The organism is Nocardiopsis sp. iso_186 (genome assembly GCF_056173365.1).
Window position 1 is genome coordinate 2468933 of record NZ_CM149670.1, and the last position, 55074, is coordinate 2524006.

Sequence of the window (55074 nt, forward strand, 5' to 3'; positions counted from 1 at the left end):
GTTCCCAAGGACTGGATCTCCAAGTACCGCGGACAGTTCGACCACGGGTGGGACGCGGTGCGCGAAGCCACCTTCCAACGGCAGAAGGAGCTCGGCGTCGTCGCCGCCGACGCGCTGCTCACCCCGCGCCCGGCCGAGATCCCGGCCTGGGACGACGTCGCCGACGAGTGGAAGCCCATCCTCAGCCGCCAGATGGAGGTCTACGCCGCTTTCCTGGAATACGCCGACCACCACACCGGTCGGGTGGTCAACGCACTGGAGGAGCTGGGCATCCTCGACGAGACGCTGATCGTGCACATGATCGGTGACAACGGTGCCTCGGCGGAGGGCGGCCTCAACGGCTCCTTCATGACCACCACGGCCGCCAACGGCGGTGGCGAGTACGAGACGCCGGAGTTCTGGACCGACCGCCTCGACCAGATCGGCGGACCGCATGCCTACAACCACTATGCGGTCGGCTGGGCCCACGCAATGTGCACCCCCTACCAGTGGACCGAGCAGGTCGCCTCGCACTACGGGGGCACCCGCAACGGGGCGATCGTGCACTGGCCGAACGGCATCGAGGAACCCGGCGGGCTACGCCACCAGTGGCACCATGTCATCGACATCGCCCCGACCGTCCTGGAACTCGCCGGGATCACCGAGCCGAGCACGGTCAACGGGGTCACCCAGATGCCGATGCACGGTACGTCGATGGCCTACACCTTCAACGAACCCGACGCCCCGGAACGCCACCGCACCCAGTATTTCGAACTCATGGGCAACCGCGCCATCTACGACGACGGCTGGACCGCGGTCACCAAGCACCGCACGCCCTGGGACCTCCTCGCCAAGGGCGGCGACTTCGACGAGGACGTCTGGGAGCTCTACGACACCACCACCGACTGGACCCAGGCCCGCGACCTCAGCGCGCAGTATCCGGGCAAACTCGCCGAACTCCAGATGAAGTTCATCATCGAGGCCACCCGATTCAACGTCTTCCCGCTGGACGACCGCTCCGCCGAGCGGATGAACCCCGAGCTGGCCGGCCGGCCGACGCTGGTGCGGGGCGACACGCTGCGGCTCTACCCCGGGACCGACCGGCTCAACGAGAACGTCGTCATCAACACCAAGAACACGTCCTACAGCGTCACCGCGGCGATCGGGGTCCCCGAATCCGGAGCCGAGGGGGTGATCGTCGCCCAGGGAGGGCGCACCGGGGGCTGGGCGTTCATGGTCAACCGCGGCCGGCTCGCCTTCCACTACAACTACTGCGGGCTCGAACGATTCACCGTGACCGCCCCGGGCGCGCTCCCCACCGGAGCACACCGGGTGCACGCCGAACTGCGCTACGACGGCGGTGGAACGGGAAAGGGCGCGGACGTGGTCCTGTTCGTCAACGGCGGCGAGGTCGCCAGAGGCCGGGTGGAACGCACCCATCCGCTCTACTTCTCCTTCGACGAGGGCCTCGACGTGGGCCGCGACACCGCGATGCCGGTCTATGAGGACTACGACGCGCCCCACGGGACGTTCGTCGGGGCGCTGCACTGGGTCCAGATCGAGCTGGGAAAGGACGATCACAACCACCTGGTCAACCCCGACGCGCAGTTGGCGGCAGCCCTGCGCCACCAGTAGACCGCGGCTCCCGCCCCGGAGAGGGGCGGGAACAGTGGTGCCGGGCGGGACCGTCCGGCTGCGCAAAACGCCCGCGTCACCCGGGAGCGCCTCCGTCCGTCAGCCGATGTGCGCGCAGGACGACGTCGTGGGTGTGGTGTGCGCCCTCGCCGCCGTTGATGGAACGCTCGCGGACCTCGTTGACGTCGATACGCCAGTCACCGTCGAGCAGGGCGGCGACGTCGCTGGGTTTGACCCAGTCGGCGGGGTCGAAGCCGCTCTCCAGGGCGGCGGCCCCGTCGCCCATGTCGTGGTGGACGACGAGCAGGGTGCCGCCGGGGGCGACCGCCGAGAGCAGCGCACGCTCCGCGTCGGCGCCGGGGGTGATGCGCAACGCCGGGTACTGGGCCGAGACGAGGTCGAAACCCCCCTCGGGCAGATCGGCCTCCAGCAGTCCGCTCGATATCCAGGTGACGTCCACGTCCGCCTCGGCCGCGTGGGCCGCCGCCCGGTCGAGCGCGACCCGGGAGACGTCGAGCGCGGTGACCGCCCACCCCCGTTGGGCCAGCCATACGGCGTCGGCGCCCTCGCCGCAGCCGACGTCGAGGACGCGCCCCGGCTGTTCGTCGGCCGTCTCGCGGACGAGTGCGCCGTTGGGGTCCCCGCTCCACACGCGGTCGTGCTCGCTGTAGCGCGCATCCCACTCGGTGGCCTCGCTCATGCCGTCACCGTCCCAGCGTTCGGGCCGGCCGCCCCGCCGCCGATCATCATCGTGTCGTGCTCGTTTCTCATGCCGGGCAGTCTGCCCCGGATGCCGTCACTTCGATAAATTTTCTTGCCGGAACAGCAAGCCGGTGGGCCGGGCAGCGCTTCGCGGTGCGGGCCCCTTGCCAAAGAGCGCACGGGCAGAGGTTCCGCAGCGGTCCGCACGCCGATCCCACCGAGAACGCCTCGTCGTTTCCCCGGGTTGAACGGGGCGCCGTTCCCGAGCGCCGATCAGCTCCTCCGCGTCCACGCCGGTGAACCCGTCGGTTGACGCCACGAACCAGAAGCCCGCACTGATCCCCTCGCGGGCGACGGTCCCGGTCCCGCTGCGCGCCACCTTGAAAAGGAAACGCCCGGGGCCGGTCGGCAGCCGCGCGGGGGCCTGCCCTCCCGCCCCCGGGTGCCTAGTGCCGGAAGGCGTGCACCACGGCGGCCATGTCGTCCGCGCGGTGGCCGGAACCGGCTGCTGACTCGAACTCCTGCCGTACCGCCTGCATCAGGCCGTCGTTCGAACCGGCGACCCCCATGGCTTCGACAACGAGTGCGCCGTCCTTGACCGCCCCGTTGACGGTGAAATCGGGGGAGAAGTCCCCGGCCATCATCACCCTGCCCTTGGCCTGCGCGTACCCGCAGTTCAACGGGCCCCCGGCGATGGCCTCCAGGAACATCAGGGGAGCCACCCCCAGGCCCTCGGCCAACCCGACGGCCTGGCCCGTCGCAGCGGTCACCGACAGCACCCAGGACTGGAAGACCATCTTCAGGCGCTGCGCATCCCCCGCCTGTTCACCCGCCCAGATGGTGCGCGACCCGATCGCGTCGTAGACCGGTTCGACGACCGCGCGTGCCCCCTGCGCTCCGGCGGCGACCACGACCAGCGCCCCGTTCTCCGCCACTTGCCGGCTGCCCAGTACCGGGGTGTCGAAGAAAGCCGTCCCGTGTTCCTCGGCCAGCCGGGCCAGTCGTGTTGTCGCCGCCAGTCCCACGGTGGTGCTCTGCACCCAGACGGTGTCGGGGCCGGCGGCCGGCAGGGCCCTCCGCATCACCTCGGTCACCGTGTCGGCGTCGAAGAGCATCGTCACGATTACGTCCGCGCCCGCCACCGCCGCCGTGACGTCCTCGACCGCGCGCACCCCGGCGCCGGTGAGCGCCCGCGCCTTCTCCGCGGTTCGGTTCCACACCGTCACCTCCATCCCCGCTCCGGCCAGGCTCCGGACCATCCCGGCCCCCATCAGTCCGGCTCCCAGTACCGCCACCCTCGTGGTCATCGCTGCTCCCGATCCGTGCGTCCCCAGACGAACAACCCCAGTGCGCTGAACCTTGTGACCGGTACTCCGCGACGGTAAACGAACAGCCGACCCGGGGCGGACGTCACGAAGGCCGGGCCCGGGAGGCGGGAAGCGCCGGGGTGAGGGGACTGCGCACCGTGCACCGACTCGACAGAAGGCATGGGTCCCGTGCTGCGAGGGACGCGAGAAGCCCGCCAGTACGGGGCCCATGCCCTGTCGGTCGGACCGGCTACGCGGCGACCCGGGGCAGTGCCCGGCCTCCCCGGAAGACGTGGGTGGCGGGTTCGCCGGCCCCGCCGCCGAGGAAGGTGAAGACCTCGTGCACCCCGGTCGGCGCCTCGGTGCCGATGAGGCGGTCGTCGTCGAGCCGGACGAGCGCGGTGCGCTGCGCCTCGGGGGAGAGCAACCGGGCCTCTTCCGTCAGCGCGGTCTCGGTCGCGTGCACGGTGCCGTCGTCGGCGACGCCGATCTCCAGTTCGGTCACGGGGGTTGCGAACCGGCCGGAGAACCGGTCCCGGTCGGCCGGCTCCGGCCGGGCCGGCGGAGTCTCCGGGGCGGGAACCGTGATGCCGGCGAGCTCGTCGAACACCCGCTCCATCACCCTGCGGTGCACCCCCAGGGAAGCCGTGCTGTTGACCTGCGACACCACGGCGATCCCTGCGTCGGGGGCCATGCGGAAGCTACAGGTCTGGCCGTAGGTGCCGCCGTCGTGGCCCACGACCCGGTGTCCGCCCCAGTCGAAGAGCATCCAGCCCAGTCCCCAGTGCGTGCTGCCCAGGAGGCCGCCGGGGATGGTCGCCTGCGGGCGCCACATCGCTTCGAGGGTCTGCGTCTTCACCAGGGTCTCGCCACCGATGTGGGCCTCGGCGAACGCCAGGAGGGAGCGCGCGTCCATCGCCAGCATCGCGCCCGCCGGCCCCAACGACGCCGGCAGGTTCCAGAAGGGCGCCGGCTCAAGCGCCCCGTTGACCCCCGTGGGGACGTGGCCGACCGCGGTGCTGTGCAGAAGGGCCTCCTCCGGGACGGTCGCCCAGCGCTCCAGGCCCAGGGGGGCGCCGATCAGTTCGCGCACCAGCACGTGGTAGGGCTTGCCGTGCAGCACCTCGGCGATGCGTCCGAGGACGGTGTAGCCCGAGTTGCAGTAGGACAGGACGCTGCCGGGCGCGATGTCCTGCACGAGGGTGGGCACTACCTCGTCAACGTAGCGGGCGACGGCGTCGTCGCCCCGCGAGGTCGCGATGAACGCGTCACCGTGGATGCCCGACGTGTGCGACAGCAGGTGCCGGGGCGTGGTCAACGCGCCGGCCTGCGCGTCCACGACCCGGAACCCCGGGAGGTAGGTGCGCACGGGCGCGTCGAGGTCCACGCGGCCCGCCTCCACCAACTGCATCACCAACGCGGTCGTCCAGAGCTTGGTGACCGAGCCGATCTGGAACAGCGACCCCGTGCTGACGGGGGCGCCGGTGCGCAGGTTGAGGACACCGGTCGCCCCCGCGGCGACCGCACCGCCGGCCAGGACGGCGACGGAGCAGCCCGGGACCCCGTATTCGGCGCGCAGGGCAGGGAGTTCATCGTCCAACCAGGATTGGACGGCGGCCAGGTCGTTCATGGGGCACTCCTCGATGTGCGGGATCGGATGTCACCGGCACGGCCCGCAGGCCACCGGCTCCCATCAGGGCGGGGCAGCCGTGTCGGCGCCCCCGGGGACGATGTGCGGCAGCAGGGCGAGAGCGGCGTCGAACTCCTCGCCGAGCGTCCGGCCCCCTGGGGCCGCCTCGTCCCAGTACTGCTGTGCGGTCTGCACGACGGCGTTGAAGACGGCGATGGACAGCTCGGCCTCGCGGATGCGGTCCGTGCCGAAGTCGGGGCGTGCCACCACCGCCGATACCAGTTCGGTCTGCAGCGTCTGGTTGTGCAGCAGGGCGCGGGCGCGCACGGACTCCACCTCGCGGACCTGCCGGAAGACCATGCGCACCCTGGTGTCGGAGAACCGGGTGAAGAGTTCGTCGAGACCGTGCCGGATGGCCTCGGCGAACACCGTGAACAGTGGGCGCGAGCCGTCGTCGTCGGCCAGGTAGCGCGCGCAAGAGCTGTTCGTGTCCGTGACCGGGGCCAGGACGAGGTCCTCCTTGGTGGGGAAGTACCGGTGCACGGTCCGGGCGGACATCCCGAGCCGTTCCGCGATCCGTTCGACGGTGACGGAGGCGAAGCCCTCGCCGTCGATCATCTCCAGCGCGGTGTGCACCATCCGCGCCCTGCGGTCCGCCTTCTGGCGCGCGCGCAGGCCGTCCGCCGGCGTCGCCTCGGCGCGAGGGGCTGTCCTCATCGGTGCTCCTCCGGTGTCAACGGTGCCGGGGAGCCCGCGGCTTCCCCGCACCGGATCGTAGTTTCTGTCAGAGTCTGACTAATGTCAAAATCTGACAGAAAATGCTAGCGTCGCCTCCACTGACCGTTCGGCCGGGACGTCCCGCTTCCCGCGGCCGATGGGGCGGGCCGGCCCGGGGCAGCCGCCGCGGCCGACACAAGGGAGGGGACACCCGATGGCGCAGGAGTATTCGCTGGTCCTGGCCGGCGGTAGGGTCATCGACCCGCAGAACGGACTGGACGCCGTGGGCGACGTCGGGATCGCCGGTGACACCGTGGCCGCCGTCTCCGCGACGCCTCTGCGCGGGGCCCGCACCATCGATGCGACCGGGCTCGTCGTGTGCCCGGGCTTCGTGGACCTGCACAGCCACGGCCAGGCGATTCCCGAGCAGCGGCTGCAAGCCCTGGACGGGGTCACCACCGCGCTCGAACTGGAGGCCGGTACCACCCCGGTCGCGGCGGCCTATGCGCGGTCCGCGGCCGAAGGGCGCCCCCTCAACTACGGCTTCTCCACCTCCTGGGCGCTGGCCCGCATGGTCGAGTTGGCCGGCGCCGACGCCGGGGGAGCGGTGCGCACCGTGCTGCGCCACCTGGGCAACCCGGCCTGGCAGGCGCCCGCCTCGCCCGTCCAGCAGTCCGCCGTCCTGGAGCGCCTCTACGCCGACCTCGATGCCGGCGCCCTGGGAATCGGCATCCTCGCCGGCTACGCGCCGCTGGTCAACCCGGCCGAGTATCTCGCGGTGGCCGCGCTCGCCGCGCAGGCCGGTACCCCGACCTTCACCCACGCCCGCGCACTCGTCGAGACCAACCCCGACATCCCGATCGACGGAGCCGAGGAGATCGTCCGGGCAGCAGGCCAGACCGGCGCCCACATGCACTACTGCCACATCAACAGCACCTCCACCCGTCACATCGACCGGGTCCACGCCCTCATCCAGCGGTGCCTGGACGAAGGCTCTCCCATCAGCACCGAGGCCTATCCCTACGGGGCCGGCGCCACGGCCGTCGGTGCCGCCTTCCTCGCCCCCGACAAGCTGCACGCGCAAGGGCTGCGTCCCGATTCCATCGTCGTGGCAGCCACCGCCGAACGAATCGCCGACGCGCGCCGTCTCGCCGAACTGCGCGCGACCACCCCCGACGCCATCGCCCTCGTGCACTTCCTCGACGACACCGACCCCGGCGACCAGAAGCTCCTGAACAGGGCGCTGCTCTTCCCCGACACCGTCATCGCCAGCGACGCCATGCCTTTGACATGGCGCAATGGGGAGCCCGACCCGATGCTGTGGCCCCTGCCCCACGGTGCCGAGGCCCACCCCCGAGGCGCCGGGACCTTCACCCGCTCGCTGCGCACCCTGGCACTGAACGGCGGCCACCTCGGCCTTTCCGAGGCGATCGCCCGCTGCACCGTCACCCCCGCCCGGGTCCTCCGCCCCGCGGTGCCCGCAATGGAGCGCAAGGGGCATATCGGTGCCGGAAGCGACGCCGACATCGTCGTGTTCGACCCCTCCCGGCTCCAGGACCGGGCCACCTACGCGGACGGCACACGCCCGGCGCAGGGCGTCGTGCACCTGCTCGTCAACGGCGAACCGGTCGTCCACGACGGCGCGATCGTGCCCGACGCCCTCCCCGGCCGACCGGTCCGGCGCGGGGCGTGACCCAGGACGCGCGCAGAAGCCGCAACGACGAGAGGGCAGCCGTACCTGGCGCTCCCGGGGGCCTCCCGACCCTACGGGCGCTCAGGAACGAACACCCGAGAAAAAAGTAACGAGCACCATGACCGGCAACCGCTGCGGGAACGGTCCCCGGCGCGCGGTCGTCATCGGCGCCGGGATGGTGGGCTGTCCTGTGCCTGGTCCCTCCAGGGCCACGGATGCGACGTCGCAGCCGTGGACCGCGACCGTCCCGGACCCGGGGCCTCGCACGGCAACGCCGGGTTCCGCGACCCGTCGCTGCCCGTGCCGTTTCCCCCTTGCCCCGACGCCGACCGTGTACGTTTCCTCCTCCACCTGCTCCGGCACCGCACCCCCGGAAAACGGCGTCGCGCCATGGCTGTCCACCGGCGGTTGAACGACCAGGTGTTCGCCGCCTTCGACCCCCAGTGCGCAGGCGGGGCCGCTGCCCGGACCCACCGGACGGACGTACTCGCCGGATTCGCAGAGGAGCACCAGGCCCGCGGCCTGCCGCACGAACTGGCCGGCGTTGGCTCCGCACCGCACATCAAGGGGCGCCGCTTCCTCTCTGCTCAGTGCTCGGCGACCGGGGCCCCCACAGCTCCGTCACTCGCGGCCCGGTCCACGACCGCCCCCGTCCAGGACAGGACGGTCCACCCCAGCTCGGGCGAGCCCTCCAGCTCGACCACCCCGCTGTTCTCCAGGTTGTGGTCCGAGGCGAATCCCGGGTCCACGTTCCCGGCCCGCGCGGCGACCCACATCCGGATGACGGCGCCGTGGCTGACCAGTGCCGCGGTGGCCGCACCGGTGGCAGCGGCCTCCGCCACCACCGCGTCGAAACGCCCCAGGGCCTCCACGCCGTTCTCCCCGCCGGGAATCCGTACCTGTGTCTCACCGGCCGACCACGCGAACGCGGTGCGCAGGTACGTCCCGATGGACTCGTGGTCGCCGCGCATCTCCAACTCCCCCGCCACCAGCTCCCGCAGCCCCGCGCGGACCCGGATCTCCAGGCCGCGCTCCGCCGCCAACGGTGCCGCGGTCTGCTGCGTGCGCACCAGCGTCGAGGCGTAGAGCACGGCGATGTCGTGTGCGACGAGAGTGGTCGTCAGGGCGGCCGCCTGCTGGGTGCCCAGTTCGGTCAGTGACGCTCCCGGTTCCTCGGTGTCCAGGACGCGGCTCACGTTGGACGGGGTCTGGCCGTGACGGATCAGCAGCAGGCGCATGGTTCTCTTCCGTGCGGGCGACGCCGACTGTTTCGGCGTGCGTGTGCTCCTCACCCTCTCAACGCACCCGGTTCCCCGTGATGCGGGGGTGGGACTTGCCGTGGTGCAGGTCGTGCACCGCCCCGAGCACTCGACCACCACCCCGTAGTCGCGTCGGGCCGCTTCGGCGGCGACCACGCCACGGCCGGAACCGCAGCCGCTCGGCGCCTGCCTCGCCCGGCTCGCACGGGGAAGCCCGTGGTGACGGCGGCGCTGTTTCGACGGGCGCGCCGTCCGGGTCAGGTTGTTTCCGGTCCGGTGGCGGCCTGTACGTCGGATGCACTGCGCGGCTGCCCCTGCCTCCGGTCCGCCTCGCTGTCGTCGCCCCCGCTGCGGGGGGAAGGCAGGGCCGGGGCGGCGCCGACGAGCAGTCCGGCCTCGGTGAGGCGCTGGTGCAGGAGGCCGGCGCCTTCGAGCATGGCCGCGGTCTGCCGGTTGAGCGCCACGTGGCGTTCGGCGATGGCCGCGCGCAGGGACGCGGTGCCGCCGGTACGCCGCAGTCCGTCGAGAACGGGACGGATCTGGGCGAAGAAGTAGCGCCCCTGGCGCAGCAGATGGATGATGCGGGCGTCGCGGACGTCGTCGGGCAGGTATCTGCGGTACGTGGTCCCCGGCTCCCGGGTGGGGGCGAGCAGCCCCGCCGACTCCCAGACCCGCAGGGTGGAGGTCCGCACGCCCAGGGCGGCGGCGAGTTCCCCCACGAGCATGCCCGACCGCGGAGCCGGGACGGCGCGGGGGTCCTCGCCGGCGACCGCCTCCAAGGTCTCACCCGCGGCCTCCAGCGCCCGGCGCTGTTCGTGCAGGGCCGCGTGCCCGGCGTCCACCAGGGAGAGCGCGGCGTGGGCGTCCCCGCGGTGCACCGCACGCATGATCGCCTGGGCCGTGCTGATCCCGTGACCGGCGGAGAGCGCACGGTAGGTCAGCAGGGCGTCCAGGTGCTGGGGGCCGTAGCGACGGTAGCCCGACGGGGTCCTCGGGGCGTCGGGCAGCACTCCCGCGGTTTCCAGGTTGCGCACCTGCTGGGTGGAGACGCCGGCCCTGCGCGCCAGATCGACCGGCCGCAGACTCGACTCCGCATGCCCCATCCCGCGCACCGCCCTGAAAACGTGTTCGCATCCTGATTGAAGGTTGTTCAAAACAGTAGCAGCTTACGGGTTGGCGGGCAGGAAAAAGCTTCAAGAGGTAGTTCAACAATAAACTTGAATCCATGCGCGGGGCGGCGGAGCGGGCGCCTCCGTCCGTCACGACTCGTCCGCGTCTTGCGGGCGAGTCCATCCGGGCGGCCGGAGCCCGCGGGTGCTTTTGCCCCGGAGATGTCGTGCGCCCGCACCGGTGGTTGACACCGTGGCAGCCGAAGCGCAGCGCCGGCTCGACGGGACCCTGCCGGTTTTCGCGCCGGTTCCCGCTGGGCCGCTTTTCGTCGATCGGCGCCGCGCCCTGCGTGCAGCGGATGTCACCTATGGCAGGCCGGCGTCCCGCGCCCACCGTTGCTGGGGCCCGACGTTCGGTCGGGCGCCGCCTGACCGGACCCGGCGGCCGTGGATCGCGCCCACCGGATGCCACGGGCGACCGCCGCGCGTGCGAAGGGCATCAGACCAGTTTCCTGAGCTGGGTCGCGGCCCCGTCCCACGCCTGGATCAGTTCGCGGGCGACCTGGCGGATCTGCGCCAGTTCCCTGCCCGGTGCGTAGAGGGAGGTGCCGATCCCGAAGCCCGTCGCCCCGGCTCGGACCCATTCGCCGATCGAGTCGGTGTCGATCCCGCCCACGGGGATGAACTCGATCTCTCGGGGCATGACCGCCGTCCATGCCCGCAGCCCGCCGGTGCCCACCTGGCCCGAGGGGAAGAGCTTGACGGCCAGTGCACCGGCCTCGACCGCGGCGAAGGCCTCCGATGCCGTCGCCACCCCCGGGTAGCTGAGCATCCCCAGGCTCCTGGTCGCACGGATCACGTCCGTGTTGGTGTTGGGGGACACGATGATCTGGCTCCCCGCCTCGTGCGCTGCGTGGACGTCGGCGACGGTGAGCACCGTTCCCGCTCCCACGGTGGCGTCGGAGGGGAGGACCGAGCGCAGCACGCGGATGGACGCCAACGGTTCGGGGGAGTTCAGCGGGACCTCAAGGGTGCGGAACCCGGCGTCGTAGAGGGTCCTGCCCACCTCGGCGGCGTCCTCGGTGGGCAGGCCGCGCAGGATGGCGACGAGGCCGGTGGGCCGCCCCGCCCGCTCGTCCCGGCCGTGCGCGTGCGGTGCCGATTCCATTACGCCTCCCATTTCTGCAGGACCGCGGTCGCGCGGTCCGGGACTGTCGGGTCGGATCCGGCCGGGGCGAGCAGCCCGGCCCGGCGGGCCAGGTGGGCCAGTGCGCGCGGGGTGGAGTCCCCGGCGGGACGAGCACTTCGGATCCCCAGACGGGAGAGAGCGCGTGCGTAACGCTCGCAGAGCCCGTCCTCGCCCAGGAGCAGGACGTCGGCCGGTGGTCGTCCCGACCACGCGTGGGCCGCCCCGCGCACCTCGCTGCCGATCATCAGTCCCGAGATGTAGTCGCCCACCTGCTCCTGTTCCAGTCGGCCGGTGAGAACCAGCGAGCGGGCGGAGAACAGGGTGCTGAGCAGCCCGGTGTCGCCGGCCGCTCCCGTGGAGACGTCGAAGCCGCGGTCGAAGGAGTCCCAGCAGGGGGCCCCGGCGGGCTTGACCAACCGGCCCAGGATGCTGCGGTTCAGGAGCAGCGAGTAGATCTCACCGGTCATGAAGGTGGTGAATTCCGTGACCACCGTCCCGCGCAGTCGTGCCCACTTGGCGTGGGTCCCCGGCAGGACCACGAGGCGTTCCGCGTCGGGCGCGGACCCTGCGGACGTGTCCCACTCCAGCGCGGCTCCCACCAGTTGGGTCTCCTCGCCGCGCAGTACGCCGGGCAGCGTTTTGGTGGAGATGAGGCCGGGCAGGATGTGGACCTCGCCCAGGCTTGAGACGACCGTGGTCAACGGGAGGGCGGCGTGCGCCAGGTCCACCGGGAGTTCGACGTAACCGGCCGGGGCCCAGCCCTGGTCGCTGCCCACCATGCCGCTGGCGATCACCGGGACGGGGCCGGCGGCTGCCCGTAGCCAGTCGCTGCACAGCGCCTCGAAAGCCTGGTCGAAGGCGTCCGCCCGGTCGATACCCGCCTCGGCGGCCCTTTCGGTGACGCCCATGACGCCGCCCGCGCCCGAGCGCCGGGCCAGGACCTCGCCCCCCGCGCCCAGGAGGTAGGCGCGACACGAAGTGGTGCCCCAGTCCAGTGCCACGAGGCTCGCTGCCGCAGAGTCGCCCATCACGCCCGTTCCACCCGAATGCCGCAAGGACCAGCGGTGATCCTTCTGATCAGGCACCAGTAAGCGCGAGCCGTCTCATTTTGTTGACCCGCGTTCCACATATAGGGATTCCTTCCGCCTTGGGCCGCGTGGTCCTCCCGGTAGGCGGCGCAATCCGGTCCGCCGGGCGGGGCGCGGTGGTGCCTCGCAGATCACGGTCCCTACCCTTGGCCCCATGGAGCCCGACGATCCGCCGCCCGCCCCTCCACCCGGCACGCAGACCCTCGCGCGCGGCCTCAGCATCATCACCGCAGTGGCACAGGGGGCCGACACCCTCAAGAGCATCTCCACCGAGACGGGGATCGGCCGCAGCACCGCCCACCGGCTCGTGCAGATGCTGATCGTCGCCGGCTTCCTGCGCAAAGGGGTTGACAACTCCTACGTGCTGGGCCCCTCCCTCATCGAGTACGGATTTCTCGCGCTCCAGCAGAACCCGGTCCCCTTCGTCGCCCGCCCCGTGCTGGAACAGCTGTCCCAGAAGCTCAAGGACACGGTCCACCTGGCCATCCGGGAGAACGACGAGGTCTTCTACCTCGACAAGATCCCCAGCCTGCGCGGAGCCGAGATGCGGTCCCGGATCGGGTACCGCATGCCGCTGACGCGCACCGGGATCGGCAAGGCGCTGCTGCTGGGCGAGGAGCACGCCTCATGGGAACGGTGTTTTCAAAGCGACCACGAGCGCTACGGTCCCGGTCCCGCCGACGCCGAGCGCTTCCTGGCCGTGATGAAGCGCTATACCGCCATGGGCGCCACCATGGACCTGGAGGAGAACGAGCCGGGCATCCGCTGCGTGGCGGCACCCGTCCGTGACGGCAGCAAAAGCGTGGTGGCCGCCGTGAGCATTGCCGCGACCAGGCCCTACATGCCGATGGAGCGTATGCGCGCCCTCGTCCCGGTGATGCGTGAAGCGGCCCTGGACATCTCCACCCGGCTCGGATACTCCGCCGTCACGGCCGGTGCGGACCGGCCGCGCCGCTAGGGTCGTTCGCCACGACCGAGTACCTGCCCGCGCTCATGGACGATCCGCGCGCCCGGGTCAACCCGCCGCACGTGCTCGCCGACAACGGCGCGGGCGGCCTGGCCGGAGCGCCTCAACGAGGTCACCGCCCCGAACCGGCCCCACGATGCCGGTCAACGCGGAGGCTTCGTTCTTCCTGTCCCAGCGCGCAGCCGAGCACATGATCGCCGATCGTGGTGCCGGGCGCATCGTTGACATCTGCGTCCGGGAACGGCGAGGTCGCCGAGGCGGGACAGGCCCATCGCAGAGCGTCGCATGGCGGCGCAGACGAACACCCGCGATTCTTCGTGCGGCGTGCTGTTTCCGGTCCGCTCAGCGGGCGGAGCGATCCAACGAACGACGGTGAATGATGAACAGGGCACGGCCGACCCGATGCCTGGTTCCCGACGACTTTCGGTGGGTGTGCCGTCGCCGCCCGGCTGTGGGCCAAGACGCGACCCGGACGAAAGGCACGGCATCTTCACCGTTTCCTGCCTGGTGCCTGGTGCCCGGTGCCCGTTCGCCCCGAGGCGCGCAGGTGAAGTGCGGCCGCGACTGGCGCCGGCCCGGTTCTCCGGGAAGAGGAAAACCAGGGAAAACACGGTTGACGCAGCCCGGAATGCAAGTGCTCACCCCTACAGACGTCAGGGGCCTGTTCTTCTTAGCCTCTGTGGAAACGGTGTGACCGGCTCCTCCTGCCGTTCCCGTTGTGCAGACGACTGATTCAGGTGTTCCACGGGAGATCCCGGAGTTCTCGATGCCAGAGAAAAATACGGTTTCCGACGACGGCTCTACGTCACCGCCCCCGAAACGTTCGGAGAAGAAACGGTTCTCCCTGCAAGATTTAAGAAAAATCGCTTCTTCCGCACTCGAGAAGTCCTCGCCGATGCTGTCCGGTTCGACGAAATTCCTGTCCACCGCCGCTCGGTGGGCCGCACGGTTGTGGCCCAGGACGAGAGGTGCCAGGGTCGCCCTCGTCGCGGGGGTGGTTGTTTTTCTGCTGGTCCTTCGCTGGCTGGTTTTCGAATGGGGGTGGCAGCACGGCGAGTACGCAATGACGCTGTCCACGCTCTTCATCGCGGCTGTCGTGCTGACGCTCGGCCTTTGGGCCTATTGGCCACAAGAGCCGCAGGGCACGGTCCGGCGAGGGGGAGAAGAGGACCCGAGCGCGGGTACCGGTTCTCCGGCCGGAGCGTTGGGCGTGGTCACCGGTCTTGCCGTCGGGGTCTTCGCCGTCGCCGAACTGGCCATGCCGTTGACTCCTGAGGACGCGATCGTTGCCGCGTGCCGCAACGCACCCGCCTACGGTGCCGAATTCACCGCCATGACCACTGTCCAAGGGGTCAGTGTCCGTGCCGGGCCCGGGCGCGAATACCCGCAGGTCACGCGTTACGGTCCCGAGTGCACGGTCGGTTTCGACGGAATGTGTCTGGGTGAGCCGTGGATGGACGAGCTCGCGGGGACCTTCGACCAGAGGTGGTTCGTCGTCCACAACAGGAACGACCAGCTGATTCCCGCCGGAGCCCTGATCACCCAGGGGTCGGAGTCGGCCATCGGAGTCGAACCGACAGCGGAATGCGAGCGTTTTCTCGACGACCGGGCGGATCTGGGGAACTCCCCCGAGTTGGACCGCACCCGCCCGAGACTGACCGGCTTCTCCGTCGGTCCGGTCGAAGGAGACGGCTACCAGGAACTTCGTGTCAGCGCGGTGAACACCGTCCTGGTGGGTTACGCCTACACCGACGGCCGACTCGCGTCCCCCCGGTCGGTCACCACCCCGGGGCATTTCGAGGGGCAAGCCGCAGAGGGTTTCTACCGCCCCACCACGGAAGGGTTGAGCGTCCGCTGGTACGCGGAGTCCACCCACGCACTACTCGGTGCCGACGCGGATCTCACCGTAGCGGCGGTGCCCTGCCTGGCCGGAAACGTTCCGGACGCCTCGAGGGCCCGCTATGCGGTCGCACGGCTCACGAAAGACGAGATCGGGGACCTCGCGCCGCTCCGGAGAGCCGACGTTGACGAGAACCTGACCCGGCAGCTCACCGAAATCGCCTGCGCGCGCACTGTCAGGAGCGGCGTGCAGATCACGCCTCCCGAGCCGACCCCCGACTCCGGTTCGACGAATCCCTGAGAGTCGCGGCCGGTGCCTTCGGCGCGCTCTCGAAGACCGCTCGCCGCCCGCCTCTACGGGTCCCGCCGACGCACACCCGCCCCCGTGGTCGCAGGGCCAGGCCACGGCGGAGGGCCTCGTCGCGTCCGGCGGCCCGTAACAGCCGCGACGCGTATCCCCGTGATTGGTTCAGAAAGGCCGAGACAGCTGACGGACGGCTCTCAACAGGCCGGTACCGGCCAGACCCATGACGGTGAAGGCATCTCATCACAGACTTCCGCATCGGATGATGGAAGCGGGCTCGGCCGGCCCGACTTCTTCTCCATCAGATTCGATCCGGAAATCGAGGATTCGCTGGTGCCCTCAGTCGAATACGCCTTCTCCCCGCGCGTGAGAAGTGTCCTGATCGAGTCCGATCGCAAGATTCGGCAGCAGCACCTCGGCGGCTCGCGTCTCGCTATGTACAACTACTGGCGAACCACCATGTCCAAGATCTGCCCGGTGGATTCCTTCTACCTCGGGTACTTCCAACCGGACCACCGCATCGCCTACGTCTACTCCTTCGACGGCCGCGAATTCGTCTGCCCCGACGTGCACAGTTACGGCGCGAACGGGCTTGCCTCGCACATCAGGTTGACCCGGCGGCCCTACCTCTTCTCCGACGACTCCGGGCGCCTGCTGCACCGGGGGGTCGCCTTCGGGGACGTCTCCCGGCAGTCGGCGGATGCCATCTGCATCCCCCTCTTCAGTCAGGGGAAGACAGAGGTGACAGGCCTCGCGTCGGTCCAGAGCTACACCTCCGGCTCCTACTCCGAGGAACACCTCCGCGCCTTCGAACTCCTCGCGCGTGCGGTCATGACCGTCTTCGACCGTGAGGACGAGGACGAGGAGAGCACACGCGGCCTCGGCGACGTTCCCGGCATCCGGCGCCTGACCCCCCTGACGGTCGCCGAGGCACTGGACACCGTGAGCTTCCGGCTTTCCGAGCTGCGTGCACGGATCGTCGAACTGGCCGAAAAGGTCCCCGACGAGGCGGAGACGGCCGGGACGAAAGAAGGACTGATCGAACTCGTCCACGGTTTCGAACACGCGCAGACTCTGCTGGTTGACGTTCTGCGCAAACCCTCGCCGGAAGCCGAGCACCTCCTGGACCGGTTGACCAACCGGGAGCGCGACGTCGCCCTCCTCGCTGCGGCCGGCCTGGGCAACCAGACCATCGCCGACCGCCTGCACATCTCCGCGCGCACGGTGGAGACGCACGTGGCACGGATCAAGGAGAAACTCGAAGTCGAACGGCGCGACGGAATAATCGCGGCTCTTCGCACACTCCTCTGAATGCCTCCGGTGCTTCCCGGTCCGGGAAGACACGGTGTTCCCGCAGTGAAAGATCGGTGCCGTCCCGAACCGACAGGGCCGCTCTCTTTTTCTATGCTCATTGTTGACAGGGCAGGGGAGTGGCCTTTCGGAGCATTTAATCGTCGAGGACGGACGGCGCCTGTTTCGATTCGGCCGCGAAAAGGAAATTCTTCCGATTCCACTGCATCGTTCCTGTGTTTCAACGGTGGGAATCCGACAAGGAATCGAGAAAAGACGATGAAGACCACGACCCGTCTCGCGTCCGTGGTGGCGGCCACCGCAATGGCGTTGGGCCTGCTCGCCACCCCGGCCAACGCCGTGACCTGCTACGGCGACTACTGTTCCGGACAGAGCCCGGTGTCCACCGGCTGCTCCAACGGCGCCTACGCGCTGGCCCACACCAACCTCTACGCGTCGAGCACCAGGATGGACCTCATGTGGTCGCCGACCTGCAAGACCCAATGGGCGCTCTTCCGGTCCTCCTCCACGATCCCCTCGAACGTGGTCATGAAGGCGATCCAGCAGAACCCGAACGGGACCGACAAGTACAGCCAGTCCAGAATCGCCGGGACCAACTACACCCGGCAGATCTACTCGCCGAACCTGTGCGTCCGGGCCTACTACCAGTGGCCCAACGTCCAGACCGGCCAGACCTCGTGCGTGTGACCCGCTGACCGCACCCGCCTGTTCCGCGCCGGGAACCGCACATTCGGCGGGACGGGTCCGACGATCCCCTTCCTCCCGGCTGCTGCCTGCGGCACAGGGGCGCGCGGACGCAGCCCGTGAGGTCCCCGCACGACGGCAGGGCCGGCCCCCGGGTTTTCCCGAGGGCCGGCCCTGCCGGTCGTCGCGGGGGCCGGAGACGGCAGGCCCCCGACCCCGCCCCCCGCGACCACCGGGGGAGCGGTGTTTTCTAGAGCAGGAACAGGAACGCGGTGAGCACCAGTCCGCCCACGGCGATCGCCCAGGTGTAGGGAAGGGTGGAGACCATCGCCTTCTCCGGGCGGACCCCCGCGTACTGGGCGCTCCACACCGTCTGCGTACTGGTGGGGTCCGAGACTCCCAGGACCTGGCCGTAGGAGGCCATCAACCCCAGCACCGCCGGGGTCGGGTAGATCCCGCCCGACACCAGGACCCCGGCCACCCCGGCGCCCAGACCGTAGATGTTGAACGGGCCCCGGTACAGGCACAGCGGCACCAGTACCGCGAACACCAGCACGAACAGCAGCGGTCCCGACGGGCTCAGCGCGCTGACGATCGGGTTGAGCGCACTGACCGCGCCGGGCAGGCGCACCGCCGACAGCAGCATCCCGATCGCGATGAACAGCACGATCGGCGGCGCGGCCACGTCGAAGGCCCGGTACAGGGTGCGCAGTGCACGCTCGCCCATCTGGCGCAGCGGAACGGTCGTCACCAGCGCGTACAGCAGCCCCACCGCCAGCGACGCGATGATCGGGACGTGCAGGCCCAGCGCCAGCACGATCGGCACCAACGGCGTGACCAGCGCATACCAGGGGGCGTCGCCGCGGCGTGCGCGCCGGCTCGGTCCTTCGTCCTCCCCGGTCGCGCCGGCCCCGGCCCCGGCACCGGCCGGGACCCGAACCGCCCAGGCGTGCCGGGCCCCGCGCCGGCGCATCTCGACGAGGATGTAGGCCATGCCGCCCACCAGGGCGATGGGGAACAGCCGGATCTGGAAGAAGCGCACCGTCTCCACCGGGATCCCGATGGCGTCGGACAGGAACTGCCAGCCGATCAGCTCCAGCGGAAGCCCCGCGGCGATCCCCATGAGAATGGTCCCCGCGGCCACCACCGGCGGCACCCCCACCGCGATCATCGCGGGGATGCCCACCACGCCCGCGAGCATCGCCGCAGGCGCCGAACCGGTGATGCTGCCGCACAGGATCGCCACGCAGAACACGCCCAGCGCCACCACCGTGGGGCGTTCACCGCCGAACTCCACGATCTTGCGCACCAGGGTCGAGGCGATGCCGGTGTCGGCCATCACCGTGCCCAGCCACGACCCCAGCAGGATGGCGATCATCGTGGCCGCCAGCAAAGGCGCGCCCTCCTGCATGACCGTGCCCGCGACGCTGTTCTCCGCGCCCAGCAGCGACGCGCCCGACAGCAGCGCGATGGCGATGGCCAGGAACGTCAGGGCGAACGCGGTCGGTACCTTGCGGGTGAGCATCAGGGCGACACCCACGGCCATGACGGCCAGAATTGCGATACCCATGGCTTTTTAGCCTCCGAGGGACGCGGGGAAGGGGCGGGTGCGTGCGCGTCCGGCGGACGTGAACGGGAGGGCCTCGGCCAGGCCAAGAGTCAGCAGTACCGGCGAGCGGCCCAGGCCGCTGCGCGCGTGGGCGACCGTGTGCGCGACGATCTCGTCGGCGCCGGCGACGTGGCCGCGCAGGTGGAACCGGCCCACGCCCGCCACCCGGTGGTCCAGGCGCCGGCGCAGGGTGCGCGCGGCCGGACCGTGCAGCAGACGGTGGGCAAGCTCGTGCTGCACCGCCGCCTCCCGCACCCGGGCCGGTGGGAAGTACGCCTGCCAGCCGACCAGTTCCACGAGGGCGTCGGCCAGCGCCAGCGCCCCGGTGTGCACGACGACCGCGCCGCTGCGGTGGTGGTACTCGGCGAGGAGGATCTCCCCGGGGGAGACGCCGCCCGGCGCCTGCTCCACGGCGACCGCCGCGGGGGAGGGGGCTTCTGCGGCCAGTTCGCGCCCGACCTCCAGGGCCGTGCGCGCCCACGCCGTCAGGGCCTCCTCGGTCCGGGTGTCGTGGGTGGGCGTCATGCGCAGCAGGCGCGCACCCAACGCGACGTCGTCGAGCGCGGCCAGGTCCCGGCAACGCCCGGCCAGGGCATCGGTGTCGCAGTTGAAGAAGGAGCGCGGGTTCATCGCCGCTCCTCCATGACCGCCACCAGGCTCTCCTCGGGAGTGCGCGAACGCAGCTCCGTTGCGGCCAGCGACAGCAGCTGTTCCTCGTCCAGGACCCCGGAGAGGTTGGCGATCTTGGGCCCCACCAGCAGCCATACGGCCGGGGCGCGCGACCCCCCGTCGCCGTAACTGGTGCGCTCGTCCACCAGCCGGGCCAGGGTCGCGGGCGCCTCACCCACGGTCATGGCGTCCACGTGGGCATCGGCGCTGTGCAGCCGGATCACGCCCTCGCCGTCCACGATCCGCACCGGGGTGCGTTCGCGGCCGAACCGGCGCAGCGGCCCGCGCGGACGGCGCCGCGCGCCCAGCACCCGGTGGTGGGCGGTGCCGGCCAGCTCGGTGACCTCCTCGACGGCCACCCCGAGGCTGCGGGCCGCGCTCGCGCGCGCCTGGGCGGCGTCCGTCCCGGCCGCCCGGTCCTTGGTGCGCAGTTCGGTCGCCCCGGTGGCCACCGCCTTGATCAGGTTGCGCTGGGGGTCCACGGTGACGTCCACCTCGACCCCGGCGGGGTCCGCGCCCTGCTCCACCACGGCCTTCTCCGCCTCGGTGCGCGCCGCCAGCACGTCGGCGTGCGTGGGGTTGGGGACGATGCGCTCCACGGACTCGCGCACCAGGGCGAGCGCCACCCCCAGGGGGCTGATGACCTCGCTGTGCGCACAGATGCGCCAGTCCAGTCCGGTGTCGGCGCCCAGGAACGGGGTGACGGTCGCCGCGCCGCCGCCCCCGCCCACCAGCGACAGGACGTCGCGGTCCAACCGGTAGTCCTCCACCAGCGCGTCCACGACCGTGCGCACTCTCGCCGCGGCCTTGGCCAGCACCATGCGTGCCGCGGCCTCGACGTCGGTGCCCAGGGACGCGGCCAGCGGCTCCAAGGCCAGGCGGGCGACGGTGGAGTCGGCACGCGCGTAACTGTCCTCGGGCACCACCCCCAACGCGTTGGCCGCACAGGTCAGGGTGAGCGCGAAGCGCCCCCCGGCGGCGTTGACCGCCACGTAGTCCTCGGGGTCGCCCTCCCGGGGACGAACGGTGACCAGCCGGGCGTCGGCCAGGTCGGCGGCCGAGGCGAAGCAGGCGTAGGGCAGCCCGGCGATGTGCGCGCTGCGGGGCCCGACGTCGGTGACCCCGCCGCCGCCCAGCCGGATCAGCGACCCCCCGCCCACGCCCACGGTGCGCACGTCCAGCGAGGGCAGGTAGGTCTCCTTGTCGCCCAGGCGCGCGTGGCGCACCTGCACCCGGCCGCGTCGGATCACGCTGATGTCGGTCGAGGTGCCCCCGGTCTCCAGGAACACGCCTTCGCTGACCCGCTCGCTCATCAGCGCGCCCGCCACGCCCGCGGCCGGGCCCGACAGCACGGTCAGCAGGGGGCGCCCGCGCATCTCCGCCAGCGACATCACCCCGCCGTCGCAGCGCATCACCATCAACGGCGCGGTGACCCCGGCCTTGGTGATGCTCTGCTCCACCAGGTCGGCCGTCTCCAACATGCGCGGCATGATCCCGGCGTTGAGCACCGCGGTCCGGGCCCGCTTGGCCAGGCCGTAGAGCTGGGTGATCTCGTGGGTCGTGGTGACCGGCACCCCCTGGGCCGCGGCCTCCGCGGCCACCGCGCGCTCGCCCAGCGGATCGTCCACGCTGAAGGGTTCGACGGCCACCAGCACCTGGGCGCCATCCTCGCGGACCCGCTGCACGGCCGAGCGCACCTCCTCGGGGCGCTCGGGGTGTTTGAGCCCGGTGTAGCGCACCGGCATGGTGCGCCCCGGCGCCAGCGTGAGCTTGCCCAGGGAACGCAACCGCCGGGTGGCCAGGGCATCGAAACCGCGCCCGATCCCCACGATGCCCACGGTTGCCACGTCGCCCTCCAGCAGGGCGTTGGTGGCCTGGGTGGTGCCGTGGGCGAGGAACGTGACGTCGGAGGCGGGCACGCCGACGTCGGCGAGCAGCCGCTCCAGGGCGCTCATGATGCCGTGCGCGACGCCGTCGGGGTGGTCGTGGCTGGTGGGGACTTTCACCTGGCCCAGCAGTTCGTAGGTCTGGGCGCTGACGGCGACGGCGTCGGTGAACGTGCCGCCGACGTCGATACCGACGCGGATGGTGGATGGTCTGGGATGTGGCGCCATGGCCGACACCTCCGGGATGGGCGAGGAGACTGCGGTGGGGGTGGCCCCGCCCCGCCGCGGCGACGCCCCTGGCGGGGACGCCGCCGCGGCCGGCGGGTGTGGTGGGACCTAGTAGCCGCGGACGTCGGGCCAGTGCCGCTCGACGCCGGTCCGGTCCAGCAGGCGGGTGAATCCGTCCAGGAGTTCGGCGTCCTCGCGCACCTGGTGCGGGCGCACGCCGTGGCTCAGGGCGAACGCGGCCAGGCGCCCGGCGACCTCGCCGATGTTCCATTCGACGGGGTGCAGCCGGAAGCACCCGTTGGTGATGTGCGTGGTGCCGATGTTCTTCGCGGCGGGCAGCAGGTTGCGCACCCGCACCGGCAGCAGGGCGCCCAACGGGATCTCGAAGGGCACGCTGGCCACGTCGATGTAGTTGTCGCCGCTGGTGGAGGGGTGCAGGTCGATGCGGTAGCTGCCCACCCCCACCGAGTCGGGATGGCGGGTACCGCCGTAAGGCCCCACGATGTCCAGCGAGACGTCGTGCTCGGTGACGGTGGTGACCGCGCGGATGCGCCGCGACTCGCGCACGTAGGCGGCCTTGGCCAGGCCGTCCTCGGTGCCGGTGACGTCGGGGCGCGGGCGCAGCCCCGGGAAGCCGGTCCCGCCGTCGGGGCGGGGCGCCTCGGTCTGCAACCAGTACAGCACCGACAACGACAACTGCCGTGCCTCGTGGTGGGCCCGGGCCACCGCATCGGCGTCCACCAGGCCCTCGACCTCCAGGGCGGGCTTGAGCCAGTAGTCGTTGAGCGGCCAGTTGACCAGGGTGATGTCGGAGTCGAAGGCACCGGCCCGGTGCATCCCGCGCGCCAGGATCCGCCGGAAACCCCACAGTTCCTTGTCGCCGGCGTCGGCGCTCTGGTCGGCGCTGACCGCCAGCGGGTCGGTGTCGGGGTTGGGCACGAAGGTGCGCTCCACCGACTCCAGGGTGCGCGGGTCGGGCGCGGTCAGCCCCAGCAGCGGGCCCGGCCAGAAGTCGGGTTGGTAGGAGCGCCAGAAGTCGTACATCTCCGGGCGCTCGATGGTGTGGTCCTCGCCCGGGTGGTAGGACATCGCGAAGCAGTAGGTGATGCCCTGCAGGTTGAGCGGGTCGGCCTTCTCAGGGGCGTGGGGCTCGTCGTACTCGGCGCGGGACTCGGCGCCGGTGACGTGCTCGACCCCCGCCAGCAGAAGCAGGTCGCCGTCCTCGGTGGCGTCCAGGACGTAGTCGGCGGCCACGGTGGTGCGGCGCCCGCCAGGGCCCTCAAGGGTCACCGAACGCACTTCGTCGCCGACCGTCTCGGCGGCCACCGGGCGGTGCTCCAGCAGCAGGGTCAACCGCCCCGACGCGCGATGGGGCGCCAGCAGTGATTCCAGGACGGCCAGCGCCACCCGCGGTTCGTGGCACAGCTTGCTGACCCGCCCGGCGCCTGGGTTGAGGTTGACCAGGTCCAGGGCTTCGGCCCGCAGGGGGTAGTGGCGGCGGTAGTAGTCGCGGATGCCGTCGCGGACCTCGCGGTAGGCAGCCGTGGCGCCGAAGCGCTCGATCCAGGGGTTCTCGTCGGGCGGCACCGCCTGGGAGGTGAGTTGGCCGCCGACCCAGTCGGTCGGCTCGGTGAGCACCACCCGGTTGCCGGCGCGTGCGGCGGCCAGGGCCGCCGCGACTCCGCCGAGCCCCCCGCCCACGACGAGGATTTCGGTTGCGCGGTCGGACATGATCGGCCTTTCTGGGTTGATCGTTGCGGTCACTGCTGCCCCTGCCGGCCGGCCGGGCCGATGGTGCTCCCGACGACGGGTTCGCACGGCACCAGCTGTTGCAGGGGCGGTGGGGGTTGGTCGGGGGGGTTGGTGATGAGCTGGGTGAGCAGGCGCACGGCGCGCCGCCCCATCTCCCGGCGCGGCACGGTGAACCCGCTGATGTGCGCGGACGCCGCCCCGGCCGCCGGCGGGTCCCCGAGCATCGCCAACGAGAGGTCCTCGGGGCAGCGCAGGCCGGCGTCCGCGATGGCCCCGGTCAGTGCGGCCAGGGCCGCGCCGGTGTCGGTCTCCTCGGTGACGAGGGCGGTGACGCCCTCGTCGCGCCAGGCGCGCACCCGGCGGGCGTCGATGTCGGAGCCGTCGGTGCGCACCACCAGGCCGTCGAGGTCGATGCCGGCCGCACGGGCGCCGGCCAGCACGCCGTTCTCACGGTCGGTGGACGCGGGGGCGTCGTCGTTCTCGCGGACATAGCGCAGGCGGCGGTGCCCGAGGTCGGCGAGGCGGCGCACGACGTCGGCGGAGGCGGGCACGTAGTCGGCGCCGACGTAGGGGAGTCGCCCTTCCAGCTCGTCGCGCCGGCCGATGTAGACCAGGGGGTAGCCGCCCTCCACCAGCCGTTCCACCTGTTCGGTGGGGACGTGCCGGCCGAAGAACAGGCAGCCGTCGGCCACGCGGACGCGGTGCAGCGCGGCCGGTCCGGCCGCGCGCGGCGGCGCGCCGCTGGAGCCGGTGAACAGGATGAGGTCCTGGCCCAGGGCCGCGGCCTCCTCCTCCACCCCCACCAGGATCGGGTAGTAGGAGTGGGCCACCTCGGTGGGAAACGTCGCGGAGAAGGTGAACAGGCCGAGCATGTCGTTGCGGGCCGAGGCGAGGCGTGTGGCGATGGGGTCGGGGACGTAGCCCAGGGCGTCGGCCGCCTCCACCACCCGGCGTTTGGTCTCCTCCGCGAGCACGACGCCGGCCTTGTTGCCGCCCAGCACCAGCGACACGGTGGTCTGGGAGACCCCCGCTGCCCGGGCGATATCGGACTGCCGCGGCCGGGCCCGGCCGCCCGCCCTCGCCCTATCGCCGACCATGGAAACTCCTGTCCTATTGGCTCCTAATGCGCATTAGGACAAGAATCTGAGCCCTCCGCCGTTAAATGTCAACGATTCCGCGGGAATTTCCGCGAAGTTAATTCTTGGCTCTACTAATACGTATTAGGGCCTTGACGGCGAACAGTGACGGAGCACACACTCGGCCTCCCCTGCACCTCACGACGGGAGCGCCCGCCATGACCCACGACACCGGACCCGGACCCGACCACTCGGCCCCGTCGCGCCGCTCGGTACTGCGCGGCGCCGTCCTCCTGGGAACGGGGGCGGCGCTCGCCGGCGCCGGGGTCGCCACCGCCGCCGGGGCCTCGGCCGCCGGGCCCGCGGGCTTCCCCAGCTACCGCTACCTGCGCACGGCCTTCAACAAGAACGCGCTGTCCTACAACCCGACCGGGGAGTTCATCTTCCCCACCATCCGGGGCACGGTGGGGCGCCTGTCGAGTGCCCGGGGCCGCTTCTACCTCTACTACGCTCCCCACGACGCCCCCGGCGGGATCTGCCTGGCCTACGCCAACTCGCTGGAGGGGCCCTTCACCGAGTACCCGGGCAACCCGATCGTGGGCCGCAACTGGTCACCGCACCACTCGGTCTCGCACGTGTCCTCGCCGCACGTGATGTGGAACAGCGCGGCCAAGGAGATGTGGCTCTACTACCACGGGGAGAACAACACGACCCGGCTCGCGCGCTCCACCGACGGCATCAACTTCCGCTACCAGGGCGTGGTGCTGAACACCGGAATGCTGCCCGGCACCACCGAGACCTCCTACGCCCGGGTGTTCGAGCACTCCCTGCCCGCCCGCGGCGCCCGCTACGTCATGCTCTTCATGCGCAACAGCACCGCCAACACGCGCTCGATCGGCTGGGGCTGGTCGGCCAACGGCATCAACTGGACCTACGACCAGCAGCCGCTGGTGCTGCCCTCCGCGGTGGGCGCGGCCAACATCTCCGCGCCGCACCTGCTGACCCGCAACAACAGCGCCTACGTCGTCTACCACACCAGCAACGGCGGCATGCGCATCACCGAGGTCGGCAAGGACTTCACCCTCCGCAAGCACCTGGGCGCCTTCCACACGCCCCTGAAAGGGGCCCCCGACAACGGCCGTGCGGCCGCCCCCTCCTTCGGCAGCGACGGGGGCGTCCACTACATGTTCTACGAGGCGGGCAACCGCCTGGGCGCCACCATCGCCATCGCCCGCCAGGTCTGATCCGCGCACCCTCCCCGTCCCCGCCGGTCGTGCAGCGCGCCGCGCCGAGACCGCCGGCCCCGGCCGGACGCCTGCACGGTCAGCGGGTGAGACGGGCGTTGCGCAGCACCGGGATGGCCGAGCGCACCGACTCCACGGCCTCGGTGTCGATGTCGGCCACCAGCACGCCGGGTGCGGCCCCGAGCACGGCGGCCGGTTGCCCGTTGGGCGCGATCACCGCGCTGTAGCCGATGCCGCGCGGCGCGGTGCCGGTGACCTCCTCGCCCGAGGCCGCGGGGTCGGCCTGGCCGCAGGCCAACACCCACGAGGTGCAGTCCAGGGCGCGCGCCCTGGTCAACAGCTCCCACTGCTCGCGCTTGCCCTCGCCCGCCCCCCACGAGGCACCCACCACGATCGCCTCGGCGCCCGCGTCGGCCAGGCGCCGGAACAGTTCGGGGAAGCGCACGTCGTAGCAGACGGCCAGGCCCACCCGCAGCCCGTTGACGTTGACGGTCACTACGTCCTCGCCCGGCTGGACGGCGTCGGACTCCCGGTGGCCGAAGGCGTCGAAGACGTGGATCTTCTGGTAGACCCCCTCCACGTCCGCGCCGGTGGCCAACAACAGGTTGCGCACCCTCCCGTCACCGGCCGGCGCGAACATCCCGGCCACCACCGCCACCCCGTGCTCGCGCGCGATCGCGCGCACCCCCGAGGCCCAGGGGCCGTCCAGTTCCTCGGCCGCCGCCGCGAGGTCGGCACCGAAGTGCGCCATCGCCGCTTCCGGCAGCACGACCAGTCGCGCCCCGGCCTGGGCCGCCTCGGCCACGGCCGCGCGGACCAGGCCCAGGTTGGCGTCGGGGGAGTCGGTCGAGGCGATCTGGCAGAGCGCCACGCGCATGGGGACATCCTTTGCGGTCGGCGGCCCGGTGGACCGGGCCGGTCACTACGATTGCGCATCCACGTTGTATATAAGGAGGGTCGTCGGCCGCGTCGGCTCGGGACCGAGCTTACGAGTTCCTGAAAAGGACACCCACCTCTTTGCCCCGCTGATATCGGGCCCGCCCGGCGCGGCCTCACCCCAGGCGGGGCGAAGCGGGCGATCGAGTCCACCGGTCCGGCTCCCGGATCGCCTGTACCGGCGGATACCTGCGGCCCCGCGCACCGAGGACACCCGAGGCGGACCGTGGCGAGAACACCGGTGGCCGCCCCGGGGCCGGCCACCGGTGGAACCATCGCCCCGGACCACGGTGTGCAAGCAGATGCCCGACCCCATCCCTGCCCCTTTCACCGCCACGCCACGCCGTCCCCGCCACCGCTGTTCGGGGACGGTAGGGCATGATCGTCAGTGCCCTTGTCGCCTTGCCGATCGGAACCGCCATGCCGCGCTGGAGCGCCGCCGACATCCCTGACCAGTCCGGGCGCACCGCCCTGGTGACCGGGGCGGGCGGCGGCCTCGGCCTGCGCGTCGCACTGCACTTGGCGCAACGGGGCTGCCGCGTCCTCATGGCGGTCCGCGACACCGCGCGCGGAGAGGCGGCCCTGGACCTGCTGCGCGCCCAGGTGCCCGGTGCGGCGGCCGAACTGGTCGAGGTGGACCTCGCCGACCTGGAATCGGTGCGCAAGGGGGCCGCCGAGGCCGCGGAACGCACCGATGCCCTGGATCTGCTCGTGGACAACGCCGGGGTCATGGCCGTCCCCCGCCGCACTCTCAGCGCCCAGGGCTTCGAGCTGCAACTGGCCACCAACCACCTCGGCCACTTCGCGCTGACCGGCCTGCTCCTGCCGCTGCTGGAGGCGGCTCCGTCGGCGCGGGTGGTGGCGGTGAGCAGCATCATGCACAAGTCCGGGCGCCTCGACTTCACCGACCTCCAGGCGGAGCGCCGCTACAGCCCCATGACCGCCTACAACGCGGCCAAGCTCGCCAACGCCGTCTTCGCCGTCGAGTTCCAGCGCCGTCTGGGCGCGGCGGGCTCCCCGGTGATCGCGATCGGTGCGCATCCCGGGGTCGCGACCACCGAACTCGGCCGCAAGGGCCCCCGCCTGGGCGGGGGTGGGACGCTGGGAGCACTCTTCGACGCCTTCGCCCAAATCGCGGGGCACTCGGCCGAGGCCGGCGCGCTTCCGCTTCTGCGGGCCGCCACCGACCCCGGGGTGCGGGGCGGCGAGTACTACGGCCCCGCCGGCCTCGGCGGCCTGCGCGGTGCCCCCGTCTCGTGCGCCTACCACCGTCGAGCGTATGACCCCGAGACGGGCCGGCGACTGTGGGCGGAGTCGGAACGGCTCACGAACGTCACCTACGACCTGCCCCCGGCCCCGTTCGGAGGACCTGTCGGCCCAAGCTGAACCGAAGTCCCGCCGGACTGTGCCGGGCACAGCCCACAATGCTCGGGGATGCTCCTGAACCTCCAGGCCGCAGACAGCGACCCGCGCTCTTCGCTACGGTTGACGCGAGGACGGTGCGACGGCGAAAAGCCAGATCTCATTACGATAACGCCCCGCAAAGTCGCAGGTCGTTAACTGTGAGCCCCGCGCACGCGGGGATGGACCGACGGCGTTCGGCCGGTCCTCGATCTCCCAGGTGGTGAGCCCCGCGCACGCGGGGATGGACCGCCGCCGGCCGGGTCTACCGCTTGGCCTTTGGCGTGAGCCCCGCGCACGCGGGGATGGACCGGCGGCGCCGTCGCGCTCGTGGAGGAGGTCGGCGTGAGCCCCGCGCACGCGGGGATGGACCTCCCCGTGCCCCATCCGCTCGTCCTGCAAGATCGTGAGCCCCGCGCACGCGGGGATGGACCCCCGATCAGCAGTCCTAACCTGGCCAAAAGGCAGTGAGCCCCGCGCACGCGGGGATGGACCGTAACCCACCCCCGACCGCCCGCCGCGCCTGCCGTGAGCCCCGCGCACGCGGGGATGGACCGGTTCGACCTCTGTCCGGCGTCATCGGCGCACCGTGAGCCCCGCGCACGCGGGGATGGACCTCCCGTCGATCGTGTGCATCTTGTGTTCAGTCAGTGAGCCCCGCGCACGCGGGGATGGACCCCCGTCACCGTGCCAGAGAACACCGCGTTGCCGGTGAGCCCCGCGCACGCGGGGATGGACCGTCGGCGGCCTTCTCCGTGCGTCCGGGCCTGCGGTGAGCCCCGCGCACGCGGGGATGGACCGTGGACCTCAACCCGCACCAGGACCCAATCACCGTGAGCCCCGCGCACGCGGGGATGGACCGGAGCCGGTGACAGCAGGGTGCTCACCTGCGGAGTGAGCCCCGCGCACGCGGGGATGGACCGTGCAAGGCGCCCCGGTGGCGTGGGCAGCCACTGTGAGCCCCGCGCACGCGGGGATGGACCTCGTTGATTTCATGGGTGGGGCACAGGACACTGGTGAGCCCCGCGCACGCGGGGATGGTCCCTCTGATCGACTCTTGGGACACCACTTCGGATTGTGCTCCCCGCGCACGCGGGGATGGACCCATGGTTGCCAGCAAGGTCGTTACTAGGGTTGGCGGTCCGCTTGCTTCTCTTTTGTTGCGACGTTCGCCTCGTGTGAGGCATCCGTACGGCTTGTTTCGTCGATACCGTTCCTCTCGCTGGCCAGTGCTGGGTGTGACAAAACCCCCGGAGAGGCCCCCGAGGGTTGTCGTCGCTTGCTGTGCGGTTACAGGTGTCCCGTCTTCACCTCGGCAAGGAAGGTGCCCCATGCTCCGGTAGAGACGCCGATGGGTCCGAGGTCTCGGTTCTGGGTGTCGCGAACCAGTACGGTATGCGCGCTTTCAGCGACCTCTACGCAGTGACCGCCGGTCTGGTTGCTGTAGCTGGACTTGTGCCAGGCCAGGTCTGTACTCATGAGAACTCTCCTCGAATCTCTTCGATCAACTTCCGAGACGCTGGCGGGGGTAGCGCCGCGCCACGTAGATCCCCAAAGTGGCGGGTGTATGCCGCTACCACCTTGGCATCATCGATTGCCAGCGCAGACATTCGGGTCTCCATGTAGACGGCTTCACCCCGATCCGGGACTGTGAAGAGTGAGAAGGCTTCGGAAAGCCCCGGAGGGTATTCAGTGCTAAGGGGAATGACCTGCGCGATTACTCGCGATTCTGATGTTGCTTCAAGTAAGCGTGTCAACTGTTGTGCCATCACCTCAGCTCCTCCGACCGGGCGCCGCAAGACCGCTTCGTCAAGGATTTCGACCAAATGAGGGGGGCGACGCTGAGGATGTGAGGTGAGGACGGATTGGCGGCTCATGCGAGCCGAGACCTGTTCTTCGACCTCGTCATCTGTGTAGCTGGGCTGCCCGGCGCGCAGGATTGCCCGTGCGTAGCTTTCCGTCTGTAGCAGTCCTGGTATGAGCATGGGGTTGTACTCACGTAGTTCGGACGCCTGTTGAATCAAGGTTGCCAACCCCCTGAACCAGGCTGCCAGTCCGTTGCCCTTGTTCGCCGCGTGCCACAAGCGGATCAGGGAGCCTTTGCTTGAAAGGGCTTGGTCGATTCGTTCAATATGCTCCAGTTTTGGAGCTTGTACGCCGCGTTCGAAAGCGCTCACCAGGCCGTACGAAATTGAGACCCGGTCGCCGAGTTGACCTTGGGTCAACCCGGCCTGTTCGCGCCATCTCTTCAGTTCTCCACCGAACCCCAACCACTGAGATTTAACTCTTTTTGGCATGCTTCAAGTTTATTCAAAAAACATTGAAAGCACATGGGCTTTTTTGAAGAAAAATTAGGGGTTCAGTTCAAACGCTAGACGCTGTGAGCTGGCTTGGAGAGTCTTGTTGTGAAGCACTGCTTAGCGCTTAAAGGCGGCATTTGTGCCGTTGAGACGTAAGTGGCCCTGTCCAGCGCTCCCAACGCCGGGCAGGGCCTTAAGCCCCCACGACTGGAATGGCCAGGTGGAGACTCTATGGACAAGGTTAGTGCCCGACTCGCCCCTCAACGCTCCTTTGTGCGAACAGCCCGGCGGGTGCGCTTCTACGTACGACGCGTGAATGGCTGGGTGGCGTGATGACGGTGTGCGCGGCGGTGTTTTCCGGGGTTCCCGGCAGTGTGGCCGAGGTGCGGCGGTTTGTGGCCGCAGTCCTGGCTACCGCCCCCGAAGGGGTCGTTCCCCCTGAGGTGAGTCAGACCGCTGGGTTGTTGGTCAGTGAGTTGGCGACCAACGCCATCACGCATACCCACAGCGGTGATCCGGGTTCGTCGTATGGCGTGGAGGTGCGGGTGGATGCGGGCAGGGTGCGCGTGGAGGTGAAGAACCGCCATCCCCACGACGTGTTGGACCGTCCCCGCGTGCGCACTCCCGTTGAGGACGCCGAGCACGGGCGCGGGCTGTTCCTGGTCGCGGTGCTGTCCACCGAGTGGGGCGCTATGGCCCACACGCAGGGTGTGTTCTTCACCCTGGAATGGGTGGTGGGAGCCCCCGCCGAAGAGGCGGCGGTCCTGGCCCGGGCGCGACCGTGCGGGGAGAGAGAAGGGCATTCGGTGGACCGCGCTCGTCCAACGGCCGCACTCCACCGAAAGAGGACCCCGCCTCGTTTGCTCTGTCTGCTGGCGTTGGTGAGTGTGTTGGTGGTGGCGGCGGTGATGCCTGCCCGGCGAGTGGGCCGTCACTGTGCCGGTGCCCCTGGTGCCGTGTCGGGTGTGTTCGGGCCGCAGCCTGCGCCTGTGCGTCAGGCGCGGGTGGTGCCGCGTATCCCGGACTATCCGCGTTTCGCGGAGGTGGCGGAGTCGCATTCGGCTCTGTGGGAGGTGACCTACCGTTACGGCGAAACTGCGCCTTATGCCGCGCGCAACCGTGTCACCGCACACGTCGTGGCGGTGTCCGACATCGAACTGTTGGACCACTGCCTGCACGTGTACGAGCCGCCCTCACCGCTGCGGGCCTACACCGCACCGCGCGTGCGCGCTCACGATCTCGGCGCCGAGCAACGGGCCCTGGACGACCACGCCGGCTCCTCGGACCGCCCCGGCCGGTGAGTGACCGGCCCTCCCGGCCCTCAAGGGAGGGGTCGCGCGTCTGTTCACCCCGGCACGCGCGGCCCCTCTCACCCCTCGACCACCAGGTGTGCGCCTGCTTCTCACGGCGTGTGCCGGTTTTACCCGAACGGACCTTTCACTCTCATGTCTTGCACTGCCCCCACCCCCACCCCCACCCCCACCGGCCCCGACCCGGATACGCCGCTGGAAGGCGTCCACGGCGGCCTGTTGATGAACCACCAGGTCGCGACCCTGTTCGGGGTGGATGCCTCCACCGTGGCCCGCTGGGCCAACAAGGGCCTCATCACCTACGTGACCACCCCCGGCGGAGCACGCCGCTACCCCGCAGCCCAGTTCCACGACCTGCTGCGCGAAACCCCGCGCACCGGCCCGCTGGGTCACGCGGACTCTCTCGGTCGGAATGCTCCTGATGGGCGTTGACGTCTCCGGCGCGTTCGTCAAACACCAACGCAACCTGGCCTTGGATGAACCCCATGGCCAGATCCGCGCCTTCGCCCCCTCGGTCGTGCCCGCCCCGCTGCAAACCGCGACCTATGCCCGCACGGTCCTGACCGCTTCGGGGTTGCTGCGACCTGAGCATGTGGAAGAGGTCGTAGCGATCCGTACCCGCCGTCAGCGCCTGCTGATCGACGCCGAACACTCCCGCGCCTACGTGCTCACCGAGACGGCGCTGCGTCGTCCTATTGGCGGGGTGGAGACCATGACCGAACAACACCTGCTGCTCCTGGCGTTGGCCGAGCTGGCCCACGTCACCCTGCGCGTCCTGCCCGAGAAACAGGATCCTCCGGTGATCTGGTCCTGCGGGTTCACCATGACCGAGAACGCCACCACCGTGGAAGCCATCCCCTTTCCCTTAGCGTTGCCGATCACCGACACCCGCCACTACCTCGCCCACTTCCAGGACCTCCTCCACGCCGCCCACCCCTACCGCCTTTGAGTGGGGATCGGAAGGAGTGTCGTGCCTGCTCAGCGCAGGTGATCGATGAGTCGTGAGGGGGAATGCGGACGGTTTCCTTCCGCGATCGCTTCCGCCTTCTCCGTGTGGTGGGGTCGTGGCATCTGTTGGAGGTCCCTGCTGTGAAGCCCTGTTTGGTCGCGTGTCGTGGGCGTAGTGCCTGGTCGGGGGTGGGGGAGTGGTTGGTCTGACAGGGGGTGGGAGTGGGTGGATAATAGGGATGCTGGACGCCTCACCGGAAATCTCATAATGGTAACGGCTCGCAAAGTGCCAGGTCATTAACTGTGAGCCCCGCGCACGCGGGGATGGACCGAACTGCGATCAGCAGCTCCGAGTGGGTGAGGAGTGAGCCCCGCGCACGCGGGGATGGACCGGTGAACGGCTGGATTGCGGTCAAGCTAGACTCGTGAGCCCCGCGCACGCGGGGATGGACCGGAACCCCCCATGGACACCGAACTCGTCATCGCGTGAGCCCCGCGCACGCGGGGATGGACCCACGGTCAACCCGGCGATTATCATGGTTGAGGAGTGAGCCCCGCGCACGCGGGGATGGACCTATCCTCACGACCCGCATCCGGGATCTCTGGCGGTGAGCCCCGCGCACGCGGGGATGGACCCAGATCAACTGGTGGGACCCCGACGCCACCGACGTGAGCCCCGCGCACGCGGGGATGGACCGCGGGCTTTGGCCTCTGCCTGGTGTCGGGCGAGGTGAGCCCCGCGCACGCGGGGATGGACCGTAGGGGTCCCGCCCACGCGCGAAGTGGACCCCGTGAGCCCCGCGCACGCGGGGATGGACCGTTGACGGCGGACTCTAGGTCGCCGCTTCGTGCGTGAGCCCCGCGCACGCGGGGATGGACCGGCGCGTTGACCCTGCCCGTGGACGTGGCCTGGGTGAGCCCCGCGCACGCGGGGATGGACCGCGCCGACCGGAAATTGATCTGGGTGGCCCCCTGTGAGCCCCGCGCACGCGGGGATGGACCGGCGTCGGCCGAAATGGAGTTGGCGCGGGTAAGGTGAGCCCCGCGCACGCGGGGATGGACCAATTCTGGTAGGACAGGAGCGTCCAGAGTCTGTGAGCCCCGCGCACGCGGGGATGGACCGTAGTACGAGCGCGGGAAATCCGACTCGATATCGTGAGCCCCGCGCACGCGGGGATGGACCGCCGCCCTCGGGTCCGTCGAGCTCGCGTGGGTCGTGAGCCCCGCGCACGCGGGGATGGACCGATTAATGTCATCCCAGTATCGGGCGGGTGGGGGTGAGCCCCGCGCACGCGGGGATGGACCGTTCCAGGCGCCCGTGGACGCGGGGGCTGGCTGGTGAGCCCCGCGCACGCGGGGATGGACCCCCGCATCGTCGCGGCGGGCGACGTGGACTGGCGTGAGCCCCGCGCACGCGGGGATGGACCCGGCCTCCACAATGGTCTCCCGGGCAGCGTCCGGTGAGCCCCGCGCACGCGGGGATGGACCGCTCCACCGGTTCTCGGTGCGCGACCGCCGGCGGTGAGCCCCGCGCACGCGGGGATGGACCGCACAGGCTCAACCTGGCGGACGGCAAGAACCAGTGAGCCCCGCGCACGCGGGGATGGACCGAAGCGGTAGGCGGAAGCACGAAAGCCCCCCGGTGTGAGCCCCGCGCACGCGGGGATGGACCGTCCGCCGACACCATCGCGCAGACCGCCCAAGAGTGAGCCCCGCGCACGCGGGGATGGACCGCGTTCGGTTTATCGGTGGATTCATCTTGGCAAGTGAGCCCCGCGCACGCGGGGATGGACCGATTGTTCTGGTACGCCACGGCTGATGCCCCCTGTGAGCCCCGCGCACGCGGGGATGGACCGTACAGCCGCGTGGCGGTGTGCGTCATCTGGGGGTGAGCCCCGCGCACGCGGGGATGGACCGCTGATCATGGCCGAGGCGCCCGCGCTGGTCAGGTGAGCCCCGCGCACGCGGGGATGGACCTCCATGTGGCGCGGACACCTCATCAACCCACTCGTGAGCCCCGCGCACGCGGGGATGGACCGCCCGGCACCCATATCGGTCACACCGTCTACGGGGTGAGCCCCACGCACGCGGGGATGGACCGGAGCACGGCAAGGAGGCCGGGGAGATCGCTGAGTGAGCCCCGCGCACGCGGGGATGGACCAGCGCGAACGGTCTCAGGAGCGCGCGTGACGAACTACTCGATTGCCCGGAACACGTTGACCGGCATTGGGAATACCGGCATCAGCCAGTTGGGACCCGTCACGGTCTGATCGGAGACAACACCATCAGCGCGTCGGGAGGGGCGGGGATCTCCGTCAACTCACGAGAGACGCCGGCCGCTGACGGCGCCGACGTGACCGTCTCCCGGAACACCATCACCAGTGCCGGGAACAACGGGATTCACATCCTGGGCGGGCGTGCCCTGACACTCGCCGACAACCGCATCGGCCAGGCGCGCGCGTACAGGCTCCAGATTTCCAGCGGCGCCGGCAGGCTCCACATTCACGGCAACCGAGTACGTGACACCGGCGACACAACGGAGGTGTTCAGGTACGGCAACGGCCTACGCGGGTCGAGCCTCGCCGACGGATCGACGGACCCTGTCACCGCACCGGTTGACCGGACATGACGACGCCCCCGCCCTGGGTCACGCCCAGGGCGGGGGTGATTCGTCGTGTCCGGCTACGCTTCGACGAGCTCGATCCCGATCGCGATCACGCCCAGGGCTTCGCGTTCGGGCGGGTAGATCTCCCTCACGTTGCGAAGCTGGTCGTCGCGGGACGCGGTCGGGTTGACCGACGAGACGGGTTCGTGGTCGAACATCTCGTCGAAGTCGGTGTACCGCGCGATTCTGGTGATGCGGGTGAGTATTTCCTCGTCGCGGCACTTGAACCGCAACAAGTCGCCTTCCTTCAACCTCTTGCGCGATGAGTCGTTGACCCTGATCTCGGTCGTCTTCTTGCCCGAGGCGATCAGGTCGAAGTACCGCTTGTAGATGCCCATCTCGTGCGCGCGGGGGCGCTGGTCGAGGTCGGCGGGTCGGTCGGTCATGAGTCGGCCTAGTTCTTTGACGGTGAAGCTTCTGAAGAAGTGCTTCGGGTCGGTGAGCAGTTCGCCGACGAGCCACAACAGCGCGTTGACGTAGTGGTCGGTGTCCCCTTCCCACTGGGTCGTGTCGAGCATCCACGGCTCGACATCGGCCGGCAACGCATCCGAGCCCCGGTCGCGCAACAGGGACTTGGAGAGCTTCGCACCGGTCGGCGCGAGTACCTGGGGGGTGAAGATCCGCAGCGGCATCCGCGCCCCGGGGGTGCCCAAGACGCCGAGGGCGCCGTCAACAAGCTGTGAGCCGAAGGCCCAGTCGCCGCCCTTGAGCATCACGTGAAGGGTGTCGGTGTCGCGCACGAGCAAGCGCTCTTTAACGAGGTTCCGGTACAGGGTGGCCAAGTCGAGGTAGGCGTCGTTCTCGGGGTTGACGTCGATCTCGTAGGCCCCGTGGTCGAGGCAGGCCGCAGCGAAGCGGGCGCCGTCTTCGTCGAGGTGCACGAGCTTGGTCCGGTCGGCGCGCTTCTCCGCCCAGCCGCATTCGGGGCAGGGAAGGCGGGTGTGCACGACCCCGTGTGACGGTGCCATCCACCACCGGATCTCGTCGAGCCGTTCCAGAGTGCGGAGGAATTCGGCGCGGAACGCCGGACTCGACTGCTGGTCGGTGTAGGTCTCCAACGCGTAGTCGGTCGCGGTCGCCTCGGACAGGGAGTCGAAGAACGCCCGGTAGTACCGGCTGATCAGTTCGTTGACGCCGGTCTTGCCCAGGGCGTGAAAGTAGGTGGCCTGGTAAGCATGGTGGGTCTCGGGGTCGAGCACGACGTCATAGGGCGCGTTGTCCAGCGCGCCGAAGCGAACCGAGGTCTCGACCGGGAACTCGCGCCGGGCGATCTTGGCGAGTAGGAACGCGGCCGTCTGAACCAGGTTGGTCCCCAGGTGCGGGGCGCCGTTGATCTGGGTTCCGACGACGAACTCGATACGCCGAGGACGCATGGCGTGGACACGGGGCCGCAACATGTCGATGCTGCGCAGTAGGGCGTTGGCCAGAACGGAGTTGGGTGAGATCAGCAGGGGGGCCGACACGGTGTCACCTCTGGGGTTTGGGTATGCGCACGTTCGTGAGGATGAAGTTGACCCGGTGCTCGGCCGACTCGGCGGGAACGAAGGTCGGTTCATACCCGGCGTCGTAGTAGCCCTGAACGATCAGCTCGTGAACACGCCTGATCTCGCGTTCCTTGGCCCACACGATGTCGTCGGGGTCTTCGAAGCTGTCGAGGGGGTCGAGCACGAACACCGTGTCGTAGCGGTAGATCCGGTTCGCCTCTTCGAGCTCGGCGGACGGCGACAGGCCGAAGAACCGTTCCCACCCGTAGCTGTCGGGGATGCCGCGGTTGTAGAAGCGGATGCCCGACTTCTGCGCTTCGTACTCGGCGATGAACGCTTCGAGCACCTCAGCGGCGTACTCGCGCCGGTCTTCGGTGCGCAGGTGCCGGCCGAGGCGCTGTCGGTGCTTGCGGTAGATCTCCCGTCCGGGTTCGGTTTCCATGCACGGGATGTCGTGCTTGATCAGCTCGGCGATGACGTCGTCCTTGCCGGCCGAGGGGCCGCCGGTGATGGCGAACCGCCTCGGCGGGTTGTCCTTGGCTGCTTCGATCACCGCGGCGAGCCGGTCGTTCTGCGAAGTGGTCATGTCGTGTCCTTGTCGGTGGTTGTGCGCCGTTCGAGCCACGGCGCCGACCAGGTGTTGCCGAGGGCGACCTCGGCGCGCATGGCAGCGATGAAGCCGTCGCGGTCGCGGTGGTCTCTCCCCGCGCTGGTGAGCTTGTCAACGTCGTCGGCGCGCAAGGGCGGTGTCCATCCGGCGAGCGCGACCAGGTCGCCGGATGAGGCGTCGGCGAGCGCGCCGAATCCCTCGGCGGGGTAGGCGTCGAGGTAGTCGTCGGTGTCGGCGCGCAAGACGCCGTATCGCCATGCCGCGGTGACCGACTGCCGGATGATCTCTTGCGGGTCAGCGTCCATCGCGGCCATCTGATCAAGGGTCAGCAGTTCGGCGCGAAGGGCGTAGATCGCCGCCCAGACGCGCGAGAGCTGGGTCTCGTGCTCGGCGAGCTCCCAGGCGAACACGTCGTAGGGAAGGGCCGGCATGTCCTTTGGAGCCGGGGTGAGTCGGGGAGCCGCGGCCGGTACCGCGCGGAACTGTTCGGAGTCCTGCCACAGCATCCGTGCGAGCCGCTTGACGAGCCGGGGCTCAACGCGCTTGCGGAAGTGGTTGACGTCGTGCCCGCACGCCTTGGCCGCGGCATCACGCCGCTTGGTGAGCGTGGTCCCCGGCTCTCCTGGGGGAAGGCCGAACAGGGCGCGTACCGATTCGGCGTACCGCGCGTCGTCGAAGCGCAGCAGCAGTGTTCGAAGGACGGTGTTCAGGGCCGTGGTTCGGGAAGCGGTGTCGGCGGGGTCGGCCGCACGCACTAGGACGGAGCGTAACGACAACAGGCCGGGGTCGGCCCCTGGAGGTACTGGAAGGCCCTTGCGGAGAAGCGAGGCCACAGCCGAACTCAAGAGCTCGTCGGCCTCGGGGGGGTCATGGGGCATGTGACCAGTGAAACACGATGCCCAGAAAATGCCCAGCGATTGCGCCCAGAAAATGCCCAGTCTGTGAGCGGGCAGCAGAACGGGGCGCCGCCCACTGGTCGGCGCCCCGTCGTTGGGCCCCCGCGTGCCCGGGACGTCTACACCAGGAACGCGGGGACCCAACGAGTGAGCCCCGCGCACGCGGGGATGGACCGCCGGCCCCGCGCAACAAGAAGTGTTGCGCGGGGCCGGCGCCGGAGTCTCGCCTCAGACCGACTACGTGTCGAAGCAGCCTTCCTTGACCTCGCCGATGTTGCCGCTCAGGCCGTGGTCAACTACGTGGCTGCCGGTGGAGTTGCCCGCGGCGATGAAGCACTCATAGCCCCCGCCTCCCAGGCTTTCCCACCGGACCCCGATCGAAATCGGGGCGAGGCACTGGTTGGTGTAGTTGATCGTGGTGGTGATGTTGCCCCGTTCCCAGTTGAAGGTCGCGTTCGTGGCGACGGGGGGCGCGCCGCACGGGATGGTCAGGCTTCCCGAAGGGGTGGGGTTGGCCATGGCCTGCGCCTCGACCGGTTCCGCCGCCTGGCTGGTGGCGGCGAAGGCCGGAGCGCCGACGAGTACCCCGGCGGCCATGGTCGAGATGGCGAACGCGATCGATGACTTGCGCATAAGTGTCCTCATTCCAGGAAACGTTGGGTAAGCGGACGCCTACCGGAACAGGACACTGGCATAAAAAGACCTCTTTAAGCATCCATGAATACGCACCATGGCCGGATGCGGACAAAAATGCTAAAAGGGAACTTTTATGGACACCCTGCCTGTGGCGGCTGGCTCCAGAAGAGCCAACAGCTATCGCGCCTGTTAGCCACGGTCTGCATACAGACGATTCATCTAGCTGTCGCCCGTCGTGTCGGCGGTCCCGATCCCGGCCGCTACGCATAGCTCCACAACGGCTGCATCCTGGGAGGCGCACTGCGGCGCCACCACATGCCCCTCCAAGTCGAGTGCGGTCCAGCGCGGGCGCCCCGCCGGCGTGGTCTCCCGGCGAAGCGCCCCCACCGGGCGCGTGCCCTCGGTCAGAGGTGAGCCCCGCGCACGCGGGAATGGACCTCGCACAGTGGTGCCGGATGGGGGGAGCGCATGAGTGAGCCCCGCGCACGCGGGGATGGACCCCCTCCGGTCCACCACCTCCGTAGCCACCGGCTACGGCCCCACCTGCACCCGCAAAGTCCGAAACGCCGTCAAGGCCGCCATCGTCTCCCAGTTCAAGCCGACCGCCGTGACCAAAGCCCGCGAGCTCATCGAGAAGGGAGGCATCGTTGCCATCCGAGCCCCACACAGGTGAACCGGGCGCAGTCGTTGGTGTTGCCGCCCGTGATGACGAAGCCGAGCGGGCGGCCCCGACCGTCGCAGGCCAGGTGAACCTTGCTGGTCAGGCCGCCTCTGGACCGGCCGAGGGCCGGGGCGCGGAGCCCCTTTTTCGGGCCCCGGCCGCATGCCGGTGGGCACGGACGACGGTGGAGTCCACGGACACCAGCCAGTCGATGTCGCCCGCCGTGTCCGCCTCGGCCTGGGCGGTCCGCAGCATCCGGTCAACCGTTCCGTCCGCCGCCCACCTGCGAAAACGAGTGTGGAGTGTGGCCCACGTCCCGTATCGCTCGGGCACGTCGTGCCAGGCCGTCCCGGTGCGGAACCCAGGCAATGGCCGCCGTGTTCAAGGAACGAGGCGCGGTCGTCATGACCTGCCGCAGGCGCGGCTTTTCAGTCTTGCGCCTGCCCGGAGTGCTCAGCTGACGGCGACAGGAGTTCAGCCACCAGCTCGGTGACCCGTCGGCGGATCTCGTCACGGATCGGACGCACCGCCGCAACACCCTTCCCCGCAGGGTCGGTCAACTCCCAGTCCAGGTACGTCGTCCCGGGAAAGAACGGGCAGGAATCACCACAGCCCATCGTGATAACCACGTCAGAACTCTGTACCGCGTCGGCCGTCAGGATCTTCGGAACGGCGGCGCTCAGGTCGATACCGATTTCGGCCATCGCTTCAACCGCAGCCGGATTGACGGTGTCGGCCGGTGCCGACCCGGCAGAGCGAACTTCGATGCGTTCCCCGGCCAGATGCTCAAGGAACGCCGCAGCCATCTGTGAGCGGCCGGCGTTGTGTACGCACACGAACAGCACCGATGGCGTGGATTCAGACATGAACAGGGCCTTTCTCGGGGAAGAAACGGCGTGCTGCCAGCGCCACGTACACAAGGCCGATGAGGAGGGGGACTTCAATCAGCGGGCCGACTACTCCGGCCAACGCCTGCCCCGAGGTGGCGCCGAAAGTGGTGATGGCCACCGCGATCGCCAATTCGAAGTTGTTGCCCGCAGCCGTGAACGCCAGCGTCACCGAGCGCGCGTATCCCATCCCCAGCGCCCGGCCCAGGGCCAGGGACCCCGCCCACATCACCAGGAAGTAGACCAGCAGCGGCAACGCGATGCGCGCGACGTCGAAGGGCCGCGACGTGATGGCCTCGCCTTGCAGGGCGAAGAGCACCACAACGGTGAACAGCAACCCGTACAGCGCGAGCGGCCCCAGGCGCGGGAGCAGCCGCGTCTCGTACCAGGTGCGGCCCCGGGCCCTCTCACCCAGACGCCGGGTCAAGAACCCCGCCAGCAGTGGTACGCCGAGAAAGACCAGCACCGAACCGGCGATTGTGGCCACCGACACGTCCAACGCGGCTTGTTCAAGCCCCAACCAGCCCGGCAGCACCGACAGGTAGAACCAACCCAGCAGACCGAACGCCACTACCTGGAACAGCGAGTTGAGAGCCACCAGCACGGTCGCTGCCTCCCGGTCGCCGCACGCCAGATCGTTCCAGATGATCACCATCGCGATGCACCGGGCCAGCCCGACGATGATCAACCCCGTCCGGTACTCCGGAAGGTCGGGCAGGAACAGCCACGCCAGGGCGAACATCACCGCGGGCCCGACCAGCCAGTTCACGACCAGGGACGAAACCAGCAGCCGTCGGTCACCGGTGACCGCTCCCAACCGGTCGTATCGGACTTTGGCCAGTGCCGGGTACATCATCACCAGCAGCCCCACCGCGATCGGCAGTGAGACTCCGGCGACGTCCGCCCCGGCCAGCGCCTCACCGACGCCGGGAAACACCCGCCCCAGCGCCAGGCCAACAGCCATCGCAACCAAGATCCACACCGTCAGGAACCGGTCGAGCACTCCCAGCCGCCCCGCGACCGCCGAAGCCCCCTGCGCGGGTGGGGCGGTCACGAAGCTTCCTCCGTCAACACGTCCGCCCGCTGTGCGGCGGGACGGGCCAAGAGAGCGGCCAACCGGTCGGTCATGGCGGGGAGCAGCCGGTAGTACACCCACGTCCCCCGCCGCTCCGAGGCGATCAGCCCGGCTTCGCGCAACAACTTCAAGTGGTGCGAGATCGTGGGCTGCGACAGGTCGAAGGCGGGGGTCAGGTCGCACACGCACACCTCACCCCCAGACCGCGAAGCGATCATCGACAGCAACCGCAGCCGCACCGGATCACCCAACGCCTTGAAGACCCGCGCCAACTCCACGGCCTGCTCCTCGCCCAGGGGAGCCCCCAGCAGAGCCGGGCAACACTCAGGGGCTAGCCGGCCCGGGAATGCCTCGGGCACCCCAACCTCTTGTTTCGACATTCTTCTATGTTGACAAACTTCGATTCAGTGCGCAACTTTAGATAGACAAATATCGATGCAATCGAATCGAGGAGACGCCCGTGTCCCGTGTCCAACTCGCTCTCAACGTCGCCGATCTGGAAGAATCCGTCGTTTTCTACTCCAAGCTGTTCGGCGTCGAACCTGCCAAACGTCGCCCCGGATACGCCAACTTCGCTATCACTGAGCCCCCGCTCAAACTCGTTTTGATCGAGGGCGAGCCTGGGCAGAGCACCCGCCTTGACCACCTCGGAATCGAGGTTGACCACACGGACCAGGTCGGGGCCGCGACAACCCGGCTCAAAGACGCGGGCCTGGCCACGTTCGAGGAGAACGACACCTCCTGCTGCTACGCGCTTCAGGACAAGGTCTGGGTTCACGGCCCCGGCAGAGAGCCCTGGGAGGTCTATGTGGTGAAGGGCGACACCAGCCAGATGGGCAAGAACATCGACGCCATCACTGCCCAGGCCACCGCCTCGAACACTCCTGTCGCGGACAACGGGAGCTGCTGCACTTCAAGCTGACCCGTCATCACCGATGCAAGGTGTCCGGCGCGGGTGGTCAAGTCCGTGTCGGGCACCGGTCGAATGCGCCATCCACCTTGTGGGACCCGCTCGCGACAAGGGGGCGGGGCCCGGACCTGTCTCCCAGCCAGCAAGAGCGCGAGGGTAGACCCCCGCCCCCCTTGCCGCCGCCACCCCACACCCGCATCGGGTGCCCCGGGCCGTGGTTTCGAGAGCAGCGGCCCGAGTCAGCCGACGACGTCGAGGACCTGCTTCTGGACGCCGTTGGCGTACACCTCGTGCTCGACGAGGGAGAGCGTGGTCAAGTCCTTGTCGGTGCTGCTGAACAAACGCTTGCCCGCGCCCAACAACAGTGGGAAGACGAGCAGGTGGTAACGGTCAACCAAGCCGGCGTCGGCGAGGGAGCGGGCCAAGGTCGCGCTGCCGTTGACGATGACGGGCTTGCCCTCGGTCGCCTTGAGGGCGGCGACGTCGTCGAGCGAACGCAGGACGGTGGCGGGCCAGCGCGAATCCTGCTCGGTGAGGGTGGTGGAGACGACGTAGCGGGGCATCGCGTTGTATCCGGCGAACTCCTCGGTCATCGAGGGCCACACCGGCGCGAACGCCTCGTAGCTGCTGCGCCCCAACAGCAGTGCTCCGGCCTCGCGCTGTTCCCGGGCCTTGATCTCATAGGCGGCCTCGTCCATGGGGACGGCGTTGAAGGTCCATCCGGCGTTGCGGTAACCGGGTTCACCCCCAGGGGCCTCCATCACGCCGTCCAGGGACACGAACGCGGTGACGATCAAGGTGCGCAACGAAGACACTTCATTTCTTGGGCAGGACGACGGTGGAGACATCCTCTCAACGGGGTCGGACAAACCTGGAGCGGCGCGTGGACGTGTCCGCGGTTGCGTCGGCCCCGCGGCGAACCCGGCCGGCACCACGTGTGTCTCATCGGCAGACTCTTCCCTGACCGCAGGGGACCGCCGAAACCCGGACCGATCCTTTCCGGAGGCCAAGCCGGCCTGCGTCGCTTGCGCTGTCCATGTGGCGAGATCGGCCACGGTTGACAAGCGTTCGTCCTCGCCGAGGTCGCCGTTGGCGATCGGTTCGCGGTAGCGGTCCGCGATCTGCGCAGGGCGCACGCGGCCCGTCGTGTGCTGTCACCGCCTACGAGGTCTGCGGACGCTCCGCATCCCTGCCGGGGCACCCGAGGCCGTGGCGGCGCCGAAGACGTGGAGGGCGCAGGCCCGGCTGACCTCTGCGACGGGGGTGATCACCGCGACATCGTCCCGGAACTCCCTCGGATAGGGCCCCGGCAAGGCGTCCATCCTTCCCGGGCGCGAGCGCGGTCACCGCCTATCGGGAGCCGCCCCGGCCTTCGGCAGGCCCGGGTGATCAAAAGGTTCGTGGTGTCGTGGGCGTCCCGGCGGGGCCGTCTTGTAGAAGGGGACCTCGACTGGCACACAGCCCACATGTCAAGGTAAGGTTTACAAGTGCAAGAAGATTTGACAGGCGCAATGCAAGCGTTGAAGGCACGCATGGAGGCGTTCCTCGCGTCACGTGTCCTGACCAGGGGCGACGACTGGGTCAACTCGATAGGACACGCCGTGAACATCCGTGCGGCTGCCGATGACGTCGTGCGTGCTGTCGTGCAGCAGGCGCGCCAGGACGGCGTTACGTGGCAAGTCGTCGGCGATGCGCTCGGCGTGAGCCGGCAAGCGGCGTTCCAGCGCTATGGGAAGCCGACCGATCCACGAACAGGAGAACCAATGAACACCACACCACTGCCGGGCGTCGCCGAACTGGCCGCCTCGGTGATCCGCGACCTCGCGTCCGGACAATGGCCGCGTGTCGCCGAGCGGTTCGATCCGGCCATGCGCGACGGCCTGTCGGAGGACGCGCTCGCCGCAGCGTGGGCGCAGATCGTCGGCCTGTCCGGAGCTTTCGAGGGACAGGGGGAACCGGAGATCGCCCGGGCCGGCGATGTGACGGTCACGAACACGCCGCTCTCGTTGGAGGCCGGCGACTACACGGCACGAATCACCTTCCGCGACGACCGCACCATCGCCGGCCTCTACATCTTCGAGGAGAAGACACCGTGACCGTCGAATCCCCGGGCGGGCCGGACACGTCCACGACCCCGGGCAGACCCCGCATGAGCCGTCGCGACCTGCGGTCCGTCGGCGTGTTCGTCGCCATCGCGTTCGCGCTCTCCTGGCTGGTCGCGCTCCCGCTCTGGTTCGGTGACGGGCTCGCCACCCCCTGGTTCCCCCTCGTGGCCATGGCCGTGATGGCGACCCCCGCGATCGCCGCCCTCGTCGTGGTGTTCTTCGTGGAACGGCCGCAGCAAAAGGCGTGGACGCTCGGGCTGTGGCCGTTGAGGCCGGTCCTGAGACTGCTCGGCTACTCCGCGCTGGGGATCGTCGTGTCCATCGCCCTCGTCCTGGTGGCGCTTCCGGTCGGCGCGTTGCTGGGGGTCTACCCGGCCGATTTCGTGAACTTCTCCGCGTTCCAGCAGACCCTGGACGCGCAAACGGGAGCGGCCGGCCTCCCCTTGTCGATCGGCGTGCTCGTCGCCCTCCAGGTCCTCCTGCTCCCCATGGCGGCGTTCATCAACCTCGTCCCGGCGCTCGGTGAGGAACTCGGCTGGCGCGGGTGGCTGCTCCCGAAACTGATGCCGCTCGGTACGCCCACGGCCCTCCTGGCCATGGGCGTGATCTGGGGCCTGTGGCACGCTCCGCTCATCCTCCTCGGATACAACTACCCGGATGCGCCGGGCTGGCTCGCCCTGACCGCGATGGTCGGCATGTGCATCCCGATCGGCGCGGTCTTCGGTTGGCTGCGGCTCCGGTCGGGATCCGTGTGGCCGGCGGCCCTCGCCCACGCCGCGTTCAACGGGGCCGGTGGGACCTACCTCCTTTTCGCACAGGCGGGAGAGCACATCGACACCACGCAGGCGACGATCCTCGGCTGGAGCGGGTGGATCGTGCCGCTCGTGTTCGTCGCGGCCCTCGTCGCCATGGGGGAGTTCACCCCCGCGAAGCACCCCTCCGGCCCGGCGTCGAAGTAACCGGAGCATGACCGGGGCGCCGGCACAGCAGGTGAACGGTCGGCCCCTGGTCCGCGCAGGACCGCACGACGAAGAAAGAAGGAGAGTCCTCATGAGCCGCAACCGAGTCACCGTGACCGACGGCCACCTGGTGGTCGAGCCGCTGGGCCTGGACAAGGCGTGGTCGTTCACGCGCCGCCTCCAGATCCCCCTCGCGCATGTGAGAGGCGCGTCCTTCGACCCGGACGTAATGCACGAACCCAAGGGGGTGCGCGCTCCCGGCCTCCACCTCCCCGGCAAACTGTCGGGCACTTTCCACGCCAAAGGAAAGAAGAACTTCTGGAACGTCTCCGGGGACGGACCCGCCATCGTCGTCGGGCTCGACTCCACCGAACGCTTCGACCGCCTCATCCTCACGGTCAACGACCCGACCGAGGTCATCGATACCATCAACAGCGCCCTCGGCGCCCGCTGATCACCACGGTGAGGCCAGAGGGACAGCGCCCCGGCCCGTCGAAGGCCCACACTCGCATCGGACGCCGCCTCTGCCCCAGATCTCTGCGTGGCGATGGGACCGGGGGAGCGGCCCCCGCGGCCGGAGGGGGTGGCGAGTCGTCAACCGGCTCCCCACCCCCCGGCGGTCAACGCCCGGCGTCTTCTTGAGGCTCGGTCCTCGACCTGCCCGGGATGAGCTTGAGGCCGATGACCGAGGCGATGATCCCGGCGATGAACACGACCTTGCCCACCGAGACGCTTTCCGTTCCGGTGGCCATCGCGTAGGTCACGGTCAGCGCGGCGCCGATGCCGACCCACACCGCGTAGGCAGTGCCGATGGGAATGTGCTTCACCGCCCACCCCAGGCCGAGCATGCTCACGGCCAAGGCGCCGAGGAACACGAGGGTCGGGCCCGTCTCGGTGAACCCGTTCGACATGCCCAGGGCCGTGGCCCAGACGGCTTCGAAAACGGCGCTGACCAGCAGAACGATCCACGGCATGTCAGCTCACCACCTTGAGGCCGACGACGGAGCCGACCAGCAGGAGCAGGAGCAGCGCCCGCGCCAGGGTCGCCCTTTCCTGGCCGGTGACAAATCCCCACACCACGGTCAGGGTCGCGCCGATGCCGACCCAGACCGCATAGGCCGTGCCGGTGGGAAGGTCGAGCATCGCGTAGGCCAGACCTGCCAGGCTCAGCGGCAGGGCGACGAAGAAGAGAACGGTGGGACGCCACCGTTTGAACCCTTGGGAGGCCGAGAGCGCTACGGCCCACACCGCCTCCAACATGCCCGAGGCGACGAGCAGGAACCACGACATGACAGAACTCCTCATGAGTCAGTCTTGTCGTGGTGCGGGTACTGCTCCCTCGTCCGCGGGCCCACGTGCCGGGCCCCACCGGTGACTTTACAACACCAGGTCAGCACAATGCTGTGACGTCGATCTCCATGCGGTGCCTCCCGGCCTCGCCATCCGGCGGTGTTGCACCCGCCTTCACCGGACAGGCCGCCCGCCACCGCCCTGCTTCGCCGCCGATTCCGGTCGCGCTTGCCGAAAGGGCGCGCCGACACGGTTCGACCCGCCCCCGAGGGGGCGAACGGTGACTACCTAGACTCCGTTCATGACGACCCCCCGTGCGCGCGAGTTGTATCTGACGATGGCGGCAGCGGGCATTCCCCGTTCCTCGGTGGAACTGGTGCGGTCGGCCCAGGAGGCCGGCTGGAACGTGACCGTTCTGTGCACGCCGGACGGGACCCGGTTCCACGACCTCGAAGCCATCGAGGACCTCACCGGTGAACCGGTGCGGGTGGCCTACCGCGCCCCGGGGACGGGCAAGAGCCTGCCGCCCCCCGATGCTCTCCTGGCCTGCCCGTTCACTTTCAACTCGGTGAACAAGTTCGCCAACGGCATCGCCGACAACTTCGTCGTTTCCCTGATGTGCGAGATGGCCGGGTACGGGGTGCCGATGCTGGTCGTGCCCAATGTCGGCCCCCAGCTGGCGCGCCACCCCGCCTTCTTGGCCAGCCTCGCCACTTTGGGACGAATGGGGGTGGACGTGTTCTTCGACGTCGATGCCCCGCAGGGCGAACGCCTGCCGTCCTGGGAGCGCGTGATCGAACGCCTTGGCCGGCTCGGCGCCGGTGAAGCTGGAGCGGGGTGACTTCGACGGCACCGTGTCAGGGGTTCCCCGTCGGCATCGTCGCCCAGGGTTTCGTGCTTGCCTTCAGGCCGTTCGAGGCCCCTTCTCCGGCAGGCTTTATCCGCCACGTTCTCCGACGTGATCGGTCCGGTGGTCGGGGCCTGGTTTCACCTGCCTGGTCGATTTGTATTGATTCCGTAGTGGAGTAAAGAAAGCGTGCTTTCGTGCCGAATGTTCTTTTCTTGACAAGTGAATGAAATGGGGGTTACCAGCTGGTAGAGTCCCAGGTCATTAAGGGTGCTCCCCGCGCACGCGGGGATGGTCCCGCGTTGCCGTCGTCGGTGCGGGAGTAGGTGTCGTGCTCCCCGCGCACGCGGGGATGGTCCCAGCCACCCCACCGAGATCGCACGCCTGGCCGGGTGCTCCCCGCGCACGCGGGGATGGTCCCAAAGAAGAGGGCGTTACTGGGTTGGACGAGTGGTGCTCCCCGCGCACGCGGGGATGGTCCCTGCTCCCGCATGACGGTCGGGCCGCCCATATCGTGCTCCCCGCGCACGCGGGGATGGTCCCAATGAGTTCGGCGGCAATGAGACCACCATCGTGTGCTCCCCGCGCACGCGGGGATGGTCCCTGGCGAACCACGTTGCACAGCACGTCCCGAATGTGCTCCCCGCGCACGCGGGGATGGTCCGGGGGACGACGCGAGGGGCTTGATGCCCTCGCCGTGCTCCCCGCGCACGCGGGGATGGTCCCGCGCGCGGCTCAGTTCAGCTCCCGGTCGACGACAGCACCTCGCTCAGGGCCGCTTCGAGAATGTCGACGCCCGTATGGAGGTCGGCGGCCTCGATCGTCAGCGGTGGGGCGATGCGGAAGATCCCGCCCATGCCGGGCAGCTGCACGATGTTCATGTGGAGCCCCCGCTCCAGGCAGGCGCTCGTCACCGCCTGGCCGAGCCGGTCAGCCGGTGACCTGCTCGCCTTGTCCGTCACCAGTTCGATGCCCTGGAGCAGGCCACGGCCGCGCACGTCGCCGACCACGTCGAAACGGTCGCGCAGGTCCAGCAACCGCTCCGACAGCTCCTTGCCGAGCGACTGCGCCCGGTGCACCAGCGAATCCCGCTCCAGGACGTCCAGCACGGTCAGCGCCACGGAAGCCGCGAGCGGGTCCGAGACATGGGTGGTGAAGAAGAGGAAACCGCGGTCGTGGCACACCTGCTCGATCTCCGCCGACGTCATCACCGCGGCGACGGGCAGCCCGGCACCGAGGGTCTTCGACAGGGTGAGCAGGTCCGGGACGACGCCGTCGTGCTCGAACGCGTACATGGTCCCGGTGCGCCCGAGGGCGGTCTGCGCCTCGTCGGCGATCAACAGCATCCCCCGTGCCGCGCAATGCTCCTTCAGCCGGGCGAGGTACCCCTCGGGAAGCTCGATGATCCCGCCGGAGGACAGGATCGGCTCGATCAAGCACGCCGCGAGGCTGCCGGACGACTGCTGGTTGACGAGCCGGAACCCGTAGTCGAGTTCGGTCTCCCAGTCGTAGGAGCCGTCCGCGTGCCTGAACGGCGAACGGTAGGCGTTGGGCGTGGGCAGGGTGAGGTTGCCCGGCATCGGGGGGCCGTAGCCGCGCCGGCCGGCCGAGAAGGTGGCCGCGGCCGCGCCGGAGGTCATCCCGTGCCACGAGCGGTCGAAGGCCACGATCTCGTAATTGCCCGTATACAGCTTGGCCATCTTGATGGCGGCCTCGTTCGACTCCGCCCCCGTGCTGAGGAGCAGCATGCGGCTCAGGGAGTCCGGAAGGGAATCGGAGAGCCGCGCGGCGAGCTCGACCACGGGGCGGCTCAGCATCCCGGAGTAGAGGTGGTCGAGGGTCCCCACGGCTTCGGCGACCGTCCGGACGACGTCGGGATGCGAGTGGCCCAGCAGCGCACTCATCTGCCCGGAGGTGAAGTCCAGGATCGCTCTTTCGTCGGCGTCGTACACGTACGGGCCGGCGGCACGCTCGATGACGCGCGGGGTGAAGGGGACCCCGTATCTGATCAAGTGGTCGGTGGCGTGCTGCCAGAACCTCTGGTCCATCTTTGCTCCCGTCTCGGCGCCACGCGGTGAACCTCATTTGTTTGGCCTATTGAACTAGGCCAAACGAGTGGGGGTCAAGACTGTTTGGGCCTAGCAAAATATCGGGCCACGAGCGCGGACACGGGGATAGCTACAATAGGTCGATCGCGTTCGGCGGAGGGGGAAGTGGGAACCGGTGGACAACATACAGCTGGTCCGTCACTCCGACGTGCCCGTCTACCGCCAGATCGTCACCCAGCTGTCGTTCATGATCGAGGCGGGCGATCTGACTGCGGGGCAGGCGCTTCCCAGTGCCCGGCTGCTGGCCGACAACCTGCACATCAATCGCAACACCGTGGCCCGCGCCTACCTGGAGCTGAGCAAGATTGGCCTAGTCGAAGGCCGTGGGCGCAATGGGACGATCGTGGTGGGCCCCGACCCCGCGCGGGAGGGCTCGCCGGCGCGCGACCGGGCCCGAACGGTCCTGGAGGCGGCGACCAGGGAATGCATCGACCTCGGCCTGTCCGCCGCCGAGATCCAGTCGCTCGTGACGAGCCTCGCCCTGCGCGCCGAGGAGGACCTCCTCAAGGTCTCCTTCGTCGAGTGCAACGCCGACCGGGCATGGTACTTCGCGAGCGAACTCGAAGAACACATCGGCCTCGCGGTGAAACCGCTCGTGCTCGGGGAGTTCGAACCAGAAGGCGAACAGGCCGATCTCGTCCTGACCACGTTCTTCCACCTGGCCGAGGTCCGCGGGCTATGGCGCCGCACGGACACCGACGTCGTCGCGATCGTCGTCGCACCCCACGTGCAGACGCTGGTCCGGATCGCCTCGGTCGCCAAGGATCGAACGGTCGGCATCTGGTACTCCACCGACGAACAGGCCCTCAGCATCCAGGACTCGCTGGTGCAGTCGGGGATCACCAACATCACGGTCCTCCACGGCACCGGTGACGAGGACATCGAAGGCACCGACCTCGTCGTGATCCCCAGCGAGATGCCCCAGCTGAAGTCCCGCCTCGACGGACGGGTCAACGTCATCGAGTTCGGCAACGTGCTGGACACCGCGTCGATCCGCATGGTGGCCGAGGTCGTCGGCGACATGCAGGCCGCCAAGCGCAGCGGCGCGTACGGCTCGCTCGCGTGACGCGGCGGACCTGACGGCCGCATGCCCGACCGCCCCCGGTCCCGCGGGGTCCCCGCCGTCGTCGAGCGACGGTCCGCGCGGTGGAGCCGGAGGGTCCGTTTGCATGGGGAAACGGCTGGACCGTGTCCCGAATCCGCAGGCGGCACACGGTAGGGCGGCCGACCCCTCCTGTCCTGAGGCCCGCCCCGCCGGGAGAACCCGCCCCCGACCGGGTACACGGAGGATGAGGGTGAGCGCTGCCGCGAGCGGAGAAGAGGGAACCGCCATGACCATTGTCGTCACCACCCCCACCGGGCACGTCGGTTCGCGCGTCGTCCAACTGCTCGTACAGGCCGGTGTCCGGCCGCGGGTGCTCGTGCGGGACCCCGCGCGGCTGGCCGCCGATGTGCGGGACCGGGTCAACGTGCACCGGGGGGACCTCACCGACGCCGCCTTCGTCCGTGCCGCCGTCGCGGGCGCGCGTTCGGTCTTCTGGGTGGACCCCACCCCGCACACCGCCGCCGACCCCGTCGGGACCTCGCAGCGCACCGCGTCCGCCGTCGCGGAAGCCGCCCGGGACGGCGACGTCGCACGACTCGTCCTGTTGAGCAGCGTGGGGGCCGAGAAACGGAACGGAGCCGGCCACATCGACGGCCTTGCCAGGATCGAGGAGCAGTTCGACGCCACCGGCGCCGCCGTGCTCCACCTGCGCTGCGGCTACTTCTTCACGAACCTGCTGCTCGACCTCGACGGACTGCGGGCGGGCGTGGTGACCTCCGCGGCCGATCCCGCCCGGCCCCGGCCGTGGGTGGCCCCGCGCGACATCGGGGACGTCGTCGCGGCCCGGCTCCTGAACGACACCTGGAGCGGACGCGTGGTGCAGGCCGTGCACGGCCCCGAGGACCTCAGCGACGTCCGGGTCGCCGACATCCTCGGTGACGCCCTCGGCCGACCGATCCGGACCGAGACCGTCACCGACGACGACGTCCGCGACTCGCTGCGCTCGGTGGGCCTGCCGTCCGGCGCGGTGGAGGGAATCGTCGGGATGACCGCCGGAACACGCGGTCTCGTCCCCGAACAGCCCCGCGACGCCACCACCACGACCCCCACCACGCTGGCGGGCTGGGCATACGACACCCTGCGTCCGTTGCTCGCCGGATGACCGGGGCAGCCCCCGCCGCCCCGAGCCGCCCCTAGAACGGTCCGGGGGCGTCCACCTTGATACCGCGGGCCTCCAGGGCGGCGCGGTCGGCCTCGGGCAGCGGGGCGACCGACCACACCTCCGTGAGGTTGGGGAGCTTGACCGACTCCCCGTAGCCGGTGACGTCGAAGGAGTCGTCCTCACCGTCCCAATACGGGGTGATCACCTGGTAGACCTCGTTTCCGCCATCGAAGTTCAACGTCTCCACGTTCGCCACCTGCTCGGACGTGAGCCGCAGTGCGGTGAAGTAGGCCACCGCCTCGGGAAGCGGGACGCAGGCGTAGATGTTTTCCGGGTCGGGAAACGTCGGGAACTCCAGGAGCCCCTTGTGCATCAGCTCCTCGACCACGAGCAGTTTGAAGTTGAGCTCCTCGAACTCCACGAACTCCGCCACAGGTTCCCGCCCTTCAGTACACGCCGTGACCGGCGCGGATCGTCAGTGGCCCCACTGTAGGGACGGGTGGGGACAGACCGGTCACCACTCGGCGAAGGAGCCGTCGTCGTGGCGCCACACCGGGCCGCGCCAGTCGGGGGCCGAGCCGTCGGCCGCGCGTACTCGCGCCTCGTCCACCTCGATGCCCAGGCCCGGCGCGGTGGGCCGGTCGATGTGGCCGTCGCGGAACGCGAACACCTCGGGGTCGGCCAGGTAGTCCAGGACCTCGGCCCCCTTGTTGTAGTGGATGCCGATGCTCTGTTCCTGGATGAGGAAGTTGGGGGTGGCGAAGGCGACCTGGAGACTGGCCGCCAGGGAGACCGGTCCCAGGGGGCAGTGCGGGGCGAGTTGGACGTCGTAGACCTCGGCCAGGGACGCGATGCGGCGCACCTCGGAGATGCCGCCGGCGTGGGAGAGGTCGGGCTGGGCCACGGCGATCCCGGCCTGGAGCGCGGGGAGGAAGTCGGCGCGGGAGAACAGCCGCTCGCCGGTGGCGACGGGCACCGTGGTCGAACGCGTCACCTCGCCCAGCAGATGGGTGTGCTCGGGCAGCAGCGGCTCCTCCACGAACAGCGGACGCAGCGGCGCCAGGTGCGGGATGGCCTGGCGGGCGTTGGCCGTGGTGAAGCGGCCGTGGAAGTCCACCGCGAAGTCGCGGTCGTCGCCGAGCGCCGCGCGCGCCGCCGCGGCGCGCCGCACCATCAGGTCGATGTCGCGGACGGTGGCCAGCCGGTTCATCCGCCCGGAGGCGTTCATCTTCACCGCGGTGAAACCGGCCTCGACCTGCGCGGCGACCGACTCTCCGACGTCACCGGGCTCGTCGCCGCCCACCCAGCTGTAGGCGCGCACCCTGTCGCGGACGGGCCCGCCCAGCATGACGTGCACGGGCACGCCCAGATGCTTGCCCGCGATGTCCCACAGCGCTTGGTCCAGGCCGGCGACCGCGCTGGAGAGCACGGGCCCGCCCCGGTAGAACGACGCCTTCGTCATCAACTGCCAGTGGTCCTCCACCCGCAGCGGGTCGCGGCCGACGAGCAGTTCGGCGAGTTCGTGCACGGCGGTGCGCACGGTCGCCGCGCGTCCCTCCACGACGGGCTCGCCCCAGCCCACGACCCCGTCGTCGGTCTCCACCCGGCACAGCAGCCAGCGGGGTGGGACGGCGAAGGTCTCGACACGGGTGATCTTCACGCGGGCGCTCCTCAGAAGGGGTCGGTGGTGAGGTGTTCGGCGTCGGCCGCAGCCGAGGCCAGCAGGCTGAGCATCGCGATCTCGGCGGCGTCGGGGTTGCCCGAACGGACCGCGTCCACGACCGCCCGGTGACTGGGGATCGGGTCGGCGTGCGGGGCCGCCGAGTGCACGAGGACGTCGCGTTCGAGCAGCCCCGGCTCCAGGGCGATGTCCATGCGTGCCAGCAGTTCGTTGCCGGAGGCGGCCAGGAGCGCCCGGTGAAAGGCCAGGTCGGCCAATGCGTGCTCCAGGGGGTCGCCGAGGGTGGCCGCCATGGCGGCCAGGGCCTCCTCCAGGACCGCGAGGTCGGCCTCCGTGCGGCGCGTCGCCGCATGGCGCACCGCCGCGGGCTCCACCACCTCGCGCAGTTCGCCGAGGTCGCGGATCAGCCGGGCGGTCGCCCCGCTGCGCATCTGCCAGCGCAGCACGTCGGCGTCCAGCAGGTTCCACGCCGAGCGCGGGCGCACGAACGTCCCGCGCTTCTGGCGGGCGTCGAGCAGTCCTTTGGCGGTCAGCACCTTGACGGCTTCGCGCAGTGCGCTCAGCCCCACGCCCAGCTCGGTGCCCAGCGCGGGCAGGTCCAGGACCGCGCCCTCGGGGGGTGTGCCGGCCAGGATGCGCCGGCCCAGCAGTTCGACGGTGCGGCCGTGGACGCCTCGGCCTCGATAGGAGGGCATGGACTCTCGCTTCTCGTGTGGCGGGGGGTCTCAGGCCGAGGTCTTGTAGGAACTCCAACCGCCGTCCACCAGCAGTGACGTGCCGGTGATGTAGGAAGCGTCGGGGGAGAGCAGGAAGGCGATGGCCGAGGCGACCTCGGCGGGCTCGCCGAGGCGGCCCGCGACCGTCTGGTTGACGCTCATCGCCACGTCGGCGTCGCTGACGCCGTCCCAGGCGCGGGTCAGGATCGGTCCGGGGAGAACGCTGTTGACCCGCACCTGCGGGCCGTACTCCACGGCCAGTTGCCGGGTCAGCCCGGTCAGTCCGGCCTTGGCCGCCGCGTAGGCGGGGCGCCCCGGGAGGCCGACGAGGGCGTGCACGGAGGAGACCGCCACGACGCTGCCCCGGTGGGCGCGCAGGTCGTCCAGGCAGGCCCGAACCCCCAGGAACGTCCCGGTCAGGCTCACACCGATCTGGGCGTCCCAGTCGGCCAGCGTCGTTTGGTGGGCGGGAGCGATGGTCACCCGGTAGGCGTTGCTGACCAGCATCGACACCGGTCCGAAGGCGTCGTTGGCGACGGCTGCCGCCCGGTGCCAGGACTCCTCG

General features: G+C 69.8%; 52 protein-coding genes, 1 pseudogene, 3 CRISPR repeat arrays and 1 riboswitch (2 of these 57 only partly in view). Of the genes and pseudogenes, 21 read left to right on the plus strand and 32 right to left on the minus strand.

Features of this window, described 5'->3' with window-relative positions:
- Nucleotides 1–1614: the 3' portion of a sulfatase-like hydrolase/transferase gene (locus tag AC0VYP_RS10975; protein ID WP_475473857.1), read on the plus strand. It extends 738 nt beyond the left edge of the window; the window shows 1614 of its 2352 coding nt (coding positions 739–2352); the start codon falls outside the window, past its left edge; its stop codon occupies nucleotides 1612–1614.
- A gap of 76 nt (nucleotides 1615–1690) precedes the next feature.
- Here AC0VYP_RS10975 and AC0VYP_RS10980 read toward each other — a convergent pair whose 3' ends face one another.
- The 4 genes from AC0VYP_RS10980 to AC0VYP_RS10995 form a co-directional block, all read right to left on the minus strand.
- Nucleotides 1691–2314, minus strand: coding sequence for a class I SAM-dependent methyltransferase (locus tag AC0VYP_RS10980; protein ID WP_475473859.1), 624 nt, complete (start codon nucleotides 2312–2314; stop codon nucleotides 1691–1693).
- 448 nt (nucleotides 2315–2762) lie between these two features.
- The gene (locus AC0VYP_RS10985; protein WP_475473860.1) at nucleotides 2763–3623 is read right to left on the minus strand and encodes an NAD(P)-dependent oxidoreductase; all 861 of its coding nucleotides are present in this window, start codon (nucleotides 3621–3623) and stop codon (nucleotides 2763–2765) included.
- A gap of 250 nt (nucleotides 3624–3873) precedes the next feature.
- Entirely contained in the window at nucleotides 3874–5253 is a 1380-nt protein-coding gene (locus tag AC0VYP_RS10990; RefSeq protein ID WP_475473862.1) for a serine hydrolase domain-containing protein, read from the minus strand.
- Between the two features lie 63 nt (nucleotides 5254–5316).
- Nucleotides 5317–5970 (minus strand): TetR/AcrR family transcriptional regulator, encoded by a 654-nt coding sequence (locus AC0VYP_RS10995; protein WP_285761802.1) that lies wholly within the window; start codon nucleotides 5968–5970, stop codon nucleotides 5317–5319.
- A gap of 214 nt (nucleotides 5971–6184) precedes the next feature.
- Between AC0VYP_RS10995 and AC0VYP_RS11000 the strand changes: the two genes are divergently transcribed.
- Nucleotides 6185–7663 (plus strand): amidohydrolase family protein, encoded by a 1479-nt coding sequence (locus AC0VYP_RS11000; protein ID WP_475473864.1) that lies wholly within the window; start codon nucleotides 6185–6187, stop codon nucleotides 7661–7663.
- 587 nt (nucleotides 7664–8250) lie between these two features.
- Here the strand turns inward: AC0VYP_RS11000 and AC0VYP_RS11005 are convergent.
- Complete coding sequence (locus AC0VYP_RS11005; RefSeq protein WP_475473866.1) at nucleotides 8251–8901, minus strand: histidine phosphatase family protein; 651 nt, start codon at nucleotides 8899–8901, stop codon at nucleotides 8251–8253.
- On the opposite strand from AC0VYP_RS11005, the gene AC0VYP_RS11010 reads away from it, so the two are divergent.
- Nucleotides 8900–9049: a hypothetical protein gene (locus tag AC0VYP_RS11010; protein ID WP_285761806.1), complete on the plus strand. Its 150-nt coding sequence runs from the start codon at nucleotides 8900–8902 to the stop codon at nucleotides 9047–9049. The genes AC0VYP_RS11005 and AC0VYP_RS11010 overlap by 2 nt on opposite strands.
- 130 nt (nucleotides 9050–9179) lie before the next feature.
- Here the strand turns inward: AC0VYP_RS11010 and AC0VYP_RS11015 are convergent, their stop codons facing one another.
- The 3 genes from AC0VYP_RS11015 to AC0VYP_RS11025 form a co-directional block, all read right to left on the minus strand.
- The gene (locus tag AC0VYP_RS11015; RefSeq protein ID WP_475473868.1) at nucleotides 9180–10025 is read right to left on the minus strand and encodes a MerR family transcriptional regulator; all 846 of its coding nucleotides are present in this window, start codon (nucleotides 10023–10025) and stop codon (nucleotides 9180–9182) included.
- 505 nt (nucleotides 10026–10530) lie between these two features.
- The gene (locus tag AC0VYP_RS11020) at nucleotides 10531–11199 is read right to left on the minus strand and encodes a 2-dehydro-3-deoxy-6-phosphogalactonate aldolase (protein ID WP_475473870.1); all 669 of its coding nucleotides are present in this window, start codon (nucleotides 11197–11199) and stop codon (nucleotides 10531–10533) included.
- Nucleotides 11199–12248 (minus strand): 2-dehydro-3-deoxygalactonokinase, encoded by a 1050-nt coding sequence (locus AC0VYP_RS11025; protein WP_475473871.1) that lies wholly within the window; start codon nucleotides 12246–12248, stop codon nucleotides 11199–11201. Before AC0VYP_RS11025 ends, AC0VYP_RS11020 begins: the two co-directional genes overlap by 1 nt.
- A gap of 214 nt (nucleotides 12249–12462) precedes the next feature.
- Here AC0VYP_RS11025 and AC0VYP_RS11030 point away from each other — a divergent pair, with 214 nt between their 5' ends.
- From AC0VYP_RS11030 to AC0VYP_RS11045, 4 genes are all read left to right on the plus strand, one after another.
- Entirely contained in the window at nucleotides 12463–13266 is an 804-nt protein-coding gene (locus AC0VYP_RS11030) for an IclR family transcriptional regulator (protein WP_475473873.1), read from the plus strand.
- Nucleotides 13267–14041: 775 nt separating this feature from the next.
- Nucleotides 14042–15415, plus strand: coding sequence for a hypothetical protein (locus AC0VYP_RS11035; protein WP_475473875.1), 1374 nt, complete (start codon nucleotides 14042–14044; stop codon nucleotides 15413–15415).
- A 336-nt stretch (nucleotides 15416–15751) separates the two neighbouring features.
- Nucleotides 15752–16729, plus strand: a complete 978-nt coding sequence (locus tag AC0VYP_RS11040) for a LuxR C-terminal-related transcriptional regulator (protein ID WP_475473876.1) — start codon at nucleotides 15752–15754, stop codon at nucleotides 16727–16729.
- Between the two features lie 258 nt (nucleotides 16730–16987).
- Nucleotides 16988–17416 carry a DUF2690 domain-containing protein gene (locus AC0VYP_RS11045; protein WP_475473877.1) on the plus strand — a complete coding sequence of 143 codons (429 nt, stop codon included), beginning with the start codon at nucleotides 16988–16990 and terminating at the stop codon, nucleotides 17414–17416.
- 247 nt (nucleotides 17417–17663) lie between these two features.
- On the opposite strand, the gene AC0VYP_RS11050 is transcribed toward AC0VYP_RS11045, so the two are convergent.
- The 5 genes from AC0VYP_RS11050 to AC0VYP_RS11070 all read right to left on the minus strand — a co-directional run bounded on the left by AC0VYP_RS11050 (nucleotide 17664) and on the right by AC0VYP_RS11070 (nucleotide 24654).
- On the minus strand, nucleotides 17664–18983 hold the full coding sequence (locus AC0VYP_RS11050; protein WP_285761813.1) for a transporter: 1320 nt from the start codon (nucleotides 18981–18983) through the stop codon (nucleotides 17664–17666).
- A gap of 6 nt (nucleotides 18984–18989) precedes the next feature.
- Entirely contained in the window at nucleotides 18990–19652 is a 663-nt protein-coding gene (locus AC0VYP_RS11055) for a hypothetical protein (RefSeq protein ID WP_285761814.1), read from the minus strand.
- Complete coding sequence (locus AC0VYP_RS11060; RefSeq protein ID WP_475473878.1) at nucleotides 19649–21805, minus strand: hydantoinase/oxoprolinase family protein; 2157 nt, start codon at nucleotides 21803–21805, stop codon at nucleotides 19649–19651. The genes AC0VYP_RS11055 and AC0VYP_RS11060 overlap by 4 nt, the downstream gene beginning before the upstream one ends.
- Nucleotides 21806–21913: 108 nt before the next feature.
- On the minus strand, nucleotides 21914–23536 hold the full coding sequence (locus tag AC0VYP_RS11065) for an FAD-dependent oxidoreductase (protein ID WP_475473879.1): 1623 nt from the start codon (nucleotides 23534–23536) through the stop codon (nucleotides 21914–21916).
- Between the two features lie 29 nt (nucleotides 23537–23565).
- A complete protein-coding gene (locus tag AC0VYP_RS11070) occupies nucleotides 23566–24654 on the minus strand; it encodes a LacI family DNA-binding transcriptional regulator (RefSeq protein WP_475473881.1) in 1089 nt (362 codons plus the stop codon).
- A 197-nt stretch (nucleotides 24655–24851) separates the two neighbouring features.
- Between AC0VYP_RS11070 and AC0VYP_RS11075 the strand changes: the two genes are divergently transcribed.
- On the plus strand, nucleotides 24852–25877 hold the full coding sequence (locus AC0VYP_RS11075; RefSeq protein WP_475473883.1) for a hypothetical protein: 1026 nt from the start codon (nucleotides 24852–24854) through the stop codon (nucleotides 25875–25877).
- A gap of 79 nt (nucleotides 25878–25956) precedes the next feature.
- On the opposite strand, the gene AC0VYP_RS11080 is transcribed toward AC0VYP_RS11075, so the two are convergent.
- Nucleotides 25957–26754 (minus strand): carbon-nitrogen hydrolase family protein, encoded by a 798-nt coding sequence (locus AC0VYP_RS11080; RefSeq protein WP_475473885.1) that lies wholly within the window; start codon nucleotides 26752–26754, stop codon nucleotides 25957–25959.
- A 437-nt stretch (nucleotides 26755–27191) separates the two neighbouring features.
- On the opposite strand from AC0VYP_RS11080, the gene AC0VYP_RS11085 reads away from it, so the two are divergent.
- Entirely contained in the window at nucleotides 27192–28199 is a 1008-nt protein-coding gene (locus AC0VYP_RS11085) for an oxidoreductase (protein WP_475473887.1), read from the plus strand.
- Between the two features lie 176 nt (nucleotides 28200–28375).
- Nucleotides 28376–29320: direct repeats of the CRISPR family, unit length 29 nt; unit sequence GTGAGCCCCGCGCACGCGGGGATGGACCG.
- A 184-nt stretch (nucleotides 29321–29504) separates the two neighbouring features.
- Here AC0VYP_RS11085 and AC0VYP_RS11090 read toward each other — a convergent pair.
- Both AC0VYP_RS11090 and AC0VYP_RS11095 read right to left on the minus strand, forming a co-directional pair.
- Nucleotides 29505–29693 carry a DUF397 domain-containing protein gene (locus AC0VYP_RS11090; protein ID WP_285761821.1) on the minus strand — a complete coding sequence of 63 codons (189 nt, stop codon included), beginning with the start codon at nucleotides 29691–29693 and terminating at the stop codon, nucleotides 29505–29507.
- The gene (locus AC0VYP_RS11095) at nucleotides 29690–30511 is read right to left on the minus strand and encodes a helix-turn-helix domain-containing protein (RefSeq protein WP_285761822.1); all 822 of its coding nucleotides are present in this window, start codon (nucleotides 30509–30511) and stop codon (nucleotides 29690–29692) included. The genes AC0VYP_RS11090 and AC0VYP_RS11095 overlap by 4 nt, the downstream gene beginning before the upstream one ends.
- Nucleotides 30512–30846: 335 nt before the next feature.
- Here AC0VYP_RS11095 and AC0VYP_RS11100 point away from each other — a divergent pair, with 335 nt between their 5' ends.
- From AC0VYP_RS11100 to AC0VYP_RS11115, 4 genes are all read left to right on the plus strand, one after another.
- A complete protein-coding gene (locus AC0VYP_RS11100) occupies nucleotides 30847–31815 on the plus strand; it encodes an ATP-binding protein (RefSeq protein ID WP_475473889.1) in 969 nt (322 codons plus the stop codon).
- 144 nt (nucleotides 31816–31959) lie between these two features.
- Nucleotides 31960–32256 carry a helix-turn-helix domain-containing protein gene (locus AC0VYP_RS11105; protein ID WP_475473891.1) on the plus strand — a complete coding sequence of 99 codons (297 nt, stop codon included), beginning with the start codon at nucleotides 31960–31962 and terminating at the stop codon, nucleotides 32254–32256.
- On the plus strand, nucleotides 32246–32773 hold the full coding sequence (locus AC0VYP_RS11110; protein ID WP_475473892.1) for a Scr1 family TA system antitoxin-like transcriptional regulator: 528 nt from the start codon (nucleotides 32246–32248) through the stop codon (nucleotides 32771–32773). Before AC0VYP_RS11105 ends, AC0VYP_RS11110 begins: the two co-directional genes overlap by 11 nt.
- A gap of 302 nt (nucleotides 32774–33075) precedes the next feature.
- Nucleotides 33076–34934: direct repeats of the CRISPR family, unit length 29 nt; unit sequence GTGAGCCCCGCGCACGCGGGGATGGACCG.
- 107 nt (nucleotides 34935–35041) lie between these two features.
- Nucleotides 35042–35401 carry a right-handed parallel beta-helix repeat-containing protein gene (locus tag AC0VYP_RS11115; RefSeq protein ID WP_475474225.1) on the plus strand — a complete coding sequence of 120 codons (360 nt, stop codon included), beginning with the start codon at nucleotides 35042–35044 and terminating at the stop codon, nucleotides 35399–35401.
- 53 nt (nucleotides 35402–35454) lie between these two features.
- On the opposite strand, the gene AC0VYP_RS11120 is transcribed toward AC0VYP_RS11115, so the two are convergent.
- The 4 genes from AC0VYP_RS11120 to AC0VYP_RS11135 form a co-directional block, all read right to left on the minus strand.
- Complete coding sequence (locus AC0VYP_RS11120) at nucleotides 35455–36900, minus strand: ASCH domain-containing protein (protein WP_475473893.1); 1446 nt, start codon at nucleotides 36898–36900, stop codon at nucleotides 35455–35457.
- 4 nt (nucleotides 36901–36904) lie between these two features.
- On the minus strand, nucleotides 36905–37507 hold the full coding sequence (locus AC0VYP_RS11125; protein WP_475473895.1) for an AAA family ATPase: 603 nt from the start codon (nucleotides 37505–37507) through the stop codon (nucleotides 36905–36907).
- Complete coding sequence (locus AC0VYP_RS11130) at nucleotides 37504–38409, minus strand: hypothetical protein (protein ID WP_475473896.1); 906 nt, start codon at nucleotides 38407–38409, stop codon at nucleotides 37504–37506. Before AC0VYP_RS11130 ends, AC0VYP_RS11125 begins: the two co-directional genes overlap by 4 nt.
- A gap of 255 nt (nucleotides 38410–38664) precedes the next feature.
- Nucleotides 38665–39060: a hypothetical protein gene (locus AC0VYP_RS11135; protein ID WP_475473898.1), complete on the minus strand. Its 396-nt coding sequence runs from the start codon at nucleotides 39058–39060 to the stop codon at nucleotides 38665–38667.
- 475 nt (nucleotides 39061–39535) lie between these two features.
- On the opposite strand from AC0VYP_RS11135, the gene AC0VYP_RS11140 reads away from it, so the two are divergent.
- Nucleotides 39536–39736 (plus strand): hypothetical protein, encoded by a 201-nt coding sequence (locus tag AC0VYP_RS11140; RefSeq protein ID WP_475474375.1) that lies wholly within the window; start codon nucleotides 39536–39538, stop codon nucleotides 39734–39736.
- Here the strand turns inward: AC0VYP_RS11140 and AC0VYP_RS11145 are convergent.
- The 4 genes and pseudogenes from AC0VYP_RS11145 to AC0VYP_RS11160 form a co-directional block, all read right to left on the minus strand.
- A pseudogene (locus AC0VYP_RS11145) lies at nucleotides 39693–40078 on the minus strand (IS5 family transposase); the annotation flags it as partial. The gene AC0VYP_RS11140 and the pseudogene AC0VYP_RS11145 sit on opposite strands and share 44 nt — an antisense overlap.
- Before the next feature lie 74 nt (nucleotides 40079–40152).
- Nucleotides 40153–40590, minus strand: coding sequence for an arsenate reductase ArsC (locus AC0VYP_RS11150; protein ID WP_285761826.1), 438 nt, complete (start codon nucleotides 40588–40590; stop codon nucleotides 40153–40155).
- Nucleotides 40583–41665 (minus strand): ACR3 family arsenite efflux transporter, encoded by a 1083-nt coding sequence (arsB, locus tag AC0VYP_RS11155; protein WP_475473899.1) that lies wholly within the window; start codon nucleotides 41663–41665, stop codon nucleotides 40583–40585. Before arsB ends, AC0VYP_RS11150 begins: the two co-directional genes overlap by 8 nt.
- Nucleotides 41662–42066 (minus strand): ArsR/SmtB family transcription factor, encoded by a 405-nt coding sequence (locus tag AC0VYP_RS11160; RefSeq protein WP_475473901.1) that lies wholly within the window; start codon nucleotides 42064–42066, stop codon nucleotides 41662–41664. Before AC0VYP_RS11160 ends, arsB begins: the two co-directional genes overlap by 4 nt.
- Before the next feature lie 80 nt (nucleotides 42067–42146).
- Here AC0VYP_RS11160 and AC0VYP_RS11165 point away from each other — a divergent pair, with 80 nt between their 5' ends.
- Complete coding sequence (locus AC0VYP_RS11165) at nucleotides 42147–42608, plus strand: ArsI/CadI family heavy metal resistance metalloenzyme (protein ID WP_475473902.1); 462 nt, start codon at nucleotides 42147–42149, stop codon at nucleotides 42606–42608.
- Between the two features lie 227 nt (nucleotides 42609–42835).
- On the opposite strand, the gene AC0VYP_RS11170 is transcribed toward AC0VYP_RS11165, so the two are convergent.
- Nucleotides 42836–43402 carry a dihydrofolate reductase family protein gene (locus AC0VYP_RS11170; RefSeq protein ID WP_285761830.1) on the minus strand — a complete coding sequence of 189 codons (567 nt, stop codon included), beginning with the start codon at nucleotides 43400–43402 and terminating at the stop codon, nucleotides 42836–42838.
- A 726-nt stretch (nucleotides 43403–44128) separates the two neighbouring features.
- On the opposite strand from AC0VYP_RS11170, the gene AC0VYP_RS11175 reads away from it, so the two are divergent.
- The 3 genes from AC0VYP_RS11175 to AC0VYP_RS11185 all read left to right on the plus strand — a co-directional run bounded on the left by AC0VYP_RS11175 (nucleotide 44129) and on the right by AC0VYP_RS11185 (nucleotide 46114).
- On the plus strand, nucleotides 44129–44692 hold the full coding sequence (locus AC0VYP_RS11175; RefSeq protein WP_475474227.1) for a DUF3887 domain-containing protein: 564 nt from the start codon (nucleotides 44129–44131) through the stop codon (nucleotides 44690–44692).
- Between the two features lie 53 nt (nucleotides 44693–44745).
- On the plus strand, nucleotides 44746–45660 hold the full coding sequence (locus AC0VYP_RS11180) for a CPBP family intramembrane glutamic endopeptidase (protein ID WP_475473904.1): 915 nt from the start codon (nucleotides 44746–44748) through the stop codon (nucleotides 45658–45660).
- A 91-nt stretch (nucleotides 45661–45751) separates the two neighbouring features.
- The gene (locus AC0VYP_RS11185) at nucleotides 45752–46114 is read left to right on the plus strand and encodes a hypothetical protein (RefSeq protein WP_475473906.1); all 363 of its coding nucleotides are present in this window, start codon (nucleotides 45752–45754) and stop codon (nucleotides 46112–46114) included.
- 166 nt (nucleotides 46115–46280) lie between these two features.
- Here the strand turns inward: AC0VYP_RS11185 and AC0VYP_RS11190 are convergent, their stop codons facing one another.
- Both AC0VYP_RS11190 and AC0VYP_RS11195 read right to left on the minus strand, forming a co-directional pair.
- A complete protein-coding gene (locus tag AC0VYP_RS11190; RefSeq protein ID WP_285761832.1) occupies nucleotides 46281–46634 on the minus strand; it encodes a DMT family transporter in 354 nt (117 codons plus the stop codon).
- A 1-nt stretch (nucleotide 46635) separates the two neighbouring features.
- Entirely contained in the window at nucleotides 46636–46950 is a 315-nt protein-coding gene (locus AC0VYP_RS11195; protein ID WP_285761833.1) for a DMT family transporter, read from the minus strand.
- 12 nt (nucleotides 46951–46962) lie between these two features.
- Nucleotides 46963–47029: riboswitch (guanidine-III (ykkC-III) riboswitch) on the minus strand.
- Nucleotides 47030–47251: 222 nt separating this feature from the next.
- On the opposite strand from AC0VYP_RS11195, the gene AC0VYP_RS11200 reads away from it, so the two are divergent.
- Nucleotides 47252–47791 (plus strand): flavoprotein, encoded by a 540-nt coding sequence (locus AC0VYP_RS11200; RefSeq protein WP_475473907.1) that lies wholly within the window; start codon nucleotides 47252–47254, stop codon nucleotides 47789–47791.
- 276 nt (nucleotides 47792–48067) lie between these two features.
- Nucleotides 48068–48523: direct repeats of the CRISPR family, unit length 29 nt; unit sequence GTGCTCCCCGCGCACGCGGGGATGGTCCC.
- A 14-nt stretch (nucleotides 48524–48537) separates the two neighbouring features.
- On the opposite strand, the gene AC0VYP_RS11205 is transcribed toward AC0VYP_RS11200, so the two are convergent.
- Entirely contained in the window at nucleotides 48538–49845 is a 1308-nt protein-coding gene (locus tag AC0VYP_RS11205; RefSeq protein ID WP_475473908.1) for an aspartate aminotransferase family protein, read from the minus strand.
- A 175-nt stretch (nucleotides 49846–50020) separates the two neighbouring features.
- Between AC0VYP_RS11205 and AC0VYP_RS11210 the strand changes: the two genes are divergently transcribed.
- Nucleotides 50021–50971, plus strand: a complete 951-nt coding sequence (locus tag AC0VYP_RS11210; RefSeq protein ID WP_475473910.1) for a GntR family transcriptional regulator — start codon at nucleotides 50021–50023, stop codon at nucleotides 50969–50971.
- 265 nt (nucleotides 50972–51236) lie between these two features.
- Nucleotides 51237–52112 (plus strand): NmrA family NAD(P)-binding protein, encoded by an 876-nt coding sequence (locus AC0VYP_RS11215; RefSeq protein WP_475473911.1) that lies wholly within the window; start codon nucleotides 51237–51239, stop codon nucleotides 52110–52112.
- Nucleotides 52113–52143: 31 nt separating this feature from the next.
- Here AC0VYP_RS11215 and AC0VYP_RS11220 read toward each other — a convergent pair whose 3' ends face one another.
- From AC0VYP_RS11220 to AC0VYP_RS11235, 4 genes are all read right to left on the minus strand, one after another.
- Nucleotides 52144–52545 (minus strand): DUF6892 domain-containing protein, encoded by a 402-nt coding sequence (locus tag AC0VYP_RS11220; RefSeq protein WP_475473913.1) that lies wholly within the window; start codon nucleotides 52543–52545, stop codon nucleotides 52144–52146.
- A gap of 81 nt (nucleotides 52546–52626) precedes the next feature.
- Entirely contained in the window at nucleotides 52627–53772 is a 1146-nt protein-coding gene (gene dgoD / locus AC0VYP_RS11225; RefSeq protein WP_475473914.1) for a galactonate dehydratase, read from the minus strand.
- Between the two features lie 11 nt (nucleotides 53773–53783).
- Entirely contained in the window at nucleotides 53784–54488 is a 705-nt protein-coding gene (locus AC0VYP_RS11230; protein WP_285761840.1) for a FadR/GntR family transcriptional regulator, read from the minus strand.
- A 30-nt stretch (nucleotides 54489–54518) separates the two neighbouring features.
- On the minus strand, nucleotides 54519–55074 hold the 3' portion of the coding sequence (locus AC0VYP_RS11235; RefSeq protein WP_475473916.1) for an SDR family NAD(P)-dependent oxidoreductase. The gene runs 236 nt beyond the window's last position; 556 of the gene's 792 nt are visible here — the last part of the coding sequence; its start codon lies beyond the right edge, outside the window; its stop codon occupies nucleotides 54519–54521.

Coding starts and splice junctions, on each gene's coding strand:
- AC0VYP_RS10980 (WP_475473859.1), bottom strand. CDS start 2,314: ATGAGCGAGGCCACCGAGTGGGATGCGCGCTACAGCGAGCACGACCGC.
- AC0VYP_RS10985 (WP_475473860.1), bottom strand. CDS start 3,623: ATGACCACGAGGGTGGCGGTACTGGGAGCCGGACTGATGGGGGCCGGG.
- AC0VYP_RS10990 (WP_475473862.1), bottom strand. CDS start 5,253: ATGAACGACCTGGCCGCCGTCCAATCCTGGTTGGACGATGAACTCCCT.
- AC0VYP_RS10995 (WP_285761802.1), bottom strand. CDS start 5,970: ATGAGGACAGCCCCTCGCGCCGAGGCGACGCCGGCGGACGGCCTGCGC.
- AC0VYP_RS11000 (WP_475473864.1), top strand. CDS start 6,185: ATGGCGCAGGAGTATTCGCTGGTCCTGGCCGGCGGTAGGGTCATCGAC.
- AC0VYP_RS11010 (WP_285761806.1), top strand. CDS start 8,900: ATGGTTCTCTTCCGTGCGGGCGACGCCGACTGTTTCGGCGTGCGTGTG.
- AC0VYP_RS11005 (WP_475473866.1), bottom strand. CDS start 8,901: ATGCGCCTGCTGCTGATCCGTCACGGCCAGACCCCGTCCAACGTGAGC.
- AC0VYP_RS11015 (WP_475473868.1), bottom strand. CDS start 10,025: ATGGGGCATGCGGAGTCGAGTCTGCGGCCGGTCGATCTGGCGCGCAGG.
- AC0VYP_RS11020 (WP_475473870.1), bottom strand. CDS start 11,199: ATGGAATCGGCACCGCACGCGCACGGCCGGGACGAGCGGGCGGGGCGG.
- AC0VYP_RS11025 (WP_475473871.1), bottom strand. CDS start 12,248: ATGGGCGACTCTGCGGCAGCGAGCCTCGTGGCACTGGACTGGGGCACC.
- AC0VYP_RS11030 (WP_475473873.1), top strand. CDS start 12,463: ATGGAGCCCGACGATCCGCCGCCCGCCCCTCCACCCGGCACGCAGACC.
- AC0VYP_RS11035 (WP_475473875.1), top strand. CDS start 14,042: ATGCCAGAGAAAAATACGGTTTCCGACGACGGCTCTACGTCACCGCCC.
- AC0VYP_RS11045 (WP_475473877.1), top strand. CDS start 16,988: ATGAAGACCACGACCCGTCTCGCGTCCGTGGTGGCGGCCACCGCAATG.
- AC0VYP_RS11050 (WP_285761813.1), bottom strand. CDS start 18,983: ATGGGTATCGCAATTCTGGCCGTCATGGCCGTGGGTGTCGCCCTGATG.
- AC0VYP_RS11055 (WP_285761814.1), bottom strand. CDS start 19,652: ATGAACCCGCGCTCCTTCTTCAACTGCGACACCGATGCCCTGGCCGGG.
- AC0VYP_RS11060 (WP_475473878.1), bottom strand. CDS start 21,805: ATGGCGCCACATCCCAGACCATCCACCATCCGCGTCGGTATCGACGTC.
- AC0VYP_RS11065 (WP_475473879.1), bottom strand. CDS start 23,536: ATGTCCGACCGCGCAACCGAAATCCTCGTCGTGGGCGGGGGGCTCGGC.
- AC0VYP_RS11070 (WP_475473881.1), bottom strand. CDS start 24,654: ATGGTCGGCGATAGGGCGAGGGCGGGCGGCCGGGCCCGGCCGCGGCAG.
- AC0VYP_RS11075 (WP_475473883.1), top strand. CDS start 24,852: ATGACCCACGACACCGGACCCGGACCCGACCACTCGGCCCCGTCGCGC.
- AC0VYP_RS11080 (WP_475473885.1), bottom strand. CDS start 26,754: ATGCGCGTGGCGCTCTGCCAGATCGCCTCGACCGACTCCCCCGACGCC.
- AC0VYP_RS11085 (WP_475473887.1), top strand. CDS start 27,192: ATGATCGTCAGTGCCCTTGTCGCCTTGCCGATCGGAACCGCCATGCCG.
- AC0VYP_RS11090 (WP_285761821.1), bottom strand. CDS start 29,693: ATGAGTACAGACCTGGCCTGGCACAAGTCCAGCTACAGCAACCAGACC.
- AC0VYP_RS11095 (WP_285761822.1), bottom strand. CDS start 30,511: ATGCCAAAAAGAGTTAAATCTCAGTGGTTGGGGTTCGGTGGAGAACTG.
- AC0VYP_RS11100 (WP_475473889.1), top strand. CDS start 30,847: ATGACGGTGTGCGCGGCGGTGTTTTCCGGGGTTCCCGGCAGTGTGGCC.
- AC0VYP_RS11105 (WP_475473891.1), top strand. CDS start 31,960: ATGTCTTGCACTGCCCCCACCCCCACCCCCACCCCCACCGGCCCCGAC.
- AC0VYP_RS11110 (WP_475473892.1), top strand. CDS start 32,246: ATGGGCGTTGACGTCTCCGGCGCGTTCGTCAAACACCAACGCAACCTG.
- AC0VYP_RS11125 (WP_475473895.1), bottom strand. CDS start 37,507: ATGACCACTTCGCAGAACGACCGGCTCGCCGCGGTGATCGAAGCAGCC.
- AC0VYP_RS11130 (WP_475473896.1), bottom strand. CDS start 38,409: ATGCCCCATGACCCCCCCGAGGCCGACGAGCTCTTGAGTTCGGCTGTG.
- AC0VYP_RS11135 (WP_475473898.1), bottom strand. CDS start 39,060: ATGCGCAAGTCATCGATCGCGTTCGCCATCTCGACCATGGCCGCCGGG.
- AC0VYP_RS11150 (WP_285761826.1), bottom strand. CDS start 40,590: ATGTCTGAATCCACGCCATCGGTGCTGTTCGTGTGCGTACACAACGCC.
- AC0VYP_RS11160 (WP_475473901.1), bottom strand. CDS start 42,066: ATGTCGAAACAAGAGGTTGGGGTGCCCGAGGCATTCCCGGGCCGGCTA.
- AC0VYP_RS11175 (WP_475474227.1), top strand. CDS start 44,129: ATGGAGGCGTTCCTCGCGTCACGTGTCCTGACCAGGGGCGACGACTGG.
- AC0VYP_RS11180 (WP_475473904.1), top strand. CDS start 44,746: ATGAGCCGTCGCGACCTGCGGTCCGTCGGCGTGTTCGTCGCCATCGCG.
- AC0VYP_RS11185 (WP_475473906.1), top strand. CDS start 45,752: ATGAGCCGCAACCGAGTCACCGTGACCGACGGCCACCTGGTGGTCGAG.
- AC0VYP_RS11190 (WP_285761832.1), bottom strand. CDS start 46,634: ATGCCGTGGATCGTTCTGCTGGTCAGCGCCGTTTTCGAAGCCGTCTGG.
- AC0VYP_RS11195 (WP_285761833.1), bottom strand. CDS start 46,950: ATGTCGTGGTTCCTGCTCGTCGCCTCGGGCATGTTGGAGGCGGTGTGG.
- AC0VYP_RS11200 (WP_475473907.1), top strand. CDS start 47,252: ATGACGACCCCCCGTGCGCGCGAGTTGTATCTGACGATGGCGGCAGCG.
- AC0VYP_RS11205 (WP_475473908.1), bottom strand. CDS start 49,845: ATGGACCAGAGGTTCTGGCAGCACGCCACCGACCACTTGATCAGATAC.
- AC0VYP_RS11215 (WP_475473911.1), top strand. CDS start 51,237: ATGACCATTGTCGTCACCACCCCCACCGGGCACGTCGGTTCGCGCGTC.
- AC0VYP_RS11230 (WP_285761840.1), bottom strand. CDS start 54,488: ATGCCCTCCTATCGAGGCCGAGGCGTCCACGGCCGCACCGTCGAACTG.